The sequence below is a fragment of the Cytobacillus sp. NJ13 genome (assembly GCA_030348385.1).
GTDB lineage: Bacteria > Bacillota > Bacilli > Bacillales > Cytobacillaceae > Cytobacillus.
This window is the reverse complement of sequence record JAUCFP010000006.1, coordinates 3,783,529-3,841,199: the sequence shown is the minus strand read 5'-3', so window position 1 is coordinate 3,841,199 and position 57,671 is coordinate 3,783,529. Positions and strand designations below refer to the sequence as shown.

At 43.6% G+C, this 57,671-nt stretch carries 51 protein-coding genes and 1 riboswitch (2 of these 52 only partly in view); of the genes, 9 read left to right on the top strand and 42 right to left on the bottom strand.

Annotated elements, in window-relative coordinates; translation table 11 throughout:
- Together QUF73_19190 and QUF73_19185 are read right to left on the bottom strand one after the other, a co-directional pair.
- Positions 1-1,012, bottom strand: partial view of a M20 family metallopeptidase gene (locus tag QUF73_19190; GenBank protein MDM5228253.1) — the 5' portion only. It extends 203 nt beyond the left edge of the window; the window shows 1,012 of its 1,215 coding nt (coding positions 1-1,012); its start codon is at positions 1,010-1,012; the stop codon falls past the left edge of the window.
- Positions 1,013-1,093: 81 nt separating this feature from the next.
- A complete protein-coding gene (locus QUF73_19185; protein ID MDM5228252.1) occupies positions 1,094-2,350 on the bottom strand; it encodes a Zn-dependent hydrolase in 1,257 nt (418 codons plus the stop codon).
- A gap of 232 nt (positions 2,351-2,582) precedes the next feature.
- On the opposite strand from QUF73_19185, the gene QUF73_19180 reads away from it, so the two are divergent.
- A complete protein-coding gene (locus QUF73_19180) occupies positions 2,583-3,971 on the top strand; it encodes a sigma 54-interacting transcriptional regulator (GenBank protein ID MDM5228251.1) in 1,389 nt (462 codons plus the stop codon).
- Between the two features lie 126 nt (positions 3,972-4,097).
- Here the strand turns inward: QUF73_19180 and QUF73_19175 are convergent, their stop codons facing one another.
- The 3 genes from QUF73_19175 to QUF73_19165 form a co-directional block, all read right to left on the bottom strand.
- Positions 4,098-4,454, bottom strand: coding sequence for an STAS/SEC14 domain-containing protein (locus tag QUF73_19175; protein MDM5228250.1), 357 nt, complete (start codon positions 4,452-4,454; stop codon positions 4,098-4,100).
- Between the two features lie 100 nt (positions 4,455-4,554).
- The gene (locus tag QUF73_19170; protein MDM5228249.1) at positions 4,555-5,445 is read right to left on the bottom strand and encodes an acyl-ACP desaturase; all 891 of its coding nucleotides are present in this window, start codon (positions 5,443-5,445) and stop codon (positions 4,555-4,557) included.
- 337 nt (positions 5,446-5,782) lie between these two features.
- Complete coding sequence (locus tag QUF73_19165; protein ID MDM5228248.1) at positions 5,783-7,483, bottom strand: HAMP domain-containing methyl-accepting chemotaxis protein; 1,701 nt, start codon at positions 7,481-7,483, stop codon at positions 5,783-5,785.
- Between the two features lie 445 nt (positions 7,484-7,928).
- Here QUF73_19165 and QUF73_19160 point away from each other — a divergent pair, with 445 nt between their 5' ends.
- Together QUF73_19160 and QUF73_19155 are read left to right on the top strand one after the other, a co-directional pair.
- Positions 7,929-8,801 (top strand): DUF1672 family protein, encoded by an 873-nt coding sequence (locus tag QUF73_19160; GenBank protein MDM5228247.1) that lies wholly within the window; start codon positions 7,929-7,931, stop codon positions 8,799-8,801.
- Positions 8,802-8,815: 14 nt separating this feature from the next.
- Positions 8,816-10,930: a hypothetical protein gene (locus QUF73_19155; GenBank protein ID MDM5228246.1), complete on the top strand. Its 2,115-nt coding sequence runs from the start codon at positions 8,816-8,818 to the stop codon at positions 10,928-10,930.
- Positions 10,931-11,030: 100 nt separating this feature from the next.
- On the opposite strand, the gene QUF73_19150 is transcribed toward QUF73_19155, so the two are convergent.
- The 17 genes from QUF73_19150 to QUF73_19070 form a co-directional block, all read right to left on the bottom strand.
- On the bottom strand, positions 11,031-11,522 hold the full coding sequence (locus QUF73_19150) for a hypothetical protein (protein MDM5228245.1): 492 nt from the start codon (positions 11,520-11,522) through the stop codon (positions 11,031-11,033).
- Between the two features lie 142 nt (positions 11,523-11,664).
- A complete protein-coding gene (locus tag QUF73_19145) occupies positions 11,665-13,647 on the bottom strand; it encodes a 5'-nucleotidase C-terminal domain-containing protein (protein MDM5228244.1) in 1,983 nt (660 codons plus the stop codon).
- Between the two features lie 74 nt (positions 13,648-13,721).
- Complete coding sequence (locus QUF73_19140) at positions 13,722-16,502, bottom strand: DUF6359 domain-containing protein (GenBank protein ID MDM5228243.1); 2,781 nt, start codon at positions 16,500-16,502, stop codon at positions 13,722-13,724.
- 229 nt (positions 16,503-16,731) lie between these two features.
- The gene (locus QUF73_19135) at positions 16,732-17,298 is read right to left on the bottom strand and encodes a 3D domain-containing protein (GenBank protein MDM5228242.1); all 567 of its coding nucleotides are present in this window, start codon (positions 17,296-17,298) and stop codon (positions 16,732-16,734) included.
- A gap of 199 nt (positions 17,299-17,497) precedes the next feature.
- A complete protein-coding gene (locus QUF73_19130) occupies positions 17,498-18,115 on the bottom strand; it encodes a cell wall hydrolase (GenBank protein ID MDM5228241.1) in 618 nt (205 codons plus the stop codon).
- A gap of 237 nt (positions 18,116-18,352) precedes the next feature.
- Entirely contained in the window at positions 18,353-20,089 is a 1,737-nt protein-coding gene (locus tag QUF73_19125) for a methyl-accepting chemotaxis protein (protein MDM5228240.1), read from the bottom strand.
- 123 nt (positions 20,090-20,212) lie between these two features.
- Complete coding sequence (locus QUF73_19120) at positions 20,213-21,406, bottom strand: phosphopentomutase (GenBank protein MDM5228239.1); 1,194 nt, start codon at positions 21,404-21,406, stop codon at positions 20,213-20,215.
- Positions 21,407-21,408: 2 nt separating this feature from the next.
- Positions 21,409-22,569 (bottom strand): YhfX family PLP-dependent enzyme, encoded by a 1,161-nt coding sequence (locus QUF73_19115; protein MDM5228238.1) that lies wholly within the window; start codon positions 22,567-22,569, stop codon positions 21,409-21,411.
- A gap of 27 nt (positions 22,570-22,596) precedes the next feature.
- Positions 22,597-23,739 (bottom strand): aminotransferase class V-fold PLP-dependent enzyme, encoded by a 1,143-nt coding sequence (locus tag QUF73_19110; GenBank protein ID MDM5228237.1) that lies wholly within the window; start codon positions 23,737-23,739, stop codon positions 22,597-22,599.
- A 5-nt stretch (positions 23,740-23,744) separates the two neighbouring features.
- The gene (locus QUF73_19105) at positions 23,745-24,656 is read right to left on the bottom strand and encodes a phosphotriesterase (protein MDM5228236.1); all 912 of its coding nucleotides are present in this window, start codon (positions 24,654-24,656) and stop codon (positions 23,745-23,747) included.
- Between the two features lie 33 nt (positions 24,657-24,689).
- The gene (locus QUF73_19100; GenBank protein MDM5228235.1) at positions 24,690-25,982 is read right to left on the bottom strand and encodes a YhfT family protein; all 1,293 of its coding nucleotides are present in this window, start codon (positions 25,980-25,982) and stop codon (positions 24,690-24,692) included.
- 27 nt (positions 25,983-26,009) lie between these two features.
- Positions 26,010-26,369 (bottom strand): DUF2620 domain-containing protein, encoded by a 360-nt coding sequence (locus QUF73_19095; GenBank protein MDM5228234.1) that lies wholly within the window; start codon positions 26,367-26,369, stop codon positions 26,010-26,012.
- Between the two features lies 1 nt (position 26,370).
- Positions 26,371-26,745 carry a PRD domain-containing protein gene (locus QUF73_19090; GenBank protein MDM5228233.1) on the bottom strand — a complete coding sequence of 125 codons (375 nt, stop codon included), beginning with the start codon at positions 26,743-26,745 and terminating at the stop codon, positions 26,371-26,373.
- A gap of 68 nt (positions 26,746-26,813) precedes the next feature.
- A complete protein-coding gene (yhfZ, locus tag QUF73_19085) occupies positions 26,814-27,746 on the bottom strand; it encodes a GntR family transcriptional regulator YhfZ (GenBank protein ID MDM5228232.1) in 933 nt (310 codons plus the stop codon).
- Between the two features lie 908 nt (positions 27,747-28,654).
- Positions 28,655-29,461, bottom strand: a complete 807-nt coding sequence (locus tag QUF73_19080) for a YwqG family protein (protein MDM5228231.1) — start codon at positions 29,459-29,461, stop codon at positions 28,655-28,657.
- Positions 29,462-29,494: 33 nt separating this feature from the next.
- Positions 29,495-29,887 carry a hypothetical protein gene (locus QUF73_19075; GenBank protein MDM5228230.1) on the bottom strand — a complete coding sequence of 131 codons (393 nt, stop codon included), beginning with the start codon at positions 29,885-29,887 and terminating at the stop codon, positions 29,495-29,497.
- 110 nt (positions 29,888-29,997) lie between these two features.
- A complete protein-coding gene (locus QUF73_19070; protein MDM5228229.1) occupies positions 29,998-30,927 on the bottom strand; it encodes a methyl-accepting chemotaxis protein in 930 nt (309 codons plus the stop codon).
- A gap of 60 nt (positions 30,928-30,987) precedes the next feature.
- Positions 30,988-31,071: riboswitch (cyclic di-GMP riboswitch) on the bottom strand.
- Positions 31,072-31,216: 145 nt separating this feature from the next.
- On the opposite strand from QUF73_19070, the gene QUF73_19065 reads away from it, so the two are divergent.
- Positions 31,217-32,764: an alpha/beta hydrolase gene (locus QUF73_19065; GenBank protein ID MDM5228228.1), complete on the top strand. Its 1,548-nt coding sequence runs from the start codon at positions 31,217-31,219 to the stop codon at positions 32,762-32,764.
- A 488-nt stretch (positions 32,765-33,252) separates the two neighbouring features.
- Here QUF73_19065 and QUF73_19060 read toward each other — a convergent pair whose 3' ends face one another.
- Entirely contained in the window at positions 33,253-34,464 is a 1,212-nt protein-coding gene (locus QUF73_19060) for an MFS transporter (protein MDM5228227.1), read from the bottom strand.
- A gap of 263 nt (positions 34,465-34,727) precedes the next feature.
- Between QUF73_19060 and QUF73_19055 the strand changes: the two genes are divergently transcribed.
- Both QUF73_19055 and QUF73_19050 read left to right on the top strand, forming a co-directional pair.
- On the top strand, positions 34,728-36,347 hold the full coding sequence (locus QUF73_19055) for an SWIM zinc finger family protein (protein ID MDM5228226.1): 1,620 nt from the start codon (positions 34,728-34,730) through the stop codon (positions 36,345-36,347).
- Positions 36,340-39,159 (top strand): DEAD/DEAH box helicase, encoded by a 2,820-nt coding sequence (locus QUF73_19050; GenBank protein ID MDM5228225.1) that lies wholly within the window; start codon positions 36,340-36,342, stop codon positions 39,157-39,159. The genes QUF73_19055 and QUF73_19050 overlap by 8 nt, the downstream gene beginning before the upstream one ends.
- Before the next feature lie 7 nt (positions 39,160-39,166).
- On the opposite strand, the gene QUF73_19045 is transcribed toward QUF73_19050, so the two are convergent.
- The 3 genes from QUF73_19045 to ssb form a co-directional block, all read right to left on the bottom strand.
- Positions 39,167-39,553: a hypothetical protein gene (locus tag QUF73_19045; protein ID MDM5228224.1), complete on the bottom strand. Its 387-nt coding sequence runs from the start codon at positions 39,551-39,553 to the stop codon at positions 39,167-39,169.
- Between the two features lie 239 nt (positions 39,554-39,792).
- The gene (locus QUF73_19040) at positions 39,793-39,975 is read right to left on the bottom strand and encodes a hypothetical protein (GenBank protein ID MDM5228223.1); all 183 of its coding nucleotides are present in this window, start codon (positions 39,973-39,975) and stop codon (positions 39,793-39,795) included.
- A 5-nt stretch (positions 39,976-39,980) separates the two neighbouring features.
- The gene (ssb, locus tag QUF73_19035) at positions 39,981-40,349 is read right to left on the bottom strand and encodes a single-stranded DNA-binding protein (protein ID MDM5228222.1); all 369 of its coding nucleotides are present in this window, start codon (positions 40,347-40,349) and stop codon (positions 39,981-39,983) included.
- A 267-nt stretch (positions 40,350-40,616) separates the two neighbouring features.
- Between ssb and QUF73_19030 the strand changes: the two genes are divergently transcribed.
- On the top strand, positions 40,617-41,075 hold the full coding sequence (locus tag QUF73_19030; GenBank protein MDM5228221.1) for a YwpF-like family protein: 459 nt from the start codon (positions 40,617-40,619) through the stop codon (positions 41,073-41,075).
- Between the two features lie 48 nt (positions 41,076-41,123).
- Here QUF73_19030 and QUF73_19025 read toward each other — a convergent pair whose 3' ends face one another.
- From QUF73_19025 to spoIIID, 7 genes are all read right to left on the bottom strand, one after another.
- Positions 41,124-41,432, bottom strand: a complete 309-nt coding sequence (locus QUF73_19025; GenBank protein ID MDM5228220.1) for a hypothetical protein — start codon at positions 41,430-41,432, stop codon at positions 41,124-41,126.
- 137 nt (positions 41,433-41,569) lie between these two features.
- Complete coding sequence (gene fabZ, locus QUF73_19020) at positions 41,570-41,998, bottom strand: 3-hydroxyacyl-ACP dehydratase FabZ (GenBank protein MDM5228219.1); 429 nt, start codon at positions 41,996-41,998, stop codon at positions 41,570-41,572.
- 126 nt (positions 41,999-42,124) lie between these two features.
- Positions 42,125-42,394 carry a DNA-directed RNA polymerase subunit beta gene (locus QUF73_19015; protein ID MDM5228218.1) on the bottom strand — a complete coding sequence of 90 codons (270 nt, stop codon included), beginning with the start codon at positions 42,392-42,394 and terminating at the stop codon, positions 42,125-42,127.
- A gap of 17 nt (positions 42,395-42,411) precedes the next feature.
- Positions 42,412-43,239: a flagellar hook-basal body protein gene (locus QUF73_19010; protein MDM5228217.1), complete on the bottom strand. Its 828-nt coding sequence runs from the start codon at positions 43,237-43,239 to the stop codon at positions 42,412-42,414.
- A 34-nt stretch (positions 43,240-43,273) separates the two neighbouring features.
- On the bottom strand, positions 43,274-44,113 hold the full coding sequence (locus QUF73_19005) for a flagellar hook-basal body protein (protein MDM5228216.1): 840 nt from the start codon (positions 44,111-44,113) through the stop codon (positions 43,274-43,276).
- Positions 44,114-44,463: 350 nt separating this feature from the next.
- Positions 44,464-45,465 (bottom strand): rod shape-determining protein, encoded by a 1,002-nt coding sequence (locus QUF73_19000; protein ID MDM5228215.1) that lies wholly within the window; start codon positions 45,463-45,465, stop codon positions 44,464-44,466.
- A gap of 521 nt (positions 45,466-45,986) precedes the next feature.
- The gene (gene spoIIID / locus QUF73_18995; protein MDM5228214.1) at positions 45,987-46,259 is read right to left on the bottom strand and encodes a sporulation transcriptional regulator SpoIIID; all 273 of its coding nucleotides are present in this window, start codon (positions 46,257-46,259) and stop codon (positions 45,987-45,989) included.
- A gap of 693 nt (positions 46,260-46,952) precedes the next feature.
- Between spoIIID and QUF73_18990 the strand changes: the two genes are divergently transcribed.
- Entirely contained in the window at positions 46,953-47,591 is a 639-nt protein-coding gene (locus QUF73_18990) for a LysM peptidoglycan-binding domain-containing protein (protein MDM5228213.1), read from the top strand.
- A 91-nt stretch (positions 47,592-47,682) separates the two neighbouring features.
- Here the strand turns inward: QUF73_18990 and QUF73_18985 are convergent, their stop codons facing one another.
- The 7 genes from QUF73_18985 to QUF73_18955 all read right to left on the bottom strand — a co-directional run bounded on the left by QUF73_18985 (position 47,683) and on the right by QUF73_18955 (position 54,778).
- Complete coding sequence (locus tag QUF73_18985) at positions 47,683-48,348, bottom strand: exonuclease domain-containing protein (GenBank protein MDM5228212.1); 666 nt, start codon at positions 48,346-48,348, stop codon at positions 47,683-47,685.
- An 18-nt stretch (positions 48,349-48,366) separates the two neighbouring features.
- The gene (locus QUF73_18980) at positions 48,367-50,280 is read right to left on the bottom strand and encodes a DUF294 nucleotidyltransferase-like domain-containing protein (GenBank protein ID MDM5228211.1); all 1,914 of its coding nucleotides are present in this window, start codon (positions 50,278-50,280) and stop codon (positions 48,367-48,369) included.
- Entirely contained in the window at positions 50,258-51,928 is a 1,671-nt protein-coding gene (locus QUF73_18975; protein ID MDM5228210.1) for a sodium:solute symporter family protein, read from the bottom strand. The genes QUF73_18980 and QUF73_18975 overlap by 23 nt, the downstream gene beginning before the upstream one ends.
- Before the next feature lie 93 nt (positions 51,929-52,021).
- Complete coding sequence (locus tag QUF73_18970) at positions 52,022-52,324, bottom strand: DUF4212 domain-containing protein (protein ID MDM5228209.1); 303 nt, start codon at positions 52,322-52,324, stop codon at positions 52,022-52,024.
- Positions 52,325-52,470: 146 nt separating this feature from the next.
- The gene (locus QUF73_18965; protein ID MDM5228208.1) at positions 52,471-52,653 is read right to left on the bottom strand and encodes a hypothetical protein; all 183 of its coding nucleotides are present in this window, start codon (positions 52,651-52,653) and stop codon (positions 52,471-52,473) included.
- A 310-nt stretch (positions 52,654-52,963) separates the two neighbouring features.
- The gene (locus QUF73_18960; GenBank protein ID MDM5228207.1) at positions 52,964-53,569 is read right to left on the bottom strand and encodes a pyroglutamyl-peptidase I; all 606 of its coding nucleotides are present in this window, start codon (positions 53,567-53,569) and stop codon (positions 52,964-52,966) included.
- A gap of 240 nt (positions 53,570-53,809) precedes the next feature.
- Positions 53,810-54,778, bottom strand: coding sequence for a peptidoglycan DD-metalloendopeptidase family protein (locus tag QUF73_18955; protein ID MDM5228206.1), 969 nt, complete (start codon positions 54,776-54,778; stop codon positions 53,810-53,812).
- 142 nt (positions 54,779-54,920) lie between these two features.
- Here QUF73_18955 and QUF73_18950 point away from each other — a divergent pair, with 142 nt between their 5' ends.
- On the top strand, positions 54,921-55,337 hold the full coding sequence (locus QUF73_18950) for a VanZ family protein (protein MDM5228205.1): 417 nt from the start codon (positions 54,921-54,923) through the stop codon (positions 55,335-55,337).
- Between the two features lie 289 nt (positions 55,338-55,626).
- Here QUF73_18950 and spoIID read toward each other — a convergent pair whose 3' ends face one another.
- A complete protein-coding gene (gene spoIID, locus QUF73_18945) occupies positions 55,627-56,658 on the bottom strand; it encodes a stage II sporulation protein D (protein MDM5228204.1) in 1,032 nt (343 codons plus the stop codon).
- Between the two features lie 537 nt (positions 56,659-57,195).
- On the bottom strand, positions 57,196-57,671 hold the 3' portion of the coding sequence (murA, locus tag QUF73_18940; GenBank protein ID MDM5228203.1) for a UDP-N-acetylglucosamine 1-carboxyvinyltransferase. 835 nt of this gene lie beyond the right edge of the window; 476 of the gene's 1,311 nt are visible here — the last part of the coding sequence; its start codon lies off the right edge, out of view; it ends in the stop codon at positions 57,196-57,198.

Below are 57,671 nucleotides of genomic sequence, written 5' to 3'. Positions count from 1 at the left end.
AATATGCAAAATCCTCCATTCCCATTTGCGCCGGCATGTGAATGACATTTTCTTCACCTACAATCTTTCCGGCCAGCCTTTCAATCCTTTTTGTTTCATCGGGATGATTTTTTACAGCCGGATAGCCTCTGACATATTCATACTTTGCGGTTGCCCCTACAGCTTTACAGGTTGAGTGGGCAATTTCCCCTATCAAGCTTTCAATCATGCTGCGGACATCTTCATCAAACGTACGGACTGTTCCGGTAATTCTGGCTTTGTCTGGAATGACATTAAATCCGGTACCGCTGTTAAAAGCAGCTACAGACACGACTGCTGTTTTCACAGGATCCACCTTCCTTGCCACAACCTGCTGAAGATTTGATATGAGCTGGCTTCCTGCTGCAATTGGATCAACGGTCAAATGCGGCGTCGCAGCATGTCCTCCCTTTCCAAATATATTAATCTCAAAGGTATCTCCTGCTGCCATGGCATCGCCTTCTCTTACGCCGATCGTGCCTGTCCGATTCGTGGACCAGACATGGGCGCCATAGATGACGTCTGCGCCATCAAGACATCCATCTTCAATCATTGACTTCGCCCCGCCTGGAATCACTTCTTCAGCAAATTGATGAATAAACAGGACATTTCCTTCCAGCTGATCCTTCACTTCGGATAATGTTTTGGCCACGCCCAGGAGGGCCGCGGTATGAACATCATGTCCGCAAGCATGCATAACCCCCGGAATTCGGGATTTGTATTCCACTTCATTTTCTTCCTGAATCGGAAGAGCATCAAAATCCGCACGCAATGCAACCGTCTTCCCAGGCTTACCGCCCTTCAATAATCCTGTTACCCCTCTGCCGCCAACGTTCCTTTTCACTTCCAATCCCAAATTTTCAAGAAAGCATGCCACTTTCTCAGGAGTATTCACCTCATGATGGGAAAGCTCCGGATACATGTGAAGATCCCTTCTAAAACTCACCATCTCCGGATAAATCTCCTGTAATCTTTCAAATAGCTTTTCTGTCATTTTCTTCATCTCCTTTAAAATATTTAATATTACAAATTATCTGTAAAATGAAAAATGTAAAAAGAGAGAAAAGCAGGTATTCTAGATCTTCTGCTTTTCCGTTTTTTGGCATGCCAGCTTTCTCACGACATTCAGCAATAAATCACAGCCTGCCTTAATGTCTTTTTCACTTGTATACTCCTCAGGGCAATGGCTTTTTCCTCCCTTGCTCGGGATAAAAATCATACCTATATCAGTCAGTCCACTTAACATTGCTGTATCATGTACGGCACCGCTATTAACCTTTAGATAATCAAATCCCTGCTCGATTGCCGTTTTCTCAATCTTTTCAATAAGCTTGGATGAAAGCTTAACGGTTTTGGATTCGCCAACCAACCCGATCGTGCTTTTTAACGAGTGCTCATCAGACACCTCTTTTATCTTTTGAGCAAGCTTGCCGGAAACAATCTCAACTCCCCTGGCTTCAACATCTCTGATGTCTACATAGAATTCGACTTTTTGAGGAATCACGTTTGGAATATTTGGCCTGCACTCTAATTTCCCGACTGTCGCTACTGTTGTTGGCAATGCATCATATTTAGCTGTTTTTCGAACTTGGGAGATGATTTCAGCTGCACCAGCCATTGGATCTGATCGTAAATCCATTGGAGTGGTCCCTGCATGATTCGAATCTCCCTCAATTGTCACCTTATACGTTCTCATACCGGCAATAGCCTGGACGATTCCAATTGATTTTTGCTGGCTTTCGAGTATCTGCCCCTGTTCGATATGCAGCTCAATCATGGCGTCTATTTCCCCTCTTTGGAGAATATCTCTTTCTGCTTGATCAATTTCAAGTCCAAAATCTTTAGCTGTTTCGTAAACAGATTTTCCCTCTGAATTCTTGATTGTCTTTAATTCTTCCAAATTATATTTTCCGGCAAACACTTTACTGCCAAGCATGGTTATACCAAAATTGGAGCCCTCTTCTTCTGCGAAGCTTACCAATTCAATTGGCTGCTGCAATTCTGCCTTCTCTTCTTTTAATACTCTTATAATTTCCAGTGCAGCTAATACACCTGTTAACCCGTCATATTTCCCTCCATTTTTCACAGTATCGTGATGGGAACCAATCATAATGGAAGGCCTATTCAGTTCTTTTCCGTATGTAGCCCTAATATTTCCGATGGCATCAACCTTTATGTCCATCTCCAGCTCCTCCATGCGGGCAAAAAGATATTCTCTGACTCTTCGATCCTCTTTACTGTACGAGAATCTCGTACAGCCTTTGCCCGGCGTACTGGTAAAGCCTGCTATGTTTTCAAAATCGTTCATCAGCCGGCTGAGATTGATCTCCAACCAAACTCCCCCTTTCTATTAAAATATTTTTTACCCTGGCATTGCTCATGATGTCAATGGTATAATTTTTAGAAAATTAAAAATGGTTATTTATATTATATTGCAAGAATCGTGCCAACTTTACACCATTGATTATCTCTGTATTTATAGGTTCTGTCTTATTATTTTCGATGGAAAAAGTCATCAAAGGCTGATGAATTTAGTCATCAACCAGAAAGAAGCGGGGGTTTTTATGAAGAGCAATCAGCTGGAAACATATAAGCAAGCCTTTGAAGATTTAAATTTTATACTGGACATCACCCATAGCGCAATCACCATCACAAATGGAGAAGGGGTATTTACGAGACTCAGCAAATCCTGTGAAAGAATTTTTGGAGTGCCGGAATCTGAACTCATTGGAAAAAACGCCTTTTCACTTGAAAAACAAGGGTTTTTCAGCACATCGGTTACCTGTGAAGTGATCCGCAAGCAAAGAAGGGTCACGATCATACAGAAAACAGCTGCCAATAAAACAGTCCTGGTAACCGGCACTCCCTTCTTTAATAAGGACAAAAAAATCGAAAAGATTATCAATATATCTAAAGACATCACAGAAACCAATAAGCTGGCATCGGACCTAAAAAGGCTTCAGGCAGAACATGAGTGGCTGAAACAGGAATTAATGAAGCGTACCCGGATGGAGCGCGGCAAGGTTGCCTCTGAGAGCCCGGGCATGAAAAGTATCATTGAGCTTGTTCATCATATCGCCAATATGGACGCAACCGTTTTGTTATTGGGAGAAACCGGTGTCGGCAAGGGGTATATGGCTAATATGATTCACTCTGTCAGCAATCGCAAGGACCGGCCCTTTATTTCCATCAATTGCGGGGCCATACCTAAAAACCTGCTCGAATCAGAGCTTTTCGGTTATGAAAAGGGGGCGTTCACAGGTGCACTAAAGGATGGAAAAAAAGGGCTGTTTGAATCTGCCGGCAGCGGCACCATTTTCCTGGATGAAATCGGGGACATGCCTGTGAGCCTGCAGGTGAAGCTTCTGCATGTTCTGGATGACCGTACTGTAAGAAGAATCGGGGGATCGGCATCCTTTAAAGTAGACTGCAGAATCATTGCAGCCACCAATAAGGATATTAAAGAGCTGGTGAGGACCGGCCAATTCCGCGAGGACCTCTTTTACAGGCTGAACGTTGTGCCCATTACGATCCCTTCGTTAAGAGAGCGTAAGGAAGACCTGCTTTTCCTCGCCAATATGTTCATTGACAGCATGAATAATAAATATAAGATGAAGAAGACCTTTTCCGAAGAAGCCATCAGGGCGCTATATGATTACAACTACCCCGGGAATATAAGAGAACTGCAAAATATGATTGAAAGACTGGTCATTAACACACTGGGGGATACGATCGAAGCCGAAAAAATCCGGGAAATGACCGAAGCCTCAAGTCCCATCACCCAAAGCGAAGAAATCACCCCCCTGAAAGAAGCCGTGGAGCAATTAGAAAGGAACATGCTATTAACCGCTTTCCAAAAGTATAAAACCACCAGAAGAGTGGCCGAAGCCTTAAAGATTGACCAATCGACGGTTGTAAAAAAGGCCAAGAAACTGAAAGTGCATGAACGATAGAGTCTCGGGCACTAATTGTCTTTGGATGCACACAAAAGGCCGGCTAACTGGAAACCGGCCCTTTTGACATTTCCTTATTCCATTTCCGGATTGCAAAGGGAATCCATCAAATGTATGGATAACTCCTCACTCTTTAATCCAAGTCCAAGCTTCCTCAAGCTGATGGCCTTCAAAGTATTCAACTTTAATGCCAGGCAGGTAGTTTGTAAGCTTGGATACAGTTCCTATCCAGTCTTTATCACTGACAACAGCAAATTTATTAAACTGTTTCCACCTTTTTATATCAAATTCCATTCCTTCCGTGGCACCTTGGAAAGTGGTCCCGTCTACATCAGTCATAATGGCCAGAATATTGAACTTCTGGTCATCTTTAAAATTTTCTCTGACGTATTGATCCAGTTTTTCTGCATCTTCCTTGGTTGCATTCCCATTGAAAGCGAGAGCAATTGTAGAGGGAGAGCGAGATTCAATAAATTGAAGCATTCGATATACCTCCATTGATCTTTTTTTTAATAAATTCCCTCTTGTTGTTTATATAAAACCAGAAAAAAGAACCAGCAAAGGTCTCCCCCTGCTGATTCTTTTATTTCTTGCTGTAAAACCGATCCCGAACTCTTTTCAAGCGAGCATGATAGTTTAGGATATCAAGTCTTGCTTTCTCTGCTTCCGGTGCAATCGGCCTCAGCTTTTCTATTTCCCAATATTCTATAATGACATCCAGAACCTGGTCAAAATATTCAAGCGGGCCATAATTGGCCTCTTTTGCGATGATAGCCATCCGATCTTCAAAGTCCGGCATGACAGCACCTGGCATTTTAAAGTTCATGATGACGTTCCCAAGGTAGTAGCAATAATTAGGTTCTAATTGCAGATGATATTTAATAACGTCCCTGTAAAAAGTATAATGCAGGGTCTCATCTTTAGCCAAACGCCTCAGCAGGCTGGATAAATCCTTATCATGAGGCCCTGCCACCTTCGCCACATTATAGTAAAACACCATGGTGGCCAGCTCCTGCATGGATGTATAAACCATCGTTTCAAATGGCGTATGAAAATCAGGATTCCAGCCATTTTCCACTGTTTGCTTATGAAGCTGGTGAAGCCTGCCCGGATGGACATTACGCGTAATTAATAGATAGGTTTCAAGAAGATTGGAGTGCTGATCCTCTTCCGCTGTCCAGGTATGCACAAATTCCTTAATGACGCTTAATGAACCTTTAAATGTCTGGTCCAAATAAGAGGTGAACCATGGAAGATTCACTTCTGTTAATAGCGCTGTCTCCACAGCCGTAATGACGGACTCCGGAAGTGTCACCTGGCTCTCATCCCAGGGAACACGGCGGAAATCCTGCGCTTTATCCCATGGGAGAAATTCGTGATAACCCCAGTCTATTTTTTCAGCACGTTTTTTATGCTCTTCATACAATTCCCTTACCTTAGGCTCCAGTCGAAAATCGAGATGATTTGTTAACAAGTTTAGACCTCCATTACAAATGGTTTGCTATTCCAGTATTTAGAACTAACTATTATGACCTAGTAATAAGTTAACTATATCACATAAGCCCTCTAACTAACTAATTAAAAGTCGAATTTTCAGGAAATTAGGACTTTAAACACTCTTTTTTGAATATTTCTCCAAATTTTAGACATCAGTCTACCAGCTGTTGATAGTATTAGTTCCTGCATAGGAGGCCCAGACCGATTCCCAGATTAGATCATACATACATAATCAATATTTTAATGAATTCAGGAGATTTTATTATCTGCTGTAAATGGAAAAAACCGCCGATATAGTTATCAGCGGTTCAAATTTAAAGTTTAAATCTCCCAACCAGCCCATTAAGCTCCTCTGCCATTTGCGAAAGTTCCTCAGAACTCCTTGATACTTCCTCCATACTGCTGCTTGTCTGCTGGGAGGAAGCAGATGTTTGTTCAATCCCGGCAGCTGCTTCTTCTGAAACAGACGCAATTTCCTCAATAGCAGCCCCCATTTGCTGGCTTTTTCCGGCCATGGTTTCCATTTTTTCTGTGATTGCTTGAATGCTGCCCGCCATTTCATGTATTGCAGTGCTGATTGCTGTAAAGGTTTCGCTGGTTGTTTTTAATTGGCTTGTGCCTTTCTCAACTTCCTGATAACCGCCCTGCAATGAATGTGCGACATTGGCAGATTCAGTCTGTATGCTTGAAACAATGCCAGTTATATCTTCTACTGATACAGTAACCTCTTCCGCAAGCTTTCTTACTTCATCTGCGACAACAGCAAACCCGCGTCCCTGTTCGCCCGCACGTGCCGCTTCAATTGCTGCGTTCAGCGCCAATAAATTGGTTTGGTCCGCTATATCCTTAATGACAGATACCAGTTTCGAAATTTTCTGTGATTGGGCATCCAGGCTTTTCATTTTCTCCACACCATCTTGGACAATCCGGTCAATAATACCCATTTGCTGAATCGAAGCTGACATTAGCTGACTGCCTTTTTCGGTCATACCTATGACCTTCCTGGAGGATTCAAACACAGCTTCTCCACTTGAACTGGCTTCCTGTATATTATCTGAGAATGTCTCCATAAAGGATGAGAGATTAGAAGCATGTGTCGCCTGTGCTTCGGAGCCGGATGCGAGCTCCTGCATGGTAGAGGCAACCTGCTGGGAGCCTGCTTTCACTTCCTCCGCTGACTGAGACAGTTCTTCGCTCTGGCTGCTCACCGTCTGAGATACTTCGTAAACCTGCTGAATCGTCATTCGCAGATTATGGCTCATGGTATTTACAGCCTCCGACAGACGCCCAACTTCATCTTTTCCTTTGTATTTGATTTCAGGAACGTCAAGTTCTCCATTTGCGATGCGATTTGTTATAATCACCACTTCATTCAGACTGCGCGAGACCATTCGGCTGATTAAGAATGTTATCAATGCTCCGAGTATAACAGCGGCCAGCATAGAAATGATAAGAGTATTAAAAGTGCGGAATTGGCTTTCTTTTGTGGCTTTTACCGCCTGTGCCCGCTCCTCATTCACAATACCCTGAAGTTCGTCTAATAATAGGACTGTAGCAAGCTGGATTTCACTGGCTTCTCCGGCAAATTGCTCACTTGCTTCAATATCTCCTTTGTCCATTGCAGGAACAAGTTTTCTAAAAAAAATTTCATTTAACTTTTGATCTTGAGCCACGATTTTATCAAAAATAACCAGCTTCTCTTCCGTATCCATATTTTCTCTTATTTGAGCTTCCAGTTCATTAAATTGTTCTCTTCGATCCTGGAATTCGTCCATAAATTTCGTTTCTGGCTTATATAAGTATTCAAAAACCCTGATGGCTTTCGCCCTGGTAAATGACCCCATTTCTGTAATTTGAACAGCACGGTCTCCACGCTTCTCCAATGCACTTACATTATCGCCAATATCCCTAACCAAGCCTAAAACGATTGCTGCTGCAATACCGAACAGGATAAAAACAATCAGAAGTGCGCCTCCATACTTCCATCCGATCTTAATGTCCCTAAGTTTTTTCATGATGCTGCCTCTCCTTGTAATCTTGATTTCAATACAAATATTGAAAGATATGTACAGACTGTTTATCGGCAATCTGGAGATTCTTTCTAGGTGTTTTCTCCTATCGGTTAAAAATTAAAATAGACCAAAAAACCCAGCTGAGTGATACACAAAATCACCCCCTGTCCTTTTCGTTCCCATTAAGCACATATTCATAAAAAGCAATAAAGTGTTATAACTTTTTAGTATTTTATTCATTACCACCCCCCTGTCTTTTTTCCTATTTTTGCCTAAAAAGTGTAATTTTCCACGTTTAAACTGTAAAAATATAACTCCATCCGCTAAAATAAGGGATATACTCTGTATGGCACATTCCTTTAGGGAGGACATTTAAATAATGCACAACAAAACAAAAGTTTTACTCTGCAGTGTTGGAATTTCATTAATACTTGGAGGATGTTCTGGTATGAATAGCACGAATAACAATAAGGAAAGTGAAAAAGTAAAAGAAACACAGGCTGCCCCTTCTGGAGAAACAATGGTAAGTGTACAGGATTATATAGGGGAAGGCTATGCACTTCCATACGGAAATGCGACAAACAAAATTGCTGAAGAAAACCTTGAACAGATAGAGGAAGCTGCAATCAAGTTTTTTCAGGAGAAATATAAGACCGATGTAACAGTGCATAATGTGGTTGGTGCTAAGGATGGGGCAACCGTGTTTATAGAGTCTGCTGGAGAACCTCATTTTTATACCTACGCTGTCGTACCAATTGATGAAACATCAGAAAAAGTGGATATTGGTAATATTCAGGCTGATGAATATCAGGTTCAAAACGCCATCCAAGGCGGGTTATATCATATGATTTTTAAAGAAGAGTTTGGTCAGCTTGACCATTACCTCAATTCACTTGCTGAAAAGGGGCAAATCACCGGGAAAACTGAAGAAGCCCTGCAAAATGTGGGCGGACATGGCTTTATGACACCTTATTACTTTATTTCAACAGCTTCTGAGGATGCAGCCATTAAGCCTGTGTATGACCTATATTTACAAAATCCTGAGGAAAGCATTAATAACTTAAAAGATGCCTACGATGAGAGCTTATTCGATAAAGAAAACTTTCAGATTAATATCCAGTTATTCATGAAGGATAAGCAAGCAGAACCTAGTAAAGAGGTATTTAATCAAGTTACAAAAGATCTTGAAGAAATGAATAACATTCCTAAAGGGACATATAGCTTTTATTTAAACGATAACTTTATTCATGCAGAAACTTCTGAAGGTGCTAAAGACAATTCCCTGAAGCGGGCTTTTCCTGATTATATTATAAAAGAGTAAAAGCAGGTGAATACATGACTACAATTAAGGGTTCACCCAATATAAATAAAGAAGTATCAATCAATAATGACAAAGATTTAGTTGAACTGGCAGGGTACCATGCTTACACCTACCCTTTAGTGGAATCTAGAATCGAAGTAAATGACAATGCTTATAAAGTTATTAATACACATTACCAAGACCCGACCGGATTAGATGCGATGACGGTGGTAAATGTTGAAACAAAAGAAATATCCATCATTTATGTCGGTACAGATGCACACGGAAAATATGGAAACCAGGATATACTTACTGATGCTCAGCTTTTAAGTGACCTGACACCTGCGCAGCTAGCTGCTGCAAGAAACTACTATACCGAAATGAACAATGAATTTAAACAGGTTGGCGGCGTCCAATCGATTGCAGGAAATTCTCTGGGGGGCGGCTTAGTAGGTGCAGTGGCCATTGAAAATCCGGAGGTTAAGGCAGTTACACTTAACCCCGCACTCCTCCCTGAGGGAATGATGGATCCTGATAAAACGTATGACAACATCACAAATTACTTCAGCAGCTACGATGTGCTGACTCAGACTTTGATTGCATTGGATCTGCATGGCAGGATTCCAGGCAAGCAGTATGAAATCTTCAATGGGATTCCAGAATTCTCAAAGCTTGCTACAAACCATACAGGCTATCTGAGGAATGAAGACGGCACTCAGTTCTATGTTATCGGAGAGGTCGGCAAGCCGGGCTATGGAAAGATCTATGTGGATGCTGATGCCCATATCGTATCAAGCATCTGGACAGGAGTACCGCTATATGGCGGGCACTCAGACCGCATTGAGATCAACAAGGAGAACCTGGACCTTCTTGCTTCCTCCCTGCAAAATCATGTTACGGAAAGATTGAATCTTGCTCACGAGTATCTGGGCAACTCGGTTGCCATTGTAGAGGATGAAGGAAATCGGTTTTACGAGCGGCTTAACCGGCTGCAAAATACGTTCGAGGATTTGTTTGAAAACATAATCAGTGAGCCGCTGTTTCTTGGCATCACAGCTATAAGAAACCGATTGACAGCGGAAATTGACCATTTAATTTCATTATTAAATATTGCGGAAAGCCACAGCAAATCATTGAATTATATACTAAACTCTCCTCCGGCAGAACTTCTAGAACATATTTTCCGGACGAACGTCAGCGTTGAAAGCCTGTTTGCGGAGCTTCGCAATCATCTGTACGAATTGAGGTCTGATATTCAGAACATCTCAAGGAGCATTATTAACATTGTTTCAGACAAAATCCCTGAACTATTTAGAGGCGGCAAGGATGCCTGGTATGATGCAATAGTCGGTGAATTAAATGCCCATTATGGTATTGTCAACGGTAACAGAGGTAAGCTTCTCTCTCATATCAGCGAATTCCAAAAGCAAGTACAGGATGTTGCAGCCAACTTTCAAATGCGGGATCAATCTCTTGGGCAATCCATTGAAAGCAAATCTACTCATTCTGATTCGATATCGGTACAGGGAACTAATACTTACAAACTGGAAGATTCCCCTTATATGGAATTGAGGATGAAAATTAAGGAATTCCAGATGGATACTGCCTACACTGCATTTACTGCATCGACTCAGGCACTGCTCTTCCCTCTTCTGGAAAAAGGACAGCTTTTAACTTTTGCCATTGAAAGTACACTGGAAATCCTTTCAAACAGCATAAAAGGGGCAGCCAATTTTGCTTTAAGCTATACCATCCCTGGAAAGCTTATCAGCTTATTTTCAGATTTTGATGATAAAATTAGAAACAGCATCGCAAACGCGCTGGAGCCATTGGATGAATTGGCAGCTACCATTGAAGGTGTACGTAAGGGGCTAGGGCGTTTAATTGTGGAATATCCAACTCTATTAAATAATTTCAGGCCTTATGTGGAAACCGCCATTTTTGACAACAGCGGATACTTTAACGTCCACCTCTACAACCTCGCATCCATCGCTATTTTAAGAGAGATGGAAATGCTATTTGATGATGTGGTTTATCAATTAGGAAACCATAAAGCTGAAGCGATTGAGGCATTGTGCGAGGTATCCAAAAAGGTGAAGAGTAATATGGGGATTCTGTATGAACAAGTAGATCGCGGGACGATTAATTAACATGGACATTGGGATAGGTACCTTGTCCCATAGTAAAAAAGAACAAAGCCGAGCTAAGCCGCCAGCTCGGTTTTGTTCTTTCTTCATATTAAACCTTCTGTCACCTCTCAATATATCCCTCCAACAGCTCTTTAAAAAGCTGATTCAATTCCTTATTTTTCTGCCCCTTCAGCCATTCCACCTGGTTAATGGGCAGGGTTAGTTTAAGTGTGATTTTTTCATTTGGCATTTCTACTTTTCGAATATCTTCTAAAGTAATGCTCGCCTCAATATCCGGAAAGTCCAGATGGTCCTCACTTATTCTTAAAACACCTTCGTACGACTCCTCAGGATCAAGTTCGCAAAATAAGCTTAACCTTGGCAGCTTGCCCGGCACAGATTTTAGAAACATAAATGAACTTAGAATTCGCCCATCTTCCAATTCAATTTCTATTATCAGGCTTTCCCGGTCTTGATATTTTCTTAGAGTAACCTCGCTCACAATCAGATCCACCTCCAGCGTACTTCCTGCAGACGATTCAAAAATATAGATGGCACTGTTAAACACATAGATTCCTTCCCCATCGAGGTTTATTGATTTTATACCAGCCATACCTGCTCCTCCAAAGTTTATTACCATTAATATACTAAATTCATCATATCAAAAGAGCAGCAAAAGGGCGAAATCAATCCTCAAAAGAAGAACTGCACACCATTCCGGTGTGCAGTTCAATCTGCCATTTCTGATTTCCTATTTATTTTCGATAACTAATCTTTTTAATGTTTTCTGCCCCTCTTAACTCCACTAAATCACTTTCTTCAATAATGACTTCTTTCACTTCTGCTCCGCTAAAGTCTACAATAATTGGCTCTTTCTTTGGTGTTACACGGACACTCACGTTCTTAAGGCCTTTGCCCTGCAATACAGCAGAGTTTTTGAGCCAAATGCCATTTTTAATCTCTGCAGATTCTTCCACATTAATAAAAGAAATCTTGTTCACTACTAATTTCTTCTTTTTATCATCTATAAGATTATATTTCTTTTCGAAATCCAGTTCTGTTACTGGAGGCAGACTGTCAACATCGATAATACGCCCTTCCACCTTTGGTGTGATTGTACCCAGGCTGGTTAGATGCTCCGCGAAGTTTTCCCAGTCAGAAAGTCCAAGATCCGTTACTCTGCCCTCCTGATATGCTTTTGCGAAGACTGTATATCCATCTCCGCCCTTGGCTGTGAAAGCATTAGTAGCGATTGTGTATGTTTGATTATCTTGAATTTCTGTGTAAGTGCCCTGATCATTTTTATAAGCGATCGAAACAATTCGCTCCCCGGCAGGCTTTGTGGAATCAAATTCTACTTTTGCACCGGACACATGCAGGAAACCGCCGTTTTCTGCAGGATACTGACCCACACTGATTTCAAAAGCCTCTTTTAGTTCAGCTCCCGTTATCTCCATAGTTGCTAATGTGTTTCCAAATGGGAGAACAGTAATCACTTCTCCAACAGTGATTGGTCCTGCGTCAATCCCTGCACGAATGCCGCCTCCATTTTGGAGAGCCATGATTACATTGCTGTTATACTGCTTGGCTTTTGCAAGCATGCCGTCTGTAATCAGGTTGCCTAGCGCTGTTTCGTTTTTCCGTACACTTGGTTCTGTGCTGTCTCCGCTTGTCCGCGGATTCTCGAGAGCAGTCACAGTTTCTGCTCCAATTTCGGTGTTCTTTAATTCCTCTATTTGTGAGGAGTATTTTTCAAGCAGCACTGCAGCTTCAGGATCCACTGCTTTATCCGATATTTTAACAAGCTCTCCGGCTTGCCCAACTACAGTTCCTGCCTCGTCAAATTGTACATCCAGTGTTCCAAGATAATTATTGTACTGGCCGGCTTGAACAATGACAGTAGGGTCCTTTGCTGCTCCTGTTTCATCAGCTGCCACAACCACTGGCTCATTTAATTGCGTATGGCTGTGTCCTCCAACAATCACATCAATCCCATCTACCTGAGCGGCCAAGGTTAAATCATTATCCACATTCGGATTATCATCATAGCCAATATGAGTTACAGCCACTATTTTATTGATTCCCATGCCCTCGAAAGCTTTTACTGCTTTTTCTGCTTCTTCGATATAGTCCTCGAATGTAACATTACCCGGACTGGAAATACTGGCTGTTTCAGCTGTAGTCAAGCCAAAGAATCCTACCTTTTCTCCATTAACCTCTTTGATGATGCCATTATATATTTTTCCATTGGCAGGTTCGCTTGATATAACATCACTGAACAGTCCCTGCAGGTTGGCATCCCCAGAAAAATCTACATTTGAACTAATGAATGGGAATTGTGCACCTTTTACAAAGTCAGCCAGTGCTTTGTGCCCTTCCGCACTTGAACCCAAATCGAACTCATGATTTCCGAAAGTCATAATATCATAGCCCATCAGATTCATAAATTCCAGGTCAGCTTGTCCAAGAAATTTATTAAAATATAATGTTCCGGAAAAAACATCTCCTGCATCAACAAGCAGGGCGTCCGGATTTGCTTCTCTTACTTCCTTTACAGCCGTCACCTTTTTAGCGGCGCTGTCCATATTGGCGTGTGAGTCATTGGTATGCATCAAGGAAAGTGTGAACTCTGCAGCTGATGTCTCATTTGCTGAAACCAGGCCTGCCGGAACGGCTGCAGAGATGGTTAATGCTGCTGATAAGGCTACTGTAGATAATACTTTAATAGGTAATTTCATTATTGTTGCTCCTTTCCATTTTTACACGAATTGAGGGATTGAAAGCCGGAGTATATTCACTCCGGCTGCCACTGTTATGCTGCTTCCTCTCTCTCATAAGGAGACTCTATTTCCTCCCCATCGGAATCTTTGAAAATAATATGGGAAGTATCCGCTTTTTTCCCAAGTGTCCAATTCTGGACATTTTCTGCACCACGGATTTCTACGACTTTGCTGCTTTCAATCATGACTTCTTTAATTTCTGATCCTGTTAGATCAATAACTGCCCCTTTGTTGGCAGAGCTAATGACCACTTTCGTATTTTTCAGGCCTTCGCCTTCAACTGCTGCTGACTTCTTCAGCCATAGACCTTGCGAGAGACTGGATGTTCCATCCATTACAACCAAGGCATTATGTGGTCCAACAACGAATTTCTTCGCATGGTAGTTTGCTAGATTGAAAACATGATCATATTTAGGCTCTTCCGGTTTAGCTGCCGTCTTTAAGCTTGTCTGAATCATGACTGGGTCATGGTCACTTGCACGGCCGTGCTCTTCCATGAAGCCTGAGTTAATATGAAGAATATTGACTTCTGTTTTCTTGGCAAGGTTGTTGGATACTAAAATATGATCCAGGACCTGTGCATTTCCCTGGTAGTTATACGTATAGCGATCTGCTGCCGGCACCTTTTCAATCATGTTGGTTAATTCATCGCCCTTTAGTGCCTTTAAAGGATTGGAGAATTCAAAATCGTTAAAGTCGCCAAGCAGGACGATATTGGCATCAGGTTCTTCTGCTTTAACACCCTTTACAAAACCATTAATCACATTCGCAATTTTCATGCGCTGAATTTCACTGTTTAAGACAGGAGGCTGAACTTTACCGAATAATGGAAGATCCCCGCCTTTTGAGTTAAAATGATTGGCTACAACGATAACGCTTTCGCCCTGGAATTCAAACTGGGCTGCCAATGCTTTGCGGCTATCTTCAAATGCTTCATTTGTTGGTTCTATGCGTCCTGGGTTTAGCGTCAATTTGCCGTTTTCAAAATCAACAGCATCCATTGCTGATCCCTTTTCGCCTTCCGATAATGTTACCCGTTCAGCGTTATATAGGAAGCCAACACGGATATTGCCTCCTGGCTGTCCGCCATCTTGTTTATCTTCTGGTGCGATATCTGTGTAGGTGTAGGTTGGGCCGCCTAATTCTTTTATTTTTTCAATTAACAATGCTGCACTTTGATCCGCTTCTGTTGTGCCGCTATCTGTTGGCCCGTCATTATCCTGAACTTCTGTCAGGCCAATGATATCCGGTTGTTTCATATTCTCAACAATGGCTTCTGCTAATCTCGTAACCTTTTCCGCATTCGTTTTTGTTGAGAAATTTTCAACATTATAAGACGCGATGGTTAATTGATCATCTTCAGGGAGAAGACTTGTTTCTTCTCTTGCCGCAGGACCTTCTACAAATTCCGGCAATGAATCTGCGTCACTTAATACTTTATAGTTGCTGAAACCGTAGCTGACAACCCCTTGGACGCTGCCTTTAAAGCTGTCTCCCATTTTGGCAACAAAATCTTCATTATTAATATCAATGGTAATTCTCTCAGGATTAAAATCATCTTCTGAAATGCGAAGTCCTCCGGCCGTTGTGTTCGTATCCACATCTCCCGGAACAACTACAAGCTCTCCATATTTTTGCGGGGCAACTACTTTAGGATTGTCCACCTGAACAAGCATACCCTCCAGGCTTTCATAAAAGTCGATGCCATCCTGCTCTGGATCAAACTCACCAAAGCTATCATTGTCGATCACTTCAGTTGGCAGGTTCTCTTTATTCAGAATGACTGGAGCCGGAAACTCCTGACCTGACGCTATTTTATTGATTGCTGAAGCATTAATTTCGGTGACAGGCAAATCTGTCTCCAGTTTTTCAGCATAGCCGTCAAGCACCCATTCTTTAATTTGCCCTGTTACTTCAACCACATCGCCCGCTTGGGCACCGTGATTTTTCTTGTAAACAAGAATTCCTTCAGAAGTATTAGGATCCTGGTCAGGCTGCAGATCCTGCATATAGAAATTGTTTGCATCTGCCACTTTTATGACGATACCTTCCACATCCGCAGCATATTCGTTGGCATATTCGGAATAATGCCCTGCACCTTGAATATCATGAATGCGAAGTCCGCCTAATGCAGGCGTATAAGTAAATTCAGCTACTCTGCTGTCTGTTAAGCCTTCTTTGACAGCAAAGGCTTTAACGGTTGTTCTTTCATTAATGACAATCGGATCAGTATATGTATCACTTTGAGTAGTCGGCACTGATCCATCCACCGTGTAATGAATTACGGCTCCTTCCGTTTCTGTCGATAAAGCAACACCTGTTCCCTGCTTAACTGGACCTGATTCAGGGGAAGCTGTTACTGCTGAAACTTGTGTTGGGTCTGTTTCTTCCACCCAAGAATATGCTGAAGAATTCTTTAGACCGGGAACTGTAAAATAAGCTTCCAGTGAACCGGTAATTTGAACTTTCCTTCCAAGGTTACCAGGGTTGTCCACCAGGTTTAATCCTGATCTCACATACCCGCTCGGAAGCTGTACCGGCAGTATTTTACCGGGATCCGTTTCAGTGGGTGAGTCTGCGATGGCAATATTGGTTGCAATTGTAAACGGACTGCTATGGCTATAGCTTGAAGTACTCTTTGTAACTCCAACAATATAACCTTCGACTGTGGCAACTCCGTTATTATCCGCAATCGCTTCTGCCACAGACTTCACTTCTTCTGCACTTGCCGTGGCAAAAGGACTAAAAAGACTAAGTAACAAAGCAAAAACACTAATAAAGCTAAGCAACTTTATGTTCTGCTTTCCAATCATGTAATCCACTCCTATTTCCTTATTTTAAACGTTTACATGACACTACCATTCTAGTAAATCACTCTTCTTTTTGGCATACAATCTGATATTTGTAAAAATTGAATAAATAAGTAAAAATAAGAAAATACTCCCACTGCACAAATAGGCTTAAAAACCTACGATAAGCATATAAGTTATTATTTTCCAAATAAAAAGAGAATCCCCGCCAGGAAGATTCTCTTAATTTCTATTATTTATAAACTTTAATAGTAACCGTTTTGCTGCCCCATTGGAGGGCTTTCTGCTTGTTTGGAATGAAGACGTCAATTTTATTGCCTCTTACTGCAGATCCTTTGTCCCCTGCAATCGCCTCTCCATATCCAGGCACATATACTTTTGATCCCAGTGGAATAACCTTCGGATCCACTGAAATAACCTTGGCGTTCGGGTTCTTTTTCAGGTTGATTCCTGTATAAGTAATGCCGCTGCAGCCTTTGCAGCTGGCAGTGTAGGCAGTCGCTTTCACTTTAATTTCTTTATAAGCTTTCGTTGATGCAGCCTTTACAGCTGTCTTTTTAGGTACAGCAGCTTTTGCTGACGCTCCGGTAACCTTTAACACTTGCTTAGGTTTAATTTTATCTGAAGTTAATTTATTCCATGATTTAATCTGCTGTACAGTAGCGTTATGTTTTTTAGAGATGGCCCAAAGCGTATCTCCCTTTTTCACTGTATACGTATTTCCTGCGGCTGAAGTGACATTGGAAAATCCAAACGATAGAAAAACAGCTGTGATTAGATAGATTACTAATTTCTTCATGATATCTCCTTTATGTCCCTTGATAGGAACATATTAACACCGGAAGATAACAGAGAGATTTCAGTAAAACTCTTTTTTTGTTACAAATTAAAGAGGTTTTAATATATTTGTAATATAAATTACCAGTTTTTAATTACTGGCATTTTAGCAAATAATTAAAGGCACCTTTTCAGGCATGTGCCAGAAAGGTGCCCCATTCTTAATAGGCGAAATTGTGACTGCCGATTTGTTTAATGACCGTTCTAGTAAATATCCATTGATCTGTAGCTGTATAAGGATTGTAATAATAGACTGCACCGCCGGTAGGGTCCCATCCATCAAAGGCATCTCTTACTGCCTGATAAGCTGCAGCATCTGGCTGCAGCCAGTACTGTCCGTCATTTACAGCGGTAATGGCATTCTTCTGGAAAATCACATTGGAGAGAGTATCCGGAAATTCATTTGACTCCATACGATTGAGAATGACAGCTGCAACTGCCACTTGGCCTTCATAGCTTTCCCCGCGCGCTTCCCCATAAACTACATGGGCCAGCATGTCCACATTCCTAAGCATTTCTGCCGTGTTAACTCCAACAATGCCATCAGCTGCTAAACCAAAGTCATATTGAAAGTTTCTTACTGCACTCTCTGTTACCGTTCCATAATACCCTGTATTGTCTGTATTAAAATAACCAAGCTTTTGTAATGCTGATTGAATATATGTAACTTCCGGACCTGCAGAGCCATTCTTTAAAACTGCTGCATCTGCTTTCGGCTGGCTGATGCTCAGCACAAATACCATTGCGGCAGTTGCCGCAATCCACTTTATGTAATTCATTTGAACACTCCTCTTTATGTATTATGTTAGAGCCAGGCTGCCCTCCTTTTAATAAGGTAATAAGTTCACCTTTGCTTGTTTCCCTATATAATCCGTTAGAAAACTCGGTCAAATGGTTTATTTTCACAGACGGGACAAAGGGGACATTTCAAGGTCACTTCTTGAATATTTCTTTCGAATATCATTCACTTTTAGTAACCAAATAAAAGCCGCTCTCTATAGAGAACGGCTCCCATTTTATAATTTAAACTTTTCAACCGACTGTTCCAGCTGTCTTGAAAGCATACTCAGCTGAACGGTCAGCTCTGAAATCTTTTCTACCGCATCCTCCTGCTGGTCTGTTGAGGCTGCGACCTCGCGGGAAATTTGTGCTGTGTCTTTAGATAGACCCGCAAATTCATCAATGGATGCAGAAATCTCTTCTGATCCGGCAGAGAGCTCTTCTGTTACAGCAGAAACCTCCTGAATTTCCCCAGTAACTCCTTCAACAGCATGCAGAATTTGATTGAATTTCTCTCCGGCACTATTGACCAGAACAGTTCCCTCTTCAACTTTACCTGAGCTCGCATGCATATTTCCGACTGCCTGTTCAATGGACGATCTAAAGTGATTTAGCTTTTCGGCAATTTGTGCAGCAGATGCTTTTGAGCCTTCTGCCAGCTTTTTAACCTCCTGAGATACAACCGCGAAGCCTTTGCCATGTTCGCCTGCTCTTGCTGCCTCAATGGCTGCATTTAATGCAAGCAGATTAGTTTGCTCCGCTATCCCTGAAATCAGGTTTACGATATCTTCAATTTCAATAGCCTGCGTACCCAGCTCTTCTATAAATAGGGATGAATCATTTACAATCTTTTTAATCTCATTGATCTGCCGGATGATGGAGTGGATTTCATCAAATCCTTCTTTTACCTGCTGTGTAACTGTATTGGATTGTTCGCTCACATCTGTCGAAGCTTCCGCAATACGCTGTATGCCTATGGCCATTTCTTCTATCGCTTTTGCAGATTCCTCACTTCTGATCAGCTGTGTATCAGTAGCCCCTGCCACTTCCTGAATCCCTCTTGCAATCAGGCTGCTGGCCTGGCTGATTTCTTCCATCTTGTTTTTTATTTTACCCGAGGAGACCAGGAGTGCTTCTGAAGATGCTTTTATATCTTCAACCATCACTTTTGTATGATGCGTCATTTTTTTGAATGACTCTGTAACAAAACCAATTTCGTCATTCCCTTTTACCTTAATAGAATTAGCCTTCTCTTCAGCTCCCCGAAGATCTCCATCAGCCATTAATTGGGCTGCTGAACTGATATTCTGCAGCGGGTGCAGTCTTTTTTTGACGAACCAGGCCAGAATGGCAACAACAGCAAGGATTAACAGTATATTTATCACCAGGTTCATAGGGAGCTCTTTTTGCAGTACTTGGTCTGCAATGCTATTAACATTCTCTGCATTGATGTCGACACCCAATATCCCGATTACTTTTCCATCGGCTTTAATTGGTACAAACGCTGAAAGATAGTCTCCATATTCCGGATCATGAACGATCGGTGAACTCGATGCTTTTCCATCCAGAACAGGAGAAATATCTTCATATGTTGCAGCAGTTGTCGGTGTTTTAATGTCTGCAGCAATATCGGAGTCATTTGGCAGGCCATCCACCATTATATAGAGTTCTTTCTTCTCGGAATCAGCCATTAAAGTATAAACGTAAAACGCACCCGTTTTCTCCCGAAAATCATTCAGCTGTTCCCGAAGATCCCAATAGGCCTCAGACTGATCGGGATTCTTCAAAAAATCCTCATATTTATCTGTTTCCATTTTTGAAGCTATATTGTCTGCAATGCTTAAACTAAAATTTCCAATAGAAGACTCTACTGAATTTTTCGTACTTAAGTAGAGCATAGCAATATTGCCGAGTAAAACAATTGCCATTCCAAGCGCCATAACCATTGCAATTCTAGTGCTGAGTTTTTTCATATATTTCACTCCATTAGTAAATATTTCATAAATGGATTATAACTTTTAACCTAGTAAAAAAGAACTAGTAAAATCAGGAAATACGCGAAAAATACTGAAACCATTTCGGCTCCAGCATCTCTCTCAATCTATAATCATCTCCAAAAAACTCTCGCCTTCCTCAGTCGCAGGCAGTCCAAAAAACTCGCTAAATGTCGCCCCAACGTCAGCCATCGAATTGCGCTTGCCTATGTTAACCCGTTTTACCCGCTTCCCGGCAGCAAGTATTGGAACGTATTCCCTCGTATGGTTGGAATGGCCGATGGTCGGGTCGTTGCCATGGTCAGCCATAATAATTATCAGGTCCTCCATTTCCATCTTGGGCAGGAATTCTGCGAGCCACTGGTCGGTTGTATTCAGCAGTCTGGCATACCATTCGGCATCCTCAGCATGTCCTGCCAGGTCTGTCTCCTGTACATTAACCAGAAACGCCGCATCTTCTTCTTCTTCCAAATATGACTTCTCTAAAACTCGTAAAACTTTTTCGGTATCCACAATGGGATCTGCAGGTCCTTCACCATGCAAAACATCTGCCGTTTTGCCAATCCGATGTACTTTAAGGCCATGTCTGGCAGCTATCATCGGAAATTGTCCGTCTATGTTTACACCGTAGCCCATGTGATAGACTTCATAGCCTTTGCCGTACACCTTGGCCTTCGGTGCATCCACTCCCCACTGGCCAGGTTTTTTTTCATGGACAACTGAGAGAATATGTTCAATGGTTGTATAGGGTCCTCCAAAAGCAATGACCCGGCTGGTGTCTACATTCTGGCGGACAATCTTCCCGACTTCCTTTAACTCCTGGAAAGGCATTTTATTAAAATCTGCGGTTAAATTGATGATGTTTCCCAGTGAGGACTCAAGATTATCCCCGATGACGCAGGCACCGTTTACTAATAGCACCGGCCGGTCTATCCATGGGTATTCAACCTGATAGCCTGCTTCCGTCAATGTCTGGGACAGATCTGGATGAATATCCTTCATTAGCCTTTTATTTGAGCGCTTCGGGCAGCTTCCGGCAATTTCCTGATGTCCGAGGTACGTATCTGCCCCGTGATGGGCCAGTGCCGAGCAGCCGTAAGCATTGGCAGGGGCTGCCTTGCCATCGGCAAGCGCACCTAGCCCAAGTCTGTATAGCGTTGGGATTTTTAAAAAACCAACCGATTCCCGGATATGTTTATAGGTATTGGCCCTGCAGTCAGAAGGGCTGAACTCTCCGCAGTCCTCCATTGCCCCTATGCCAAAGCTGTCAATCACCAGCAGAATCGCTTTTGCCATCCTTACCACTTCCTCTCAAAGTGAACCAGTTCCGGCTTTCCACTTTGAATTCCTTTTACCAGGGCAATATGGGCCCTTGTGACGAACACCTGGGTACGGAAAGAGAAAACAGCTGTATCTCCTTCAGAAACCTGAAAGCCCTCCGGTTTCTCAATCGCACCATAGTAATCAATCGCTTCAGGAGCCGGTTCGAGTGCTTTTACATACTGGTTCAGTACTTCTTTTTCATCGCTTCCGACCAGGCACCCGTTTAAATGGGAGCGTCCGTAATAGCCGCCGCCAATGACGTAATAATGCTCCTGATCCTGGTGGGACACTTCCGTTACATATACAATGGCCGGTTTCTCGGGGAGATCCCGGTAACCATGCAGCGGGGTTGTTCCGGTGAGGGCATGTCCCGGCTCCCCATGTGTCACGCCCTGTTCTGCCAGGAACGGAATGGTTTCACAGCTGGTCGCACTTGGACCGTTTACCTGTTTGACTGTTATGCCCTTTTTCTCCATAACCTCTTTTGCCCTTAAAAGGGTTTGAAAGTTAGGAGTCGGCTCCATGCTTCTCCGGTCCTTTGATAGCTGAAAGTTCGGAAAGGTTGTGACACCTGCTATGTTAACCCCAGGAAGCCCGGCCAGTTCGGAAAGCTCTTCATCCAGCTTTTCCAATTGAAAACCGCCCTGCTGACCGGGATAAATCATATCGCCTTCTGCATACACCCTGAGAAGTACATCCTGCACCTTTCCTGATTGAACAGCCGCCTCAGAAAGCTGTCTGGCACGTTCAAGGGAAAATAGGGTAATGACTTCCGGATTCCACGACAGCACTTCTGGCCACTGATTTTTCCCCGGCTGAACCAGGTGGCCGACATTTCCTATTTTAACGCCGCCTTCTGCCAATGTTTTGGCTTCGTCGAATTCAACAGCCACCGCCTTTTCGATGCCGTGCTCTGCAATAAGCTGACCTATAAAAGGAAGCCTCCCAAGCTGCTTGCTCATGAAATAAAGCGTAAAGTCATGATTTTTCGCCGTTTTTGCCAGTGCTTCTACATTTTCTCCGAGTATATCGAGGTCAATCACGTACGTATTCGGGGGTATTTGCCCGCTTTGATGCAAGGTGACACCTGATTGAATCAGCTTAGGATTTCTGCGCTTTGTTACATCTAGAAACATTGGAGTTCCCTCCTTTATTTACGGGTATCAACGATGCTGCACTTCTTTTGCAAGAGGTATCACTTTTTCCAGAATGCCGATGATCGTGCCCGCTCCTGATTTCATCGGATTGATGCGCAGTCCATATTCCTTCAGCTCGGGCTGTGCTTCCAAAAAGCTGCCTGAAACGCGGTAAATCATCGGGATGATTTCATATTTTGATTCCGCCCCAACCGGATGAGTGGCCGCCCCATGCTCGTCACTGATGCTGATCACACTTTGGGCAATCGGATCTTCAAGCTCTACAATGACGTTTTTGGATTGGGCATTCGTCATGTATGCGGCGCGAATCCCGGTCACCGCTCCTTCATTCAGACGGCGGCAGAGCTCTTCCACCTGCTCGTTTTGAATAGCCAGCGATACAGGTGCGAAGGCCATCATTCTTAAAAGCTCCATGGCTTCATAGCCCTGAACCTGGCCGCCGCCCGAGTAGTTATAGTGATGCACCCGTTCGATGGCGTCTTTTTTGCCGGCAATGACCGCAATTCCTTCCGGTCCGAGAAGCTTGAATCCGGAAAAGGTTGAGTAATCCGCTCCTAATTCCACGCCAATTCCCTTTGTCTTTAATGCGCAATAATTGTCATCTACGACGATTGGAAGATCCGGGCGCTCTTCCTTCACGGCTTTGATGACTTCGGCCAATTGATAATGATCTGCCGGCTGCTGACGGGCATGCTGAATGTAGAAAACTTTAGGATTTTGATTACTTCTGATGGCCGTTTTGACTTCCTCAAGGTGGTTATAATCTGCCTGGACTGTTTTAATGCCCAATATTCTTAACGTTTCCTTTGTCGTCGTGTAAACAGGGGCCGTGTGAATGAACATTTCATCCCCGGGAGACAGAAGCATGCTTAGAATATTGCGGATCGCACCTGTTCCGGCTCCCCTGACAAGTGCACAGTCTTCTGTTTCAAAGAAATCCGCCAGAACTCTTTCCACAAGATACGTCTGTTCCGGACGCTTATATGTTGGAGAAACACCAAGGTCTCCCATCGAAAGAAATTGCCTGCCTTTGAAATAGCGACTCATTCTGTCTACCAATTTGAATTGTTTTTCCTGTGCTTCCTGTATCGATAAGCTTGGCAAAACTGAATTTGCGAACTTTAATTCAGCTCGGTTGTATGTGGACACTATGATCACTCCCTTATTGAAAAAGCTCTGGATGGATTAACGGTCAAAAATTGATGAAGAATGCTTTCCGGAACTCCTGATTCTTTCAATCTTGGAATAAAGGTCTCAAGCACAAGTCCGTATCCCGGTCCTCCGTGCTTCTTCCAATGCGATTTGCGGGTTAAGTCTGCCGAAAGGATAATTTGCTTTTCATAGCCGCGGCTGATGAAATCCAGCAGAAAAGCGGCTCTCTCTTCATCGGGACGATAATTATTTTTTCCGATCGTATCAAACGCGATATAGGCTCCTGTTTCCAAAACAGAGAGAACTTCATCTTTATTGGGGTTGAGGTCTTGATGGCCAATGATGATCTGATCAGCCGGAAGACCATGTTCAGTCAGCAGCTGCACCTGTTCAAAGCCAAGTGTTCCGAGTGTTGTATGAGTGGTTACCGGAAGGCCGGTTTCGGCACCTGCCATAGCGGCACCAATTAAGAGCTCACGTTCAATCGGCTTCATTTCATTTTTGCTTGTGCCCACTTCCCCGATGACACCGGGGAGAATGCCAGTTTCGGCAATCCCTTCCTTGGCTTCTTTGATAAAATGCTGCGCAAACTGCTCCGCTTTCCAGCCGTCTGCAAAATCCGGAATATAAGGATCTTTATAGAAGCCTGTGCACGTAATAATATGAACCCCGGTTGCCTCGCTTAACCTTTTTAAAGCCAGAGCATCCCGGCCCATACCGTCATTCGTCACTTCGACCATTGCCCTTCCGCCGAGACGGTAAAAGTCCTCCAGTTCCTCACGCATGCCCTGTTCATCATCCAGAATCGTATCCGGATCTTTTTTTACTCGCGAAAGATCAATGGAGAGATGCTCGTGTGACGAGCAAATCCCCAATTCTTCCGGAGCAATTTTTCCAAGTACGGTTTGTATCATGGCTGTCCACTCCGTTCTCTTAATTTGGTTTCTTTACTGAGGAATGTTCATGATTCCAAGTGCAACCAGGATATTGGCAATGATTCCGACTGCAATGGCACCAACAGGGCCTACCGCAATTCGGACAATTGGGCGTCCTGCCGCTTCATTCAGCAAATAGAATCCGGCAATGAAGAAGAAGCCGAACCCTGGTGCAATCGCATTGGCAGCGTTCGCTCCGCCGATTAATAGGGCTACTTCCAGAAGCTTAGTCATCGCACTGCGGATGTTTTCACCGGAATTACGCACTCCGGGATATTTATCAAGGAATCTCGCAATCGAGCTTAATAGCATAACTTCAATGAAAATAATAATGACACCGCCGATTAAGGCCACCCAAACATTCGGGGAGAAAAATCCGATGACGAAAATAAGTGTGAATCCGACCGGGCTGTATACACCTGTTGCGATCGCTGTACTGGCGACCAGCGGAATAAAGCCGAGTGCACGGGCTGCCGCTGCAATTCCAGCATCTGTTGCTTTGCCTTCTGCTAATAGATTTAGAGAAATCGGATCTCCTGCCATGATCCATAGATTCGTAGCAGCTGCAATGAGACCGCCTATGATCATAAAGAACACAACATTTTTTCTGATTTTAGCCACTTTATCACTGAATACAGCGGCAAGGTCGATGGATGAGCCTTCTTCGGCTTTTTCCTTCATGGCAAATACAAGAAGGAAGATCATCCCTGTAATAAGGGCCATTCCTTCCTGGTTCAGTGTTACTGTCGTGCCTGAAATCGTCAGTACTCCGCTTTCGTTCAGCCAGACAGCGAGCTGACGGATTAATGCGGATACGATAAACGTAATGACCCCTTTTTTAACACTGAACTGCATGGCAACCGCTAGCGCCGGGAATGCCATAAATGTAACGACGACCGGTGTTCCAACCGCTCCCATAGCTTCTAGGAAATTAAGCGGCAGATAATCGAACAGCTTCACAAAGCCTTCGAGCCCGATTAATAGCCCTGCTCCATAAGCACCGCCAATCACTGCCGCGAGCGGTGTACCCCATTTATTTTTCGGCGTCAGCAATCCGATAATGTCTGTTCCCAGCAGGATACTGTGAACGAGGATGATACTGGCCGAGAGTGTAAAAGGTATTCCAAATCCGATTACCAGCCCGAAGCTCATAGCAAAGGCAGTGAAGGCAAGGTCCCTTCTCGTCATCCTTCCTTCCACATGTTCGGAGACAATCGGACGAAGCCCATCATTGAAAACGGCAATATTCATATTGGCCAAAACAGCAGCAACAGCACCAATCAGGATAATTAATGTCATTTCCATTTCTTTTTCCCCCTCAGTTAAAATGGATTAGCTTTTATTCTTTAAAGCTTTGATAATCATAGGCACTGCGGCCTCTTTATGGTCAGCTGTAAATCCAAACGCTTTCTTCCCTTCGCTGACAGCGGTTACAATTTTATCCTCAACAGGCTTTTTTCCTGGCATGGAGACGGTCTCGCAATTTGGCTTGCCGAGAAGTGCAATCGCCATGGCTAAAGCTCCGCCGCCTCCTGTATGGCAGGCACCGACATAATAATCTGCCTGTCCTGTCTTAACAGCCATCGCTGCTTCCAGATCTGACTTGACCATCGTCGTTATGCTGCTGTCAATCTCTTTTATTAAGCTCTCAATCTCTTTTTTATCCACCTGACCGCCAACTACAATTTTCATCTTAATTTCCTCCTTTGTTGATTTGCAGTACATTAGTGTAATGTATGAGCAGAAAATCGATTTCCTCTTGGGGGAGCTGATTCTTCCATTGCTGCTGTACAAAATCGATTTCCTTCATTGCTATGGATGCTTCCGGTGACTGTTTAACTTCATCCAGCAAGGCAGGATGGGGAGCCTCGACCTGTTCACCCTTTTCAATTCTCGCCAGAGCTGTCGGCAAATGGGTGAAAAGCATTTCAGCTCCATCTATGGCATCTTTTTTAAAGTGTGACTGTAAATGCATAAATGCTAACGTGCTTATATCAGCTGCTTTGGTACTGACAACAGATGAAGCTAAAAGGATGTCCATTCTTTCTTTCAATTGATTTAAATCCATATTTAAAATCCCTCCAGAATACAGTATTTAGTATATTAATGCTGCTAAGAAACTAGAACTTCAGTTTCTTAATAGTGAGGATACTTTTTTTCTTCCTCCACTAACCTTTGGATCTCTTCCACTTTATTAAACTGGAGGAGCTGGATTTGTTCCCTGATATTGATTCTTTCACTTTCTATGACAATGGCTGCTTTGGTTGCTTTTATGGCCAGTTCCTTTGCTTTCTTTGATTTAAAGTCAGAGGAGGCAAACGTTTTTAGTGCCCTCGCTTCATCGGCATTCCAGACCGCTGCATCAATACTGCCGTTTTTCAGCATATTGAAAAGCTGCATATAGTCCACCTTTATCAGTTCAACCTTATGCTTTTCACATTCAAGGAGAGTAATATTTGCCTGGTCGGCGGATGAATAGTCAATTCCAATTTTCATGTCATCTGTAATCCCGTTGTTTTTGCTATCTGAAAAAAAGACTTTATGAGAGGTTACATAGGTCTCCGGCCCAAGTGTGTGGAGAATTTCCAAACCCTCAAACTCCTGTACTGCTTCTTCTGCCGCCAGCTGGGACATGATCGCAAAATCGTAGCGCCGGGTTTTTAATGATTCGATCCGCCTTCTGGCTCCTCTCATATAAGCAAGGCCAGACTTCTTGTTGATTTCCTCAAACCCTTCAACAATGCCAGTCGCCAATCCCTCATACTTGCGGGAATAAGGCAGCGGCATTACGCCCATCACTGGTCCGATGCCGGCAATCTCATACAGCAGGTTGATGTCCCTCTTCTTCAGAAAGGTCCCAAGATGCCCTCTGGATTCAAGAGATATGGCATGCAAATCTTCCAGCACTCTTAATGCCCCCTGCACAGTTCCCCGGCCCAAGGATAGCTTTTCCGTAAAATCACTTACCCGGGGGATTCTCTCTCCCTCTGTAAACTGAATGAGCTCCTTTGCAATAAACTTGGCAGCCAGCCCATTCTTTGAATATAAACTTTCCCAAATACGGCTCATATTGTAATACCTCTTTACCTTTGATCAATATACGAAAAACTGTATATTATAAGTTTAGCTGTTATGGTTTGTTAATTCAAGAGTTTTCTAACTTTTTCGCAATTTGGTATTGCTAACTTCCTTTATTCTTCTTAGATAGGGGTTTTCGCCTGTAAATGAGTCTGTTGATTTCCACCGCGGACACATGTTTCCCCGAGCGGACATTGAAAAGCATCCATCTATATTTTTCTATTAGTGTCCTGAGCAAAGTTCGGATTACATTGCTCAGATTTCTGCTTCTTTTGTCTGAAGGAGCTTTAAGTTCAGACTCCATCTCTCGGATTTCTGCTTCTTCTGTCCGAAGGGGCATCAAGTTCGGACTCCCTCTCTCGGATTTCTGCTTCTCCTGTCCGAAGGAGCTTCAGGTTCGGACTCATTCTCTCAGATTTTTGCTTCTCCTGTCCGAAGGAGCTTTAAGTTCATACTCCCTCTCTCGGATTCCTGCTTCTTCTGTCCGAAGGGACTTCAAGTTCGGACTCAAGCTCTCAGATTTCTGCTTCTCCTGTCCGAAGGAGCTTCAGGTTCGGACTCCCTCTCTCGGATTTCTGCTTCTCCTGTCCGAAGGAGCTTCAAGTTCGGACTCAAGCTCTCGGATTTCTGCTTCTCCTGTCCGAAGGAGCTTCAGGTTCGGACTCCCTCTCTCGGATTTCTGCTTCCCCTGTCCGAAGGAGCATCAGATTCGGACTCCCTCTCTCGGATTTCTGCTTCCCCTGTCCGAAGGAGCATCAGATTCGGACTCCCTCTCTCGGATTTCCGCTTCTCTTGTCCATAGGAACTTCAAGTTCGGACTCGACCGCTCAGGTTTATCCTATTCCTGTCCAAATCCGAACCCGTCCATTCAGTTAGCTCCTCTAATTGGGGATGGGTACTCAGCAGCAATCCCAATTATAAAGAACATCTGTAAAATTCCTCTTCCGCAAATCCTCTTCCTTTATAAAGAAGTTGGCAACACCGCTGTCCCCAAACATCAACTCAATATCATCGTCCGTATCTGCCTGGAATAGCAAAATCGCATAATCACCTGTTGGGTCACCTTTTTCTCTAGGATCCTGCTGGGTGAAGTAGGGATAGCCGCCAATTTTATGGCCCTCTGCACCTAATTCCTCGAAGTAAAGCTCATGTAAATCCTCATAGTCTGGATGATCGATGGATTCGAATAAGTCAATATTGACCAAGTCCTCAAATCGAAAATCATCAGCAGGTACAGGAGCAATCTTAAGGCTGAAAATCATCTTTGCTTCCTGCACTCTCGGATCATATTCATCACCTAAATCAGGCATATACGAAAAGTCATTTACCAGGCCTAACTCATCTTTCAGGATATTGGGATGATAAATAATCCGGTAATTCTTTTGAGCAGTAGGATTATCAAAATCAAGTCCGTACATATCATCTACCGGCGAGAGATAGAATTGAAGAATGCCGCTCTCAGGCATCGGCTCAATGTGAGGAACTTCTTCGAAATTGATTTGCGCAAATAGATTCATATAATTTCCCTGCTCATCTTTTGGATGATCGCTCGATTTTGGAAGGTAGGGCTTTCCTCCGAATTTGCTTTCAAAAAGTGTGGTCTCCCCTCTTTCTGCCTGTATGCTGACAAACGGTTTCGCTGTTTTTTCTAATTCGCTCCGATATTTTTCAAATTCCTTAGGCAGCTTTAAAGTTTGATTTCCCATGCTTTTTCCCTCCCGCTTCTCTATATTGGTAAATTAATTCAAAAATTCAGCTATGTATTCCTCTAACTCCGTTGTTATTTCTTGTGAAGATTCATCCAGAAGCTCCCCGAACAACTTGCTTCCAGGGATTTTTTTCGAAACCGGCATTCCAAGAAAAAAGTATTCGCACTCCCAAATATTTATGATTTTCAAATTTATGAGATCCCCGCTTTTTTCAGAAATCCCCAGTGAAATGGAGGATCTGTATCCAGGCTGGAAAACATCGCTGTTCTCCTGATTAAATTCAGCCTCCAGTTTCAGTCCTTTCTTTGAAAAAACCGCTTTATTCTCTCTTAGAAGCTTTTCAATTTGTTCTTTTAGTTCCTTTTCAATACTATGAATCTGCGCCTTTAACTCTGAAGTAAATTTCTTATAGAGATATTTCAAAAAATCACCTTCTCTCATCAAAAACAAACAGAATATATGTAAATTCGCCAGCTTCATCCATTCTTCCTATCTGCAAAAAAAGAGCTGCTATAAAAGCAGCCCGCATTTTCCTATAAAATTCTCTTAAAATCTTTCGCCTGCTCATCCAGCTTTCTTGCAGCTTCCCCGATATCTTTAAATGCAGATACAGCCTGTTCATTAAGAACCTGGTTTTCAGTTATGCCTGACTGTGATTGCAGAGTTGCGTCACTAATTTTGTTGATTTCATCTGATATTCCTTCGATGTGAGCATTGACTTCCTGGATGGAGTCCTGCACCCGGTTTGCGAGCTTTCGCACCTCTCCGGCAACGACGTTGAAGCCTCTGCCATGTTCGCCGGCGCGCGCTGCTTCAATAGCTGCATTTAATGCCAGGAGGTTGGTTTGCGCCGCTATTTCCCGGATCGTTTTTACGATGCTGCCGATTGATTGTGCCTGTGATTTGAGAGAATGGAGGATTTCCAGGTTCCCTTTGGACTCATGAACAAGCTTACCTATTGCCTGAGCGGCCTCTTCACTTCTTTCAATTCCTGCTTTCGCCTTTTCACTAAGGTCTTCTGACATTTCCTGAAGCTGAACTGCCACCTGTACTGTATTCGTTTCCCGTTCTGTAATATCCGTAGCAACCTTTACAACACCTTCTACCTTGCCATCATTCCCATATACCGGTGTGTATGTTGCTTCGAGCCAGATAAGGTCTCCTTGCTTGGTCACACGCTGGATTTTTTCCTGAAAACTTTTACCATTGCGCAGATTTCTCCAAAGCTCCTGATATTCCCTGCTGGCGGCAAATTCAGGGGTGCAAAATTGCTTATGCATCATATTTGGCATTTCTTCTGCCCGATATTTGACAGTGCGGGCAAAATTCTCATTTGCCCACAGCACTTTCCCGTTCCCATCAAATTCAATCATGGCCAGAGAATTTTCAATTGCAGCCAAAACAGCTTCTTTTTCAAGAACCTGTGTGCTTTTAAAATGATTAGGCTGATAAGTTGTAAGCATGCTCTTCCTCTTTTCAAAAAAGTTTGTCAGAACATATCCCTACAAAAGGACTGCTCCCTTGTAAGTGCTGGCCGGTTGCGCTACTAGCTCGAATTCATTAAAGCGCCCAATTTCCCTTGAATTCTCATTGCTTCCAACTTGTTCCGTCTATAAGACTATGGTACTAGTATCAGTCGGGCATCACAAATTTCAATACTCTGATCTCCTTTATACTGAAAATTCAAATAATTAATCATTAAGACCCATGATTCCCATAATTAGTAAAAGTAGAATAGAACTGTAAGAAATTATGCAGAAGGGATGGATTTATCTGAAAAATAAGCTAATTGCGTTATCACTGGCATCTGCTTTAAGCTTTTCACTTTTTCCGGAAAGAAGTTTTGCCGAGCAACCTGCTGCGGAAAACCAGGCTATAATACCTGGTGCGCACACAGTAACGGAGCAATACTTTGACGGTGTGGACAACAACTGGCTGACCACCAAGAATCCCCGCCAATATCAGCAGGCAACCCTTTACGGCAACATCGGTCTTGCCCCTTATCTTTGGGGAAATGCTGCGGAAGGAACCGGATGGCATCAAATGTACAAGCCTTCTTCTGTAACAGGAACTCAGGTAAATGGTATTTTTGAAGATGCCCAGTTTGTCATAAGGGTTCCGGATCACTGGAATGGCCGGCTTGTTGTTTCGGGAATCCCGGCTACAAGAAATGAAACGTCAACCGACCTGCTTTTCAGCGATTATGTCCTGGAAAAAGGATATGCTTTTGCAGCGATTGATAAAGGCACCCAGGGTGAGGCTAATTCAGCTGATCCATTTGCAAAAGTAAAGAATGCCTTAGCCGCTGAGGATGATAGCGTAGCAGAATGGCACCAGCGGTTCCGTCAGGTTACGAAAGCCGCACAGCAGTACTTAGTCAGCCATTATTCTGATGGGCTGATCGATCCGGCAGATTCTACTGACCCGGCGAGCGATTTAGTATCGGCAGTGCATAAAATTCCTACATATGCGATGGGAATTTCCAATGGCGGATACGTCGTGCGCTACGCCCTTGAACATGACCATCCGGAGAAAACTGGCGAACCGCGTCTTTTTGATGGAGGAGTTGATTGGGAAGGCGTGTTATGGACGGAGAAAAAGCCTAATTTAATCAGTTCCCTGACCACCGTTGTGAATCATGCAGAGGAAGCTTTGTATGGAAGCGGCAAAAAACAGCAGAAAGCGATTAAAGAGCTTTACAAAGCAGGATTGCCAAAAGGATCGGAAAAACTGTGGGCCTATCATGATCAGGTATACTGGTTTGTTTCGCTGAATATCTATCGGGACCATTTCGATCCGGAAGCTCCAGGCCGTACGCAATGGAGCAATTACCTGAACTTTGTTAATGGCGTGAGAGACCGAACCTATGATTCTATCTTTGAAGATTATAAGTATGTGACCCGGCCAAAAGAAGTGAAAGAAAACATTAAGGAAGTGGCCAATACTGGAGATATAGATGTGCCGCTCATCTCTTTCACTGGTTCCCTTGATTCGCTGATATTCCCGGAAATTCATGCAAAGGGATATCAAAAGCTGGTCAAGAAAGCCGGGAAGCAGGATCTGCACCGAATGTATACCATCGAGAACGGCAACCATGTTGACAGCCTTGTCTGGAACAGCTCCACCGATCCGGATAAAGAACTTCAGCCTTTGCTGCCTTACGCTCACCAGTCATTTGACTTGCTTGTCGACTGGGTGGAAAACGGAAATGCTGCTCCTGAAAGCAAAACGGTCAATGCTCCGGAGAACCCGGTTAAGGTTATTGATCTGAAAACGGGGCAGGAACGGGATCCTCGTTAGGCTGCAGCACGAGTGTTGGTCTGCAGTATTAAAAGTGGCTATCCGCACATAAAAATTTCTATCCGCACGTAAACTGCGGCTATAAGCACAGAAAAAATTTTATCCGCAAGTAAATTGAGTCTATCCGCACATAAACTGATATTAGTGAGAAGTGAAAGCATCTCAGTGCAGTTTTTATGGAAAAAAGATGCCCCAATCGTTATTGATTGGGGCTTTAAGGCTTTCTATTAATTGTTTTTAGTAAATGGGCGATTCATTCTCGCTAAATCTGCCTTGTGTTCGGACTCCGATAAGTAAATTACTGCTCGACCTGTCCAAAGCTGACACGAGTTCGGACTCCAACTGGATTATTCCTACTCGCACTTTCCGATGCTGCCACGTTTCGGACTCCAACTGACTAATTTCTGCTCGGCTTGTCCGAAGGTGACGCGGGTTCGGTCTCCAATTAAAAAATTCCCGCTCAGCCTGTCCGAATCTCCTTTATCATATCAGCGATGAACCTTCCTGCTGCCCGCCATCAGCCACACCACAACCGGAAGCAGTCCAAAGGAAACCGCTGTAATCCCAGTCCAGCCTCCTGTCTGCCATACCAGGCCGGCAAGCGTCCCTCCGGTTGCGACTCCAAGGTAATAGCTTACGAGATAGATGCTCGAGGCACCAGCTTTGTGATGGGCAGCGCGCTCATTTACAATGGCCGCCATCAGTGAATGCGCCACAAAGAACCCCAGACAGGTCAGGCATAGACCCATTACAATTACTGATAAAGAGTGCACATTGGTAAGCAAGGTCCCTGCTATTAAAATGGCGGTTCCAACCGAAACCAGTGTGGTTTGCCTAAAATGAACAGATAGTCTTCCGCCCAGAATGGAGCCAACTATACCGAAGCTGTATGCCAGGTAGGTAAAAGAAATATTTTTTACAGAAAGATTAAAAGGATCCTGTTCGAGATAAAAAGGCAGGTACGTCCATACTCCTGTAAACGAGAATTGGAGGAGGATCCCCATCGCGAACGCAGGGTAAAGCTTCGTATTTTTCAGATGTGAGCCCATGCCTGACAAGTCTTTTTGAACAGATATTTTACTGGGCTTAAAATAATGAGATTTTGGCAGAGTCATAAAATAAATGATGAATAACAGAACGGAGAATCCAAATAGGAAGTAAACAGAAGTCTGCCAGCTGGCCATATCAGCAATGTACCCGGCGAAGATGCGGCCTGCCATTCCGCCAATGGCATTGGCTGCAATATACATGGTGATGCCAAGACTGACGCTTCTAGGATCCAGTTCCTCCCCTAAATACGCGATGGCTGCTGCTGGCAGGCCCGCCATACAAATGCCCTGCAGGAAGCGCAGCACCAGAAATGTTTCAAAATTAGGCGCAATGGGCAATAGCACAAGCGGAATAATGGTGCAAACAAGCGTGATATTCATTATTGAAACCCGCCCGATTCGATCAGATAGAAATCCGAAGAATAATAATCCAAAAATCATAGATACTACAGCAGCAGACAGCGATAAACCGGCTGCTGCAGATGTAATGTCAAATGATTTCACCAGCAGCGGCATAATCGGCTGCACAAAATATAAATTAGCGAATACTAAAATGGATGCACTAGTCAACGCAATCATTATTTTTTTGAAGCCGGCATCATGCAATGAATATTTATCTGATTCCAGTTGTCTAGCATTTACAGCAGTCATTTTCCCACCCAGTTTCCTTAAAGCATTAAATCCATTATACCATTTTATTTATAAAAATAGAAAATTCAGACTATATTTTCCGCATGATTTCCATTAAGAACTTCCCTAAACTATTTTTGAAACAGTGCGCACCTTCAATCCAAATGCTCTAAATGTTATAATATAGGAATGTACATTGGGACATGGGGACAGGTTGGCTGTCCTCTGCGGAACGCTGGGACAAGGAACCTGTCCCTCTGTCCCACCAACAAGGGGGTTGAAAGATGATTCCGGAGCGGTTTTTGGAGCCTTTGGAGTTTGCAGCGAATGAGTTGAAGGGTCTGCTGCGGGCTGAGAATGAGGAAGATGCGCGCCTGGTGCAGAAGGGGCTGATGCTTTTTCGGCAGGGGCTTGTGTATCAGCTTCGCTTTGAAGATGATAAGGTTTTGGCGACGGTTCAGGATGTGACTCCCGCAAAGGTTGAACTTAATCTTGAGTTCATTCATTTGAGCGAGTGTTCCTGCCCTGCTGAAGGTTTTTGCCGTCATCAGACTGCGGTCTTTCTGCAGCTTCTCTCCAAAGCCAGAAGTGTGTCCATGTGGATTGAGGAGTGGAGGAAGCCGATAAAGGAAAAGCAGACAGCCAAGAGTTGGGGGCTTCAAAGAGCAAAGGATCTTTTGAAATCCTCCGGTCAGCTGAAGACGGGTTATGACGGCTGGGTTGCCGGATTCGAAGAAAGCTTTACCGAGCTGCTGGAAAAACAGGGAGAGCCTCGTCCCTATGTCCTTCCTGAGCTTTTCCATGTTTATCTGCGCCGCATGAAAGCGGGAGCACCGGTTGAACAGGAATGGAGGCTGCTGTATTTGCTTATCGGCTATGTCTTTTCTTTTATAAAGCTGATGGCGCTGAGCAAGAAATACGGCCACGGCGAAGAATTGATTGACCGTTATTACCGCCATCTCTATCAGTCCCTGATGGAAGATTCTGTTGAGATTATGAACAAACTGTCGGTGCACTCCCTTCCCTTCGCTTTCGATCAATATATTGAAAAGCTGAAAGAAGATTCCGCCGGGCTGATCACCGGTTCTTTTGGTTTGGATTATGAACGGGCCCATTTATACAGGCTGTTATGGACACATTTTTTCAAAAAGAAAGAATGGCGTGAAGCGGAGATCCAGAAGCTGGAATCCTCCATGAAAGAGGAATCGCCCAGCCTTCCGTCTGTGGCAGGTTATGTGCATCTTCATATCCTTGAACGCAATGATGAACAGGCACTCAGTGTTTTAAGTGTGCCAAATGACTTAATGACTCCTTATATGCTTTACTGGATCGATTATTTTTCAGCCAATAAGGACTGGAATCGGATGGGTCCTTATGCAGAAGCATTTATCCATAAATTACGGGATTACCTGAAACAATCTGATGACTATTATGCCTGCACGGATTTTACCCGGATGGCCATCAAGGCGATTTCTCCTTTTTGTCTGGAAAGCAGCAAAATGGATTTGTACGAGAAAGCTCTGATGGAAACGCTCCCATACAGCTACAACGATTATGAATACCTGCTTTTTGAAAAAGGCGAATTCACAAAGTGGGCAGATCTGCAGGCGTTTATTGGCTTTGATATTGATTCTCTAGGCAAGGACCGGATCAGGGAAATCAGCAAAAAGGAGCCCTCCATCCTCCTGCCTCTTTATCATCAATCCATCACTGCCCATATCAATATGAAAAACAGGGATCATTACCGCGAGGCTGTCCGGAAAATGAAAAAGCTTCGCACGCTGTACAACAAGCTGAAACGCCAGGAAGACTGGCAGCTTTTTCTTGAATTGCTTCTTGAAAAAACGAAACGTCTCCGCGCCTTTCAGGAAGAATGCAAAAGGGGTAAGCTAATCGATGCTTAAAACGAGATTTCTCCATGTGAAAGTGAAACCAATAAACAATAACCGCTACCTGATTTTTGCCGTCAATGAAGAAGGACGCCTCCTGTCCCCAAAAGAATGGAAGCCGCTTCTTTTTAACCATCACAGAGAAAGTTTTTTTGGAACCATGCTTGATGCTGTTGATGCGGACGGAATTAAAGGGATCTCAGTAAGCGGCTGGCAGCTCGTTACCCTGTTTGCGGCTGAGCAGTTCAACCGTTTGGTTGATTGGAGCTGGGATGAAACTGCTGAAATTCTGCTGGCTTCCTCTCATGCTCTTTACGATTCGATCGTGGAAAAAGAATGGATGCCGGATTTTGCCGCCTGGGAACAGGATCAATTCCGCTGGGCACTGCCTGAAAGTGTGATTACCGAATTCGGCACAAACTTTTGGGACCAAACTGTAGAAGGTTCTCCTGTCAGGGAGTTTATCGGTGATTTATTTCACCGCTCCCTTGATGGCTATATGAATCAGAATCAGGAAGCGAAAACACAGTTCGGTGAAAAGCTTGAAGCATTGCGGAGTGAGCACCTCTCGCCAAGGGATCTTGCAGCTTATTTTGACGAAGAAAGCTGGCAGGAATGGATCGGGGTCAAATCAAATGAAGCCCCTTTTTCGATTGGACTTAAGCTGGAAGAGCCCGGGGATATTGACTCCAGCTGGGATCTGGCGATTTTCCTCCGCGGAAAAAATAATTCTGATGTCTTTGTCGACTACAAGGACTATTCGAACTATCCCCACGACTGGCATGATTATGAAGATTCTATCGGCAAAGAGATCCAGCGCTGGCTTGAGCTATTCCCCTGGCTTGAAGGCAAGACTGGCATGATCTCCGCTTCACTGACTGAAGATGAAGCCTGGACATTTCTGACTGAAGCGAGCGAAACCCTGCTGGCACTTGGTGTTGAAATACTTCTTCCTTCGTGGTGGCAGGCTATGAAGAACGCGAGCCTGAAGGTCAAAGCAAAAGTGAAAGGAACCGGAAGCCACCGCCCTTCGTTTGTCGGGCTGCAGTCCATGCTTGATTATGATTGGCGCTTCAGCATGAATGGCGTCGATTTAACGGAGGAAGAATTCCGGGGCATGGTTGAGGAAAAAAGACGGCTTGTCTATATTCGCGGCCGCTGGATCAAGCTGGATCCCCATTTTGTCCGCCATATTCAGGATTTAATGAAAAAGGCGGAAAAAGAAGGATTGCATGTCCGTGACTTGATAGAACAGGAGCTTATGGCTGAGGAGAGCACGCAGGAAGACGAGCTTGATAATCCTAAAGCATTTGCCCGCATCCAGATTGAGCTTAATCGCCAGTGGAAACAGATGGTGAAGCAGCTCCGCGATATCAAAAGCCTTCCGCTTGAAGAGGTCCCTGCAAGCTTCAAGGGTGATCTCCGACCTTATCAGAAGCTTGGCATGAGCTGGCTGCTGTTTCTGCGCCGGTATGGTTTTGGCGCCGTTCTGGCAGATGATATGGGGCTTGGAAAAACGATTCAGCTGATCTCTTATCTTTTAAAGGTGAAGAAAGAGGAGGACAGCGGCCCATCGCTTATCGTCTGCCCCACATCTGTTCTCGGCAACTGGCAGAAGGAAATCGAGCGCTTCGCACCTGGCATGAGCGTTTATCTCCATTACGGTTCAAACCGTCTGAAGGGCGAAAGCTTTTCTGAAAAAGTAATGGAGTCTGATATTGTGCTGACCTCATATGGACTAACCCATATGGATCTGGAGGATTTTGAAGCAATCGAGTGGAGCTCCATTTCGATTGATGAAGCCCAAAATATTAAAAATGCCCAGACAAAGCAATCACGTGCTGTCCGAAAGTTAAAGGGCAAGCACCATATTGCCCTCACCGGCACGCCCATGGAAAACCGGCTGACTGAGCTCTGGTCCATTTTTGACTTTACGAACCACGGCTATCTCGGCAGTCTGGGGCAGTTTCAGAAGCGCTATGTACTGCCGATTGAGAAGGATGACGACAAAAATAAAGTTAAGCAGCTGCAGGCATATATCCGGCCATTCCTGCTCCGCCGCACGAAAAAGGATGAGGATGTGGCCCTGAACCTGCCTGATAAGCTCGAGCAGAAGGAGTATTGTCCGCTGACTGCTGAGCAGGCCTCACTATACGAGCAGCTCGTCCAGGATACATTCGCACAGATCGAAAAGCTGTCCGGGTTTGAGCGCAAAGGCCTGATCCTGCAGTTATTAAGCCGCTTAAAGCAGCTGTGCAACCATCCGGCCCTTTATTTAAAAGAGGAGAAGCCTAAGCATGTCCTTGAACGTTCTGTAAAGCTTGAAAAATTAAGCGAGCTTGTCGGTGCTGTACATGAGCAGGGAGAAAGCTGTCTGATATTCACCCAATATATCGAAATGGGGAACATGATCGCCCGCTTACTGAAAAAACAATTCGGATTCGATGTGCCGTTTTTAAACGGCAGCGTGCCAAAGCAGGAACGGGATCATATGATCAGCCGTTTTCAAAATCACGAATTCCCGGTATTTCTGCTGTCGCTTAAAGCCGGCGGAACCGGTTTGAATCTGACGGCAGCAAACCATGTCATTCATTATGACCGCTGGTGGAATCCGGCCGTCGAAAACCAGGCAACCGACCGCGCATACCGGATTGGTCAAAAACGCTTTGTTCATGTCCATAAAATGATTGCCACTGGGACGCTCGAAGAGAAGATTGATGCCATGCTCGAAAAAAAGCAGTCCCTTAATGATCAAATTATTACGAGTGAGAATTGGATTACCGAGCTTTCAACAGATGAGCTGAGAGATCTGGTTCACCTGACATAAATTTTGTTCAGTCTTCAAGTCCTTTATATGCATAAAGGCTTGAAGGCTGTTTTTTTATTTTCGCATATTCATGCTTGTTGGGCTTTTGCGTCAGAAAAGTTACTTTGCTGCCTTCCTTTATAATAAAACAGGATAGCAGCTGGTATGTAGGATTCTTGTCCCCGGCGTTTATTGCCACCTGGCCGAATAAAAAGTTGAATTTGTAGTGAAGAAACCTTTCCATATCGTTGAATGTGAGTGAAGTATGGCTTCTAAGAGGAATTCTTTGATAGGATTTATTATTCTGGAGCAGGATGAGCTGAAGCGCATCAAAGAAGCTTGGCTGATGATTGGTGTTTAAACTTTTATTTGCTGTTTGAAAATACAGGTACCCTGTTTCATCTCGTTTTTCCACTAAATTGCACCTCCCTTTTATTATTTTCAAAAAGTATATTCGACACATTCTGTGAAAATCCTCCCTGGTCCTTAATACCCATATACAATATTTATTTTCTGCAAAGAGCTTTATCACCATTTTCAGTTAAAAATAACCCGGTACAGGAGTACCGGGTTTAAAATTTAGGGGAAGTGCTGGGGATATGATTGATTCTCTATAGGGAAGGAAAATATGTGGACAGCTGGTTGGGGATGCCGTCAATTCATTATGGTAAATCCTCCAGGTTTCTCCTGGGGACGGTTTTGCATAGCGGTTTCACGGATAAAGGATTCAAGCTGGAGAACTCGCTTATTCAGGTCATCGACTCTTTGGTTTGATTTTCCTTGCATCTTTATGAGGCTTTCGAGCATATATTCCAATGCCTTTTCTCTTTCAGACACTTCTTTCAAAATGGCAGTTCCTCCTTGGTCACGGTCACCGGGATTTCCTCTGTCTTCTTCCGGTCAAGAAAGCGGACCGATTCCGCTACCACCTCTGTTACATAAATGCGTTTCTTTTCCTGATTATCATAATGCCTCGTCTGAATTCGCCCGGTTATCCCGATCAGCGTTCCTTTCCGGCAATATTGCGATGTATTTTCCGCTGATTTTTTCCATAAAGTGCACTGCACAAAGTCCGCATCGATTTCACCCTTCTGATTGCGGTATTGGCGGTTTACTGCCAGCGTCACATTGGTCACCGGAATTCCTTCCTGTGTCCGTTTCAGCTCAGGATCCCTTGTCAGTCTGCCAACCAGGGTCACTTGATTAATCATAGGTTTTCATCTCCTCTCTTTGATAGCTTTATCATATCCGGAACTTCTCTACTGTGTAAAAAAACCAAAATGTGACTTTTACAATGCTTTTTCGGCAAAAACACCCTAAAAATTCATTTTTCAGCCTCTTTTCAGCAATAAACGATCCCTAAAATCTAATTTTCAACATATGAAAAAAGAAAATTCGACACACTGTCAAATTCGCTTTCAGTTTGGCCTGTGTTATAATTTTTTATAGACAGCTTATTTTAGAGATGGAGGTAAGCCATGAAAACATTTAAACTTGTTTCTCTGCAATTGGTGGAAGAAAATGGCCTGATTGATATTGAACTGGATGATGGGTTGATTATCAATAAAGAAGACGAGAAGAGCACCTGGCTCCTGGAGGCATTTATTGATAAATCCTATCTTGAGTACTTCAAAAAGCGCGCTGATGACAAGGACGAGCTGACCATCCAAGTTGTTATTACGAAAAAAGAAAACGATCCAGCCGCATTCCAAACTAAAATTACCTCTATCAGTGAACTGGAAAACCATATCAGCATCCTTTTTGAGGGATCACTCAAAAGAACGAAAAATGATTATGCCGAATTGCTGCTTCAGGACCTCTTGGAAAAAGGCTTCACTGGAGACAGCCTGCTCGATGAATTCAAGGGTAAAATGCAAAGCAAACCTCGCCTTGCAGCTGCAAAAAAGGAAAATAAAGAAACTCCCGCTCAATCATGATCGGGAGTTTCTACTTAAATGGCCAGGTCTATACCTGTCCTCGCTTTATTACTGATCTTTATTATCTTTATCCTGCATATCTTTGTTATCTTCGATCATATCTTCGCCCGGCTCGTTGTTGTCTTCCATCATGTCGCCGTCATTATCTGTGTTGATGTCATTGTCATCTGTGTTTTCATTCAGATCATTAGTCATGTCGCCGTTGTCACCGTTCATATCGCCATCATTCACATCGCCATTATCCTCTGTGATTGTATCGTCTTCCGGCGGAGGCTCCTGGTTGTCTGTGGCACACCCTGCTAGAAGCATGGCAGAAAGAACGGATCCTCCGATAAGTGTTAATAGCTTTTTATTCATCGTAAAAGCTCCTTTCATAAGGTTGTATTGTTGACCTGCTGCATTGGTCTTCCTTTATATTTCCCAAAAACCGAAACAACTTGCATATTTTTTTACAGAAAAAATCCCGCACGCTCCGTACGGGATTTCCTTTATCATTACCTTTCAATTGCAAACATAATTTCAGCTTCCATTGCCACTTCACCCTCTACAGTCGCAACGGCTTTTCCTTTTCCGATTCCTCTGCGGACGGAGAGCAGTTCGACTTCCATAATGAGGGTATCGCCCGGCCGCACCTGACGTTTCCAGCGGCATTTCTCCACACCGGCAAAAAAGGCAAGTTTTCCTTTATATTCATCCAGTGACAGAAGGGCAACAGCACCTGTCTGCGCACAGGCTTCAAGCGTCAGGCATCCTGGAAATACATTGTAATTTGGGAAATGCCCATTAAACACTTCCTCGTTGGCACTTACATTCTTTTTGCCGACGGCTCTTTTTCCAGGCTCAAGCTCTTCAATTGAATCCACAAACAGAAATGGATATCGGTGAGGGATTATTTCTTTAATTTCTTCTACATTCAATTTCATATGTATCGCTCCCCTGCAGTATTTAGTACCAGATACTAATAATAGCTTATATTTATTTTACTAAAAAATTGCCCGGACGCAAAGCGGAAACAAAAAAGAAGGACTCATCGCCCTCCTCTTCATTTCCTATTCTTTTTTAACCAAATCCACAATATGCATCCAGGTGGACCTTGTGAAAATATCTTTTACTTCCCCGCCGCCGATGACTCCATATCCGACCGCGGCTCCGGCCGTAACGCTCAGGAAAATTAAAAGCACGACAATAATAATCCGAAGCCAGATCGGAATAAGGCGAATGCGGACCCGCCCTTTGCGCGGTGACTCTTCTTTGCTGGGTTCTTTTTTCAGTTGTTCACGCGTCTTGACTGCTTCTTGATTACTTTTGTTTACTGACATTTTATTTCCCCTTTAACCTAACGTATTCCGTTGATCAGCCCCATCATTTGATCAGCCATGGAGACAGATCTTGTCTGAAACTGATATGCACGCTGCAGGTTGATCAAATCTGTCATTTCCTTGGACATATCCACATTGGATTGTTCAAGGGAACCCTGGGCCATTCCTATCTGGCCGCGGAGCGCACCGTTCAGCTCTGTAAAGATCCCCTCTCCGTCAACTCCATCAGGAAGGCCAAGAAGATTATCCCCTTTTTGCTCCAGGAATTGAGGCTTGTTTATCAGAACCACTCCAAGATTGAATTCCTGGATGGCACCATTGGCTGCTTCTGCCAAAAAGCTCCCTGTTTCGGTCACTTTAAATTTGTTAGCTTGTCCATTAATTATAATCGAATTATTATTTTCATCAAGAACAGGAAGTCCGTCACCTGTCACAAGCATGGTCTCACTATCTGAAACCGGTGTTAAATAAAAGGCGCCCGCTCTGGTAAAACGGACAGCTGCTCCGTCTTCAGTCTGCTCCAGCACCCGGAAATACTGCCCTTCCTTTGTAAAGGCAAGATCAAGCGGCCGTTCGGTTGCCTTTAAAGCACCCTGCTTCATGACAATTTGAGACTGCGCGAGCTTTGCCCCTACTCCCTGCCTGATGCCTGCAGGTGATAGTCTTGCTGTCTCCGCATTCGGATTCCTCTGATTATTGAACTGCTGAAAAAGCAAATCGGTAAAATTGGCTTCTCTTCTTTTATAGCCGGCTGTATCAATGTTGGCCACATTATGGCTGACAATATCCATCTGCTTCTGCAGCTGGGCCAGAGTATTCGTTGCCGTAATCATGGTTCGATTCATTCTTTTTCCCCCTTAGCGGGTCTGCCGCTGGATATTACCCGATCCGTCCGATTTCATTTGCGGCTTTCTCCATACTGCGGTCATAAGCCTGCAGGACCTTTTGGTTTGCTTCAAAAGAGCGATAGGCTGTCATCATATCCGTCATGGTCCGGGAAGCATCTACATTGGAACGCTCCAAATAGCCCTGCTGCAGCTTGAATTGGACATTCTGTGCATTATAGGCATTCTCAAGGACGCTCTCTTCTGTCGCTGCAAACAGTCCGTCGCCTTCTTTTCGAAGGCTTTCAGGATTTTGGGCATACATAATGCCTAGTCTCGCAGTTTCACCTGCTTCTCCTGTAATCACACCATCTTCACTCACTGTAAAGCGGTCACTGGAGAGCTGAATCCGTTCACCCGCATCATCCAGAATATATAATCCGCTCGCTGTCGTTACGTAGCCCCCGCCGTCAATGGTAAAATTCCCATTCCTCGTATAGCGCGGCTCGCCATCAATACCTGCTGCAGTATAAAAGACAGACCCTCTTAAGCCAGTATCCGGATTAACAGGCAGATTAAGATCAAGCAGCGCCAGGTCCGTATTCATCCCTGTTTCCTTCATATCTCCCTGCATGAAAGATGGAAGTGTCTCCTGCATATAAACCCCTGTAGTCAGCCTGCCGACTTCCCCATTGAAAGGAAGGTTTAGTCCATTTTCAGTCGGCACGGTCTGCTTGCCCATGCGCTGCAGAAGCATCTCCGGAAAAGCCCTCAAGCTCGTCTGATCTGCTTTAAAGCCGGGCGTATTGGCATTGGCCATATTATTTGTCAGCACTTCTGTCCTCCGCTGCTGTGCCAGCATCCCGGAAGCAGCCGTGTAGAAACCTCTAAACATCTTTATTCACCTCTAAATTGCAATTCCGAACACCTATTTACCTCTATTATAAAAAACTTTCCGACAATAAACATTAAAAATTTGAAGAATTGAGTTAGATTTTGAAAAAAGCTGTACCTTTTTTTAATCGGCTGGAATGGAAGAAAGTTTACAAAAGAAATTCACTTATTGATTTCGGTCAGGTTGACTTGCATATCGGCCAGATTGCATTCCTTTCGGTCACTTTTTTCAAATATCGGCCGGATTAGAATTTTATCGGTTAATTTCTAAATATATCGGTCACTTCCCGCCAAAACAGCGTTTGAGCTGTTCCAAAAAGAAAGACCCGCCAAATGACGGGTTCTTCACGATTATAAAAGCTTCTTCTTAGGAAGCTTATCAATATTATCAAGCATAATGCCTGTTCCAACGGCTACGCAATCCATCGGGTTTTCGGCAATTAAGACAGGGACTTTCAGCTCTTCTGCCAAAAGCTGGTCGATTCCGTGAAGAAGGGCCCCGCCGCCTGTTAAAATAACCCCGCGGTCAATGATGTCTGCAGACAGTTCAGGCGGTGTGCGTTCCAGCACGCTTTTAGCAGCCTGTACGATGACTTCAACGGATTCAGCCAGAGCACCCTGAACTTCATCGGAACGAACTGTAATGGTTCTTGGAAGACCTGACACCATGTCACGGCCGCGGATTTCCATTTCCTCATTTTTGCCGCCAGGGAATACGGTTCCAATGGTTACTTTAATATTTTCGGCCGTTCTTTCGCCGATTAGAAGCTTGTACTCTTTTTTGATATATTGAAGAATTTCATTGTCAAATTTATCACCGGCCATCTTTATGGATGAAGACGTAACAATGTCTCCCATGGATAAAACCGCCACGTCTGTTGTACCGCCGCCGATATCGACAACCATGTTTCCGCTCGGCTGGAAGATATCCATGCCTGCTCCGATTGCCGCCACTTTTGGTTCTTCTTCAAGATATACTTTTTTGCCGCCGCTTTTTTCAGCAGCTTCCCTAATCGCCTTCTGTTCAACACCTGTAACATTTGTGGGGCAGCAGATTAAAATGCGCGGCTTTGATAAGAAGCCTTTAACATTCAGTTTGTTGATAAAGTGCTTCAGCATCGCTTCTGTCACATCAAAGTCAGCAATAACCCCGTCTTTTAGCGGGCGGATTGCCACAATGTTCCCTGGCGTACGTCCGACCATGCGGCGCGCCTCTTCACCTACGGCCAGTACTTTGTTTGTATTTTTATCAATTGCCACTACAGATGGTTCATTCAGCACAATTCCGCGACCTTTAACGTGGATTAGCACGTTGGCAGTTCCTAAATCAATCCCAATATCCCTAGCAAACATTTCTTTTTTTCCTCCTTGCAAAATGGCCAGCTTCTGTCCGCACCTTTGAAGGCTCTCTCTATTTAGGCATTCTTAAAGCGAACTTCGCTTATTAATTTTTTTGTTAGATGTTCAGTCATTATTCGCAACAGCAGTTTAAGCCACGCAAAAAAATCAGTTCTTTTTAAAAAGAAATGATTTTGCCCGGCGTTTTCTTTAGGAGTCCTAGTCTTTACGAACCAAGTTCTATCCTAATTTTATATTTTAACACATTCCTTGTGAAAGCAGTAACATTTTGACAGATTTTGTGAGACTTTTTGAGGGTTTTTGTCGAAATGGGGAAATAGATGCAGGCGACTTAGGAAGGGGCTTAAATCCATAGAGCAAAGCCTTGGTTCAGGCCATGGAAACAGCTTATGATCTTTTAGCCCCTGGAGCCGCATGAAGGTTCATCATGTACAGCAAAAGAAAAATTGCCATGTCATAGCTAAAAACGGCAGTCTTTATCCTTTGACGCCTTTATCAGCGCCTTTTGATTCTTTTCATTTAACTGGCTCTTCTTCCATTTCCTCTTTTTTGTATTTCATTTTAGTTGCTTCACCGCCGCGCAGATGGCGGATCGATTTATGATAATCCAGGATTTCCTTTACTTCGTTTGCCAGTTCAGGATTGATTTCAGGTAATCTTTCCGTCAAGTCTTTATGGACTGTACTTTTGGATACGCCAAACTCCTTCGCGATTACGCGAACCGTTTTTTTCGTCTCCACGATATACTTTCCAATCTTGATAGTTCTCTCTTTGATGTAATCGTGCACACCACTCGCCCTCCCCGATTTGGATGTGAGAAGTGTGAAATGAGACTCGCTTTCTGTCTGGTCTTTAACTGTATTCCGCATGGATTCCTGATTAAATGAACTTAATCGTGCATGCGCCTGAAAGGCTTGCTTTCAGCTTGCGATAATTAAACATGTCCTCAACATATTCATTAGTTTTAGTAAAACGATCCCTCACCTCATACATTCTCTTTGTAAGGTTTGTAACAGTTTATTAGCTTGGTTGAAGTAATATGCACGAAAAACTCAATAGGGACAAGGTTTTGTGTAAATTTTTTGAAAATAGGACATCTGGAGGCCAAAAATTAGAAATGTTTTCAATAAATTCTTTGGGGTATTTGAAAATCAAGCAGTCTAAAGGCCAGTGAAAACTTGCCTAATTTTAATTGTTCCATTGCTAAGACTCGGGACTTTTCCCGCAGATTCGACAAAATCCTTCATTGCCGGGTAATTCATCTTTAAGTCAACAAACAATTTCTTTAGCAGCAGATAATTGCATATTTATAGGAATTACAGAGCGTATTGAACTATATACATTTTCCGAAACAAGGGTAAAGAGCCAGGAACTCCTCCCTATTGTGAAGCAGATATTTATACCGTACTATTTTTTTCGGAAAACAATTCATTTAATTGGTTATAAAACCACAATATTCCAACAGATAGGATGAACATAGTATGCAAACACGCAAGGAAAGGATTCTAAATGATAAAAGAAAAAAGATAAAAGCAAGAGGAATGGCGGCAGCCAGCACTGTTTTTGCTGCAGTAATCGCATCAGCCGGTTTCAGCGCTTCAGCAAAAGAAGCACAGGCATTGACGGGCTCCTACAAAGTGAAGCAGGGAGATACTTTATATAAAATCTCCAGGAAACATGATATGACTGTTAAAGAATTGAAAGCGGTTAACCGCCTTAAGTCTGACACGATCCATCCAGGCCAATCACTGGAGGTCCGGACTGAGCGCCATACAGAAGAACCCTTTAATAATGAGACAGCTGTTTATACCGTTGTGCCAGGAGATACACTATGGGGAATCGCAAATCGCTACCGCATGAATGTCAATGAATTGAAAACATTGAACAAGTTAAAAAGTGATATGGTACTCATTAATCAGAAATTGACCATTAAAGGTGATATTTCCAGAATAAAAGCAGTCATCACCGGTGCGGCAGACAATTTTACGGTAGAATTTAAAAACGGGAATGATTATTTCACATTGAAGGTACCTTATGGAACAGCACAGACCTTTCAAAAAATGTCTGGAAAAGAAGTCCTGGTGATATATAAGGACGGAGCACTGATTGATATACAGTAAAGGTATGGAAAGCCGCATTCTGCCGGCTTTCCATTGGTTTAACCACATCGCCCACCCGCTCATCAACATGCCAACCATAGGCTTCTGAAGCTCAAAAATGCAGAGATCTCATTTGGCTGTGAGTTGCTTTAATCAATTCCCCCCAAGTTCTATGGCCCCTCTGCTGAAATTGAAAAAGCAATTCAACAAATAGGTAAGCCGCAGTTAAAGCATCCCCTTCTGCACTATGGCGATCATATATACGGGTGCCGAATGCCATGGCATATCTCTCAAGGTCGCGCATATCATAGGACGGTGCGATAAAGCCAATCAAATCCAGCGTGTCGATGGTAAGGAAATTTTTTAAAGAAAGCTTTTCCCGCTTAAATTCACTTTTGATAGCAAGTGCATCAAAGCCTACATAATGGCCAACCAGGCATACAGCTTCCCTTGATTCGACATAGTCAAAAAAGCTCTGAATAGCTTCCAATGCCTGCGGAGCGTCTTTTACCAGCTCATCGGAAATAGAGGTTAATTCTTTTATTTCCCGAGAAATTTGTCGTTTTGGGTTAACATATGTCTGAAAAAGGTCCTTTTCCTGCACTTGAAATCCTTTTACCAGGACGGCACCTATCTCAATGATCCGGTCGGCCGCAGATACTCGAAATCCTGTTGTTTCAGTATCAAATACAACAAAACTCAGATCTTCAAGCGGAGTGGATAACGGAATGTTCTCATATGTTAAGGAACATGTCACATTTTTTCTGAGAAAAAACATACCAGCCTCCTTTCATATCTATAGAGAGAATCCAGCGATTGCCTGGCTCTGCAGCACCCTTAATGTCTTTAAGCTTAGAATTAATTCTTCTTTTTCACGGGTAGACATTCTTGTAAATGAGACAACGGAAGAGAGAGCGGCACCTGATTTTTCCTGCTGCCAGCGCTGGGTGACATACAATGTCATAATAGTGCTTACAGACCCTCTCAAATCGTGCGCAAGCTCCTTTGAGAATACCTGTTTCTCCTGCAGAAAATCTATTTTTTCCAGTGGTGTGCCTGATAGTTTCCCATGTACAAGTGACAGTATCTGCAGACTATGGTGATAGGGAAATAGAATATCTTTTTTCATATCAATGTTCTTTCGATGCAGCTTGAATAGGGATCGGATCGGCTGATCCAGGGTAGGTATGGCATGTTCCTTCTCCAGCTGTGCCAGCCGGAATAAAAAAATTCTGAACCGTTTAATCTGTTCAGCGGCCAGCGCTTCAAATTTTGCATGCAGTTCTTCACTCCCCGCAATTAGCCGATAGGAAAAGAAGTTTTGCGCTAATAATAAATGGTCATTTGTTGAATGGAGCATCCATGTTCGCAGCCTCTCTTCCCAAACTGTCAGTGAGCCGCGCCATTTCTGTTCACTGCACATCATGAACCCTTTGCAGCGTGCATAGCCAGCTGCTTCCATATTAGAGGTGATTCTTTTTCCCAGCTCTTCAAAAAATGCCGAGGCATCTTCTGAATGACTCTCATAAACCAGGAAATGGTCCTGATCTGTGAGTATGAACTGTTCTCCACGTCCGCTTGAGCCCATTTGATAGAAAGCAAATTCGCATGGCTGCTGCAAACCTTTTTCTTTCAGTTCAGAAATAGATAGAGCTATAATTCTGCCTGCCAGGCGATCGTATAACTTTGTAATGATTTCAAGCATTTTAAATATGGGAGCACGGTCCCTTATTAAAGAATCAATAATGTCATAGATGCCGGTTTTGATTTGTGGAAGACTGTCCCGGTCGGCTTTTTCAATTTTTTGAACTGTCTTCATCACATTCTCGTTTTTCCTTCTCAGCAAATCTGATAGTGTCACTATCCCCGCCACCTTGGAATCTTCCATGACAGGCAGGTGTTTGACCCCCTTTAACAGAATCAGAGAGAGGGCGTCATAATAATACGCAAACCTTGATATCGTGACTGGGTTTACTGTCATTATGGTTCTTGCTTGAGCAGATAAATCAGCACCTTTAGCAGCTACCCGTTCCACTATGTCTCTTTCCGTAATAATCCCCTTTAAGCAATCATTCTCTGCAACGAGGACCGAACTGATTTTTCTATTATGCATTAATTTTGCGGCCTCCTGAACGGTTGCGGCTGGACTGACTGCGGCTGCCTCACTGCTCATGACATCCTGAACTCTGATCATGAATACATCACTTTCTCCATAATCTGTCGCTCGCTTTACCTGTTCTGCAAGAGAAGCGTAGACATCTTTCAATCTGATGGCTACCTGCGCCAGCAAGTAATCATGAACAGCAGGGTCATCCCATCTTTTTCTCAACACCTCAAACGGAATGAACATCGCCCTTACCTCGCTGGCGGCTTTGACTTCGACCATTGACTCTGTATCGATCTGTTTAGAAACTCCCAGGAAATCGGCGAGGCTTGAAAAAACAATCAATTCCCCTGCCTGGACTACTTCAAGTACTTCTTCCCTCCCATTGTGTTCATTCTTCACTAAAACCTCTGAAAGACCTTCTAATATGAGCAGAAGGCCTTCACGCGGTTTATCTTTTTTCAGGATAATGTCATTTTTTCCATAGCGGCGGACTTCACACAAAGAAAGAAGTGAAAGGGCTGTATCAGATTCCACCCCATGAAAAAAGGGGTGAAGCCGCACAGCCTCCAAATGGTATAGGTTATACAGGTTTTGATCCATCATCGTTCATCCATACTTCACCATCTTTATAGACCATTTGCTCCGGATAGCGAAGATCCATAACTTCCTCCTGAATTTTTTGCGAAGGGGCAGCTGTCATAAGAGAAACAATGATATTAGCTGCAAATGCAGCAGCGGCACCAAACACACCAGCTCCTGTATCAATAATACCCAGGATTGTATAGCCGCCATATTTAGCTGCAAAGATGTACGCCAAAGTTACACCTAATCCCACCAGCAAGCCGGCAATAACCCCCTGTGAGTTTGAACGCTTCCACCAGACACCCAGAACAAGTGCCGGGAAGAATGTTCCTGTCGCAAGCGCAAATGCCCAGGCAACAATTTGCGTAATCGCTCCTGGAGGGTTAAGTGCGATAAGGCCTGCCAAAAGAGTGGCGATTACAATGGACCATCGAGCAACAGAAAGACGTGTCTTTTCAGTTGAATTCGGTCTTAACACCCGGTAAAAAATATCGTGGGCAAAAGCAGAAGATATCGCAATCATCAAACCGCCGGCTGTTGATAATGCAGCAGCCATTGCCCCTGCTGCCACTAATCCAATAACAAACATCCCCAAGTTGGCAATCTCTGGTGTGGCCATTACGACAATATCATTTGAGATGATCAGTTCGTTCCATTGAAGCACGCCATCGCCATTGCCATCCGCTACCTGAAGCTTTCCTGTATCTACCCATGTCTTCGTCCAGGCAGGCAGCTCAGCAATTTTGCTGCCGGCAACCTGTGTCATAAGGATAAAACGGGAAAATGCAGCGTATGCAGGAGCAGATAAGTAAAGCAAACCAATAAATAATAACGCCCATGCTCCTGACCAGCGGGCAGCCTTCATTGTTGACACCGTATAGAAACGGACAATTACGTGCGGAAGGCCTGCTGTACCGGCCATCAGCGTAAACATAAGCGCAAGGAACTGCCACTTTGTTCCATTTGTGAATGGCGCAAAATATTCAGAGATTCCCAATTCGCGGTCGAGCTCACCCATTTTTCCAACAAGTTCACCGTATGAAATCCATGGCATCGGGTTACCTGTTAATTGCAGTGACATGAAAATAACCGGTATTAAGTAAGCGATAATCAGAATGATATATTGAGCAACCTGCGTCCATGTAATCCCCTTCATACCTCCGAATGCGGCATAAAAGGCAATAAGCACCACTCCAATCATTGTGCCGATTTTTGCATCAATTTCGAACAGGCGGCCGATAACCACTCCTGAACCGGACAGCTGTCCGATCGAATAGGTGAAGCTGATGATGATTGTACAAAGGGCTGCAATCACACGGGCTGTGTGGCTGTCAAACCGGTCACCAATGAATTCAGGAACCGTGTAGCGGCCGTATTTCCGCAGCTGTGGTGCCAATAGGAATGTTAAGAGCAGGTAACCGCCCGTCCAGCCCATAATATAGGCAAGACCGTCATAGCCCAGGAGCATGATCGTTCCCGCCATCCCGATAAAGGAAGCGGCACTCATCCAGTCGGCGCCTATCGCCATTCCATTAAAGACTGGCGGCACCCCGCGGCCAGCAACATAAAACTCCGATGTCTCTTTTGCCTTATTATAAATGGCTATGCCAATATACAAAGCAAATGTAGCTAAAATAATGGATAATGAGACCAAAAATTGCGTATCCAAAGACATCCCCCTTATTTACGGACAAATTTTTAATGACGCCCCTTTTATCTCTGTTTATAGCGGCGGCTTGAACAGCCGCTCATTTTTCGTTAATTAATGATCAAGAACTTTCCCTGAACTGATTTGTTCATTTTTGTTTTCATCAATTCCATATTTCCGGTCAATGGCATCCCCCATTTTGGCATTAACAAACAGCAGAATGATAAAGGTTAGTACAGCTCCCTGTGCGCCCATAAAGTAATGGAATGGAAATCCGTTAATCGTAATATCGCTTAATGGTTCTGCAAAAAAGACCACGCCAAAAGAGGCAAGAAATCCAATAGCAAAATAAATGATCATATTCCGAGTCTTTTCGCGGAAATAACTGTCCGCTACTTTTTTATCAATTTTTTTCAAAACTCCACCCCCGGTAAAAATGATAAATTCACCACTCTTAATTCTGATTAACAGACTTTAGTGCCAGGAATCACTCCTTTATTGGTTATCTGCAGCTGAATCGCTGCTATTTCACCGGATCCGTTATCTGGACCCGGACAAAACCATTACCTTAAACTGAAAATAAATTTGACTGTATCCATGAAAGGTGCGGGAACAAGAATGATTTGAACGAGGAAGTAAGCAAAGATTGATAGAAATGGAACTGCCAGGAAGATCGGCCTTTTTTTTCTTAAAGCAAGAAAAAGGCAAATCCCTGTAATGATCATCATAGACACTAACGTAAGCAATTTGGTTCCCCCTTTTAGAAAGCGCTATCATTTTTCTAATGCTTTCCGCTTTAAGATTTATAATAGGCATCCTGGTTGTTTTCTGACTTAATTTAATTTTAAGAAAATTCATACTTCATTATGTACAAAAATCATTTCCAGGTCAAGTACATGCTGGAAATATATTTTATTTTTTTCAAAGAGACCCTTTGCTCCGTTGATACTTAAGGGTTTTATTCAATAAGCATGGTTGGCAGAAACTTTAGGGCATTAGAGGAAAACACTATAGTAATAATAAAAACCGGGCAAAAAAAAGAGCCTGTCCGGCTCCTTAATCCAATTCTCTGATGATAAGAGTAATGGCGTCCAGCAAATCCGCATCAGACCAGCTTGCCATGCTCTTTTTGCCTGCTGCTGCCAGTGCGTGGGAAGCAGGAATATGGACAAAACCCGCCGGTACTTCAGTGTTTGTGGATTTCAGCAGATGGAGCACGGAATACATAACATTATTGCATAGATAAGTTCCCGCTGTATTTGAGATGAATGCAGGATATCCCGCTTCTTTAAGTCTATTAACCATCCGGCGGATCGGAAGGGTTGAAAAATAGCCATCGGGACCATTTTCCTCTATCAGTTTGTCTTCAGGGGCGACTCCGCTATTGTCCGGCTCCCCATCCTGGCAATTGATTGCAATTCTTTCGGGTGTGATTGCTGTGCGGCCAGCAGCCAGCCCGAGAGAAATCACCGCATCCGGTTTTTTCTCCATTACTTCCTCTTTTATTTTCTTAGGTGCGAGATTAAAATCCACCGGCAAAAGATGTCCCATAATTTCATAGTTTCCAACTCCTTTGCCATCCAATGCACTCACAATCTTTTCTGTCGGATTAATCGGAAAATCAAGAAAAGGTTCAAATCCGGTTAATAGCAGTTTCTTCATATTTTCTCCCCCTGTATAACTCTTCGTTTTTCGAAGTATTATACAGGATAATGGCAGAATTGTCGAAAAAATATTGTTTCGACATAAATCGGGTGGTACCTGTCAAAAGAAAAGCGGAAGCGCCTTGACCACCCCCGACAGCTCGAGGGGGTAGGCTGCTTGCGCTAGACAGTTATCAAACTTCAGGATTCATACATTCTGTCAAAAAAAGAGCCCGCCATTTCGGCAGACTCCCTATCATTATGCGTCAGTTGATTCAGTTGCAGTGTCTTCTTCAACTTGGTCGTCAGTTTGACCTTCGTCTTCAGAAGTTCCAGCAGCTGGGTCTTCTTCTGTATCAGCAGACTCGTCTTCTTCCGTATTTCCGGCATTTTCATCTGCAGATTCTTCAGCAGAACCTTCGTCTTCCGTTTTGCCGGACTCTTCAGCTGGCTTGTCCTCAGAAGGAGCAGCTTCGTCGTTTTCTTCAGTTGCACCGCTGTTTTCTTCTGCATTTGCTTTGTCAGTTGTGTCTAACTCCTGTAAAGAGCTAAGCGGCTTATTGAAGTAATCAAGTGGATTGACCGGGATTCCGTCTTTGCGGATTTCAAAGTGTACATGTACGCCTGCTTCTTCATTAAACAAGCTTTCGCCTGCCTTAGCAAGGGCATCACCTTGTTCTACCTGGTCGCCAACCTCAACATTCATCTCTGTAACAGATTGATATTGTGTTACAATTCCTTTGTCATGCTCTACTACAATGACATTGCCCAACAGTGAATCTTCTTCTACCTTGGTTACTTTTCCGCTTAATGCAGCAAGGACATTAAAAGTTTCTCCATCCTTTGTAGTAATATCAATACCTGTGTTCGGATGGTATGTGTTATTGTAAAATACTAGAGCAGCTTCCTGTTCTTCAGCCTTGCCGTCATAGTCATAGAATTGTTTTTGAATGACAGCTGAGTCTGGATCTTTGACAGGCATTACGAAGTTTTCCATTGCACGGTTAACTTCCAATGCTGGCTCGTCGTACTTTTTGCCGGTAATATCAGTGGCTTCGTAATCGTAGCTGTCAGTGTCTGTAGCGTTGTCGCTTGTTTGATACCAAAGAACACCGGTTAAAATGATTGCTGCACTTGCAATGTAGATAGCTGGGAATGCCCACTGCTTCTTCATAAAGCGTTTAAAGCTGGAATCTTGAGAAGATCGTTTCTTTTCTTCCTCTCTCATTTATCATCACCTCAGCAATCAGTCTGAACAGATTGAGAGGATTATATACATATCTCAAAAAAAATTTTTTGGGCTTATTTTTCGACAAAGGCTTTCGGATTATTCATGATTGGGAAAAAATTTTAAAAGGAGTTACTGAAAGATGTTTAAGTGGATCATACGGATGCTGCCTTTCCTTTATATAGCGCTTATTTGGGTCCTGTCCAGCATGCCGGCAGATGCAGTGGTGGAGCTGCCGGATTTGGCGGTGGACCGTTTTATAAAAGAATCTATGCATCTGATTGAGTTTGGTATTTTATATGTTCTTCTGGTTTTGGCTGCTTTAACTGCATTTAAAATGACACCGGGAGTGAATATTTTATTGGCCGTATTGGCGTGCTTTTACGGGATTCTCGATGAAATTCATCAATCATTTGTTCCTTATCGGTCTGCCACTTTGATTGACGCTGTCAAGGATATTACCGGTGTGCTGGTGTGCTGGTATTTGATCAGCCGGGCTCTTTTTTATGGGAAGTTTAAAAAGCTTGGAAATTTATTGCTTTTAATAAGGCGTTTTTGAATTCTGTCGTTGATTTCCGCTGCGGACACTTGATTTCCGCGGGGAGGAACGGGAGCCTTCTCGGCTTCGACTGTGGGGTCTCCCGCTCCCTCTCCTCCCGCAGGACATTGGATATGCTTCCCCGAATGAGCACTGCACGAAGGAAATGCGTCAGTATTTTCGAGGATCAAGTGCCCTCCGCTACAATCAACTTAGCGGTTAATCTTAGATAACTGCCCAAAAACACAAACTTAGAACATTTTTATAAACCATAAACAAAGAGCTGATTCAATGAACCAGCTCTTTTCGCTTATTTCTTTGCCGTGACTTTCGTCAGCAGCTGATCAGAAGCGGCAATTTCTACCCCTTTATAATAATGGGCAACGATTTCTTTGTAGTTTTTTCCTTCAGCTGCCATGCCGTTTGCGCCGTATTGGCTCATGCCGACTCCATGGCCGTAGCCCTGGGTATTGATGATGATATTGTCTCCTTTGCGTTCCCAGGTAAAGTCTGTTGATTTTAGACCCAGTTTCTCTCGAATGTCTTTACCGCTGACGACTTTCCCGTTTATATCCACTTTTGAGACCCGCTGGCCGGCCGTACGCTCGGTGACGTTTCCGATCGTGCTATCATTTGGAAGCTTCACACCCAATTTCCTTTCAAAATCCTGAATGGTGAATACCTCTCTGCCGTTAAACTTCGGAGACTGCAGGTCCCATTTGCTTTCTACACTTTTTAAGTAAGGAACGGAATTTGGCCAGATGGCTTCGGAGTTTTCAGTAAAGCCATTGCTTGTTGAAAAGAAGGAAGCTGTAATCGGTGAACCATCGAAAGTGAGAATCTGTCCTCTCGTTTCGGTAACGGCTTCTCTTACCTTTTCGATTTTCCACTTATAATCTTGTTTCCATTGCTGCCTCAGTTCCTCATCATTTTTATAAACCTGGTGGGTTACTGTATCGTAAACTAATGCCCCCTCAGGAAGTTCAACGCTATCTTTATTCATTAACTGCTTCACAATAAATGTCCTTGCTGCCAATGCCTGAGCCTTCAAAGCCTCTTCTTCAAACTCTGCCGGCATTTCCGATGCTACTACTCCGACGATATACTCTTCTAGCGGAACCGTCTCCAGCTTCTTCTGTGCAAGACGGTAGACCCCCACCTCTATGGCTGGCCCTTGAGGAATTTCTGCCGCTGTCTCTTTCTTGGTCTCGGTCTTAAGCTCCTCGCCAAGCTTCCCGCTGACTTTCCCTTCTGTAAAGGGAATCACAAGCAGGGCGGGAACAATGAGCGTGACGGCAAACAGCAGTGCGGCTAGTACGATGAAAGGTTTGAATTTTGTCATGTTTTAAGCCTCCATAGCAAATAAATAATTCGAACTCAATTCATGTTTATGGCTATGGACAAGCTAATATGACAATAGATTAATTTTTATAAAAGGTGAGTTCTTTGTATTCCTAAGACGAGAGCTAGCTGCAGTAATTTAATTACCATGAGGAGAATTCTGCTGGAAAATTAGAAGATTTTTGGTTTTCTATCGGAAAGCTATCGTTTTTTTAATATTTCATGCCATAAGCTTCTATTTCTAGCTATTTTTTCAGCAATGTTCTCTTTCATTATTGTTTATTTGCGTATAGAACAGATTTATATGCGGATAATATTTTTTATGTGCGGATATGGCTAATTTACTTGCTGATAAATTTATTTATATGCGGATATCCTTTAAAGTTGAACGAGTGCTCAATCGAAAAAGAAACTCAAAAGCAAAAACCGCAGAATCGATTTGTCAGTCCTCTGACAGCTCGATTCTGCGGTTTCGGTTTGAAATGCGCGCAAGGCGACTATTTTGACGACGCGCAATGGCCGCCTTGATTGGCATTACTTATGCGTTCATGTCAGAAACAAGGCTGTTATTAACAGGTGTTTCTTCCACTTCTGTCACACGTTCGATATCTGCACCCAGAGCAGCAAGCTTGTCGTGGAAATTCACGTATCCGCGGTCAAGATGCTTCAGTTCTGTTACACGTGTTACGCCATCTGCCACCAATCCAGTCAGGATTAAGGCAGCGGCTGCACGAAGATCTGTTGCAGCGACTTCTGCACCCTGCAGATTGCTTGGTCCGTTCATAATGACAGAACGGCCTTCAATTTTAATATCAGCGTTCATGCGGCGGAATTCCTCCACATGCATGAAACGGTTTTCGAATACAGTTTCCGTAATCACACTTGTACCCTGAGCGTGGAGCAATAGGGCCATCATCTGTGATTGCATATCTGTCGGGAATCCAGGATGAGGCATTGTTTTAATATCAGCGGCCTTCAGTTTGTCTGGACCCAGTACACGGATTCCTTCAGCTT

What these genes read in the sequence shown, in the direction of transcription:
- QUF73_19180 (MDM5228251.1), top strand. Translation starts at nt 2,583, where the DNA reads ATGAAGAGCAATCAGCTGGAAACATATAAGCAAGCCTTTGAAGATTTA.
- QUF73_19175 (MDM5228250.1), bottom strand. Translation starts at nt 4,454, where the DNA reads ATGCTTCAATTTATTGAATCTCGCTCTCCCTCTACAATTGCTCTCGCT.
- QUF73_19165 (MDM5228248.1), bottom strand. Translation starts at nt 7,483, where the DNA reads ATGAAAAAACTTAGGGACATTAAGATCGGATGGAAGTATGGAGGCGCA.
- QUF73_19160 (MDM5228247.1), top strand. Translation starts at nt 7,929, where the DNA reads ATGAATAGCACGAATAACAATAAGGAAAGTGAAAAAGTAAAAGAAACA.
- QUF73_19155 (MDM5228246.1), top strand. Translation starts at nt 8,816, where the DNA reads ATGACTACAATTAAGGGTTCACCCAATATAAATAAAGAAGTATCAATC.
- QUF73_19150 (MDM5228245.1), bottom strand. Translation starts at nt 11,522, where the DNA reads ATGGCTGGTATAAAATCAATAAACCTCGATGGGGAAGGAATCTATGTG.
- QUF73_19145 (MDM5228244.1), bottom strand. Translation starts at nt 13,647, where the DNA reads ATGAAATTACCTATTAAAGTATTATCTACAGTAGCCTTATCAGCAGCA.
- QUF73_19140 (MDM5228243.1), bottom strand. Translation starts at nt 16,502, where the DNA reads ATGATTGGAAAGCAGAACATAAAGTTGCTTAGCTTTATTAGTGTTTTT.
- QUF73_19135 (MDM5228242.1), bottom strand. Translation starts at nt 17,298, where the DNA reads ATGAAGAAATTAGTAATCTATCTAATCACAGCTGTTTTTCTATCGTTT.
- QUF73_19130 (MDM5228241.1), bottom strand. Translation starts at nt 18,115, where the DNA reads ATGAATTACATAAAGTGGATTGCGGCAACTGCCGCAATGGTATTTGTG.
- QUF73_19125 (MDM5228240.1), bottom strand. Translation starts at nt 20,089, where the DNA reads ATGAAAAAACTCAGCACTAGAATTGCAATGGTTATGGCGCTTGGAATG.
- QUF73_19120 (MDM5228239.1), bottom strand. Translation starts at nt 21,406, where the DNA reads ATGGCAAAAGCGATTCTGCTGGTGATTGACAGCTTTGGCATAGGGGCA.
- QUF73_19115 (MDM5228238.1), bottom strand. Translation starts at nt 22,569, where the DNA reads ATGTTTCTAGATGTAACAAAGCGCAGAAATCCTAAGCTGATTCAATCA.
- QUF73_19105 (MDM5228236.1), bottom strand. Translation starts at nt 24,656, where the DNA reads ATGATACAAACCGTACTTGGAAAAATTGCTCCGGAAGAATTGGGGATT.
- QUF73_19100 (MDM5228235.1), bottom strand. Translation starts at nt 25,982, where the DNA reads ATGGAAATGACATTAATTATCCTGATTGGTGCTGTTGCTGCTGTTTTG.
- QUF73_19095 (MDM5228234.1), bottom strand. Translation starts at nt 26,369, where the DNA reads ATGAAAATTGTAGTTGGCGGTCAGGTGGATAAAAAAGAGATTGAGAGC.
- QUF73_19090 (MDM5228233.1), bottom strand. Translation starts at nt 26,745, where the DNA reads ATGGATTTAAATCAATTGAAAGAAAGAATGGACATCCTTTTAGCTTCA.
- yhfZ (MDM5228232.1), bottom strand. Translation starts at nt 27,746, where the DNA reads ATGAGCCGTATTTGGGAAAGTTTATATTCAAAGAATGGGCTGGCTGCC.
- QUF73_19080 (MDM5228231.1), bottom strand. Translation starts at nt 29,461, where the DNA reads ATGGGAAATCAAACTTTAAAGCTGCCTAAGGAATTTGAAAAATATCGG.
- QUF73_19070 (MDM5228229.1), bottom strand. Translation starts at nt 30,927, where the DNA reads ATGCTTACAACTTATCAGCCTAATCATTTTAAAAGCACACAGGTTCTT.
- QUF73_19065 (MDM5228228.1), top strand. Translation starts at nt 31,217, where the DNA reads ATGCAGAAGGGATGGATTTATCTGAAAAATAAGCTAATTGCGTTATCA.
- QUF73_19060 (MDM5228227.1), bottom strand. Translation starts at nt 34,464, where the DNA reads ATGACTGCTGTAAATGCTAGACAACTGGAATCAGATAAATATTCATTG.
- QUF73_19055 (MDM5228226.1), top strand. Translation starts at nt 34,728, where the DNA reads ATGATTCCGGAGCGGTTTTTGGAGCCTTTGGAGTTTGCAGCGAATGAG.
- QUF73_19050 (MDM5228225.1), top strand. Translation starts at nt 36,340, where the DNA reads ATGCTTAAAACGAGATTTCTCCATGTGAAAGTGAAACCAATAAACAAT.
- ssb (MDM5228222.1), bottom strand. Translation starts at nt 40,349, where the DNA reads ATGATTAATCAAGTGACCCTGGTTGGCAGACTGACAAGGGATCCTGAG.
- QUF73_19030 (MDM5228221.1), top strand. Translation starts at nt 40,617, where the DNA reads ATGAAAACATTTAAACTTGTTTCTCTGCAATTGGTGGAAGAAAATGGC.
- QUF73_19025 (MDM5228220.1), bottom strand. Translation starts at nt 41,432, where the DNA reads ATGAATAAAAAGCTATTAACACTTATCGGAGGATCCGTTCTTTCTGCC.
- fabZ (MDM5228219.1), bottom strand. Translation starts at nt 41,998, where the DNA reads ATGAAATTGAATGTAGAAGAAATTAAAGAAATAATCCCTCACCGATAT.
- QUF73_19015 (MDM5228218.1), bottom strand. Translation starts at nt 42,394, where the DNA reads ATGTCAGTAAACAAAAGTAATCAAGAAGCAGTCAAGACGCGTGAACAA.
- QUF73_19010 (MDM5228217.1), bottom strand. Translation starts at nt 43,239, where the DNA reads ATGAATCGAACCATGATTACGGCAACGAATACTCTGGCCCAGCTGCAG.
- QUF73_19005 (MDM5228216.1), bottom strand. Translation starts at nt 44,113, where the DNA reads ATGTTTAGAGGTTTCTACACGGCTGCTTCCGGGATGCTGGCACAGCAG.
- QUF73_19000 (MDM5228215.1), bottom strand. Translation starts at nt 45,465, where the DNA reads ATGTTTGCTAGGGATATTGGGATTGATTTAGGAACTGCCAACGTGCTA.
- QUF73_18990 (MDM5228213.1), top strand. Translation starts at nt 46,953, where the DNA reads ATGCAAACACGCAAGGAAAGGATTCTAAATGATAAAAGAAAAAAGATA.
- QUF73_18985 (MDM5228212.1), bottom strand. Translation starts at nt 48,348, where the DNA reads ATGTTTTTTCTCAGAAAAAATGTGACATGTTCCTTAACATATGAGAAC.
- QUF73_18980 (MDM5228211.1), bottom strand. Translation starts at nt 50,280, where the DNA reads ATGATGGATCAAAACCTGTATAACCTATACCATTTGGAGGCTGTGCGG.
- QUF73_18960 (MDM5228207.1), bottom strand. Translation starts at nt 53,569, where the DNA reads ATGAAGAAACTGCTATTAACCGGATTTGAACCTTTTCTTGATTTTCCG.
- QUF73_18955 (MDM5228206.1), bottom strand. Translation starts at nt 54,778, where the DNA reads ATGAGAGAGGAAGAAAAGAAACGATCTTCTCAAGATTCCAGCTTTAAA.
- QUF73_18950 (MDM5228205.1), top strand. Translation starts at nt 54,921, where the DNA reads ATGTTTAAGTGGATCATACGGATGCTGCCTTTCCTTTATATAGCGCTT.
- spoIID (MDM5228204.1), bottom strand. Translation starts at nt 56,658, where the DNA reads ATGACAAAATTCAAACCTTTCATCGTACTAGCCGCACTGCTGTTTGCC.